The organism is Mycobacterium sp. E2733, assembly GCF_001667585.1.
In the GTDB taxonomy this organism is placed as follows: domain Bacteria; phylum Actinomycetota; class Actinomycetes; order Mycobacteriales; family Mycobacteriaceae; genus Mycobacterium.
Genome location: NZ_LZJZ01000111.1, coordinates 1 through 57,671, shown reverse-complemented (window position 1 = coordinate 57,671; position 57,671 = coordinate 1). Strand labels below are relative to the sequence as shown.

The following is a 57,671-nucleotide window of genomic DNA, read 5'->3' as shown; positions in this document are numbered from 1 at the left end:
GCGATGCCGAAATCGACCAGATAGGCGAAATCATCGCGCGTGATGAGAATGTTTTCCGGCTTGACGTCTCGGTGTGTCACGCCGGTGGAGTGGGCGGCGTCCAGCGCCGCGGCGATCTGGCGCACGATGGCCACCGCCCGCGGGGCGCTCAACGGCCCCGAATGCTTCAGCAGCGCGGACAAGTCGATTCCGTCGATCAGGCGCATGTCCAGATACAGCAGGCCGTCGATCTCGCCGTAGTCATGGATCGGCACGACATGGGGCTCGGTCAGCCGCCCCGCCGCGTCTGCCTCGCGCTGCATCCTCGCGCGAAATATCGGGTCGCCGGAGAATTCCGCCGAGATGAGCTTCAACGCCACCACCCGATGTTTTCGGGTGTCCTCGGCCTCGTAGACCTCGCCCATCCCGCCGCGGCCCAGCAGCCGCAGCAGCCGGTAGGGCCCAAACCGCGACCCCACCCGCGTATCCGGCTCGCTGTGCCTCACCGTCGGGCTCCCTTCAGCTGATCAAGCGATGGCGTCCACCGCCGCCGCCAGTTTGGATTGGAACGACTTCGGCAGCGGAATGGATCCGTACTGGTCCAGCCCGTCTTGGCCCGGACCGACGGCCGCCTGCATGAACGCCTTTACGGCCAGGCCGGTCGCAGAATCCGGGTATTTCGAGCAGACGATCTCGTACGTCGGCTCCACGATCGGGTAGGCCCCCGATTGCGTCGGCTTGTAGAACGACGACGTGTCCAGCACCAAGTCGTTGCCCTGGCCCTTGAACGTGGCCCCGGCAATCGTCTTGCCCACCGAATCGGTGGTGATCGACACCGGATCCGGACCTGCCGAGGTGATGATCTGGGCCATGCTCAACTGCTTGCCCACCGCGAACGACCACTCGTTGTAGGTGATCCCCCCATCGGTGCTCTGCAGTGCTCCCGACGAGCCTTCATCCCCGGCGGCCCCGTCACCGACGCCGCCGTTGAACTTCTCGCCGCCACCCTTGCCCCAGGCGCCGTTGGACGCGGCATCCAGGTACTGCTGGAAGTTGGCCGAGTTCGCGGACTTGTCGCTGCGGTAGATGACGTGAATGGGCACGGACGGCAGGTTGATGCTCGCGTTGAGCGCCTTGATCGCCGGGTCATCCCATTTGGTGATACCGCCGTTGAAAATCTTTGCCAGCGTCGTCGCGTCAAGTTTCAGCGGATTGACGCCGTTGAGGTTGTAGGTGACCGCGATCGGTTCAAACACCGCCGGCAGGTCCCAGGCAGGCGAGCCGCACCGCGCCGTAGCCCGCTCGGGCTCACCTTTCGATGGGTCCAACGGCACCCCGGAGCCCGCCAGGTCCGTCACATTGCTGACGAACTCCTCAACCCCTTTCCCGGAGCCGTTCGCGTTGTAATCCAGCGTGTTACCCGGGCACGCGCGGACATAGGCGTAGACGAACTGCGCTATCGCATTCTCTTGCGCGGTCGCACCGCTGGCGTGCAGTACTTTTTTCCCGCCACACTGCACCGTTGATTGCGCGGTGTCGGAATGGCCGCCGCACCCCGACAGAACCAGCGCGCCGGCGCTCAGCAGGCTCAACAGGGCTTCCGATCGGCTGAATCTCACGAAACTCCTCAGAAGATTCAAGGTGGCCAATATCCACTGTGCCACCGAAGCAGCCCGCCTAGCGCACTCCCCCGCCCAACGCGTAGGCGGTCACTGGAGAGTGAACAAAATGTGAATGTACAAACGTCGATGTACAAAATTCTCAGAGCTGAGCGGTTGGTGAGCAACGCCTTGGAAGATTGACAGAGTATGAACCGCGACCAGCCCTGCGAGGGCAGACGCACGTAGCATCGGCAGTAGATGGACCGTGCACAGATCGACGCCGAAACCGGTGCCGTGGATGTCGATGTAGCTGCTCCGGTAATCGAGGCGGTGAACCTCACCCTCGGCTTCGGCGCCAACACTGTGCTCGAAGACGTGAGCCTGGCCTTTCCCCCGCGCGCGGTCATCTCGTTGCTGGGCCCCACGGGCTCCGGCAAGACGACCTTCTTGCGCACCCTGAACCGGATGAACGACAAGGTCGCCGGCTACCGCCATAGTGGTGATGTCCGGCTGGGCGGACGCAGCATCTTCAAAGACCGCGACCTGATGGAGTTTCGCCGCAGGGTCGGGATGCTGTTCCAGCGCCCCAATCCGTTTCCGATGTCGATCATCGACAACGTGCTTGCCGGCGTGCGAGCACACAAGCTCGTGCCGCGCAAGGAATTTCGTGCGGTCGCCGAGGCACGGCTCAATGAGGTCGGCCTGTGGAACGCGGTCAAGGATCGGCTCGGCGATTCGCCGTTCCGCCTCTCCGGCGGTCAGCAGCAGTTGTTGTGCCTGGCCCGCGCGCTCGCGGTGAACCCCGAGGTGCTGCTGCTCGACGAGCCCACCTCCTCACTGGACCCGTCCACGACCGAGAAGATCGAAGAGCTCATCGGATCGCTCGCCGACCGCCTGACCGTGGTCATGGTGACCCACGACCTTGCCCAGGCCGCCCGGATCGGTGACCGGACGGCCCTGTTTTTCGGCGGCAGGCTGGTCGAGGAGGGCCCCACCGAACAGCTCTTCCTGTCACCGAAGCACGCGGAAACCGTCAGATACGTATCCGGACTGTTCGGCGACCGCAGGCTCCTCGGTGTCGTCGTCGGCGCAGACAGCGCCACCTAGGGCGCCATCTGGGAGGCGCGAAAAGATAGAGAAGGGCAAGGACCGTGAAAAATCGTCTGCAAATGATGTTGGCTCTCTCCGCCACCGTGCCGCTGGTCCTGATCGCGGCCGCCTGCGGTTCGAACAAACCGGGCGGTCAGCCGAGCCCAGGCGCTACCACCGGCAGCCCCGCGACTACGCCCGCGACGACCAACTTGGCGTTGACGGAGACCGGCGCCACCGAGCTGTATCCCCTGATGAATCAGTGGGTTTCGGCCTTTCACTCGAAATACCCCAACGTAACGATCACCACAGGTGCCACCGGCTCGGGCGCGGGTATCGCACAGGCCGCTGCGCGCGCGGTCGACATCGGCGCCTCGGGCGCTTACCTGTCCAAAGGTGACATGGCCGCGCACAAGGGGCTGATGAACATCGCGTTGGCCATTTCCGCCGAGCAGGTCAACTACAACCTGCCGGGCGTCACCGAGCACCTCAAGCTGAACGGCAAGGTGCTGGGGGCCATGTATCAGGGCAAGATCAAAACCTGGAACGACCCGCAGATCGCCGCCCTCAACCCCGGGGTGAACCTGCCGGCCACCCCGGTGGTTCCGCTGCATCGTTCCGACGGGGCCGGCGATACCTTCGTGTTCACCCAGTACCTGTCGAAGCAAGACCCCGACGGCTGGGGGAAGTCGCCGGGCTTCGGCACCACCGTCGACTTCCCGGCGGTGCCGGGCGCCCTCGGCGAGAACGGCGCCGGCGGGATGGTCACCGGCTGCGCTGACACCCTGGGCTGCGTGGCCTACATCGGCAGCAGCTACCTCGACCAGGCCAGCCAGAAGGGTCTGGGCGAAGCCGAATTGGGAAACGCCTCCGGCAAGTACCTGCTGCCCGACGCGCAAGCCGTTGTGGCCGAGGCCAACGGCTTCGCCTCGCAGACCCCGGCAGACCAGGCGATCTCACTGATCAACGGCCCCGCCGCTGACGGCTACCCGATCGTCTACTACGAGTACGCCGTCGTCTACAACAGCCAGAAGGACGCCGCCACGGCACAGACGTTGCAGGCCTTCCTGCACTGGGCGGTCACCGACGGGAGCAGCCCCTCGTTCCTGGATGCGGTTCACTTCCAGCCGTTGCCGGCGTCGCTGGTGAAGTTGTCCGACGCCCAGATCGCCCAGATCGCCGGCTAGGTAGACGCGTGACCGCCTCAGTCCACCCGCGGACGCCCGGCCGCCCGGCCGTCCTCGCGCGCATGCGGGGCCGCGTCCGTACCGTCAGCCGCGCCGGCCTTGCGGTGCGGTGGGCCGGTGGGATAAGTGCGGTGATCCCGCTTCTCGCGCTGTTGTTCGTGTTGGCCACGCTCGTATTCGAGGCGGCGGGCGCGATCAGGGTCAACGGGCTGCACTTCTTGACCGGCACGGAATGGAACCCGGGAAACCTGTACGGCACAAACGCTGTCACCCATGGTGTCTGGCATCCACTCAGCGTCGAATACGGCGCATTGCCGCTCATCGTCGGCACGCTGGCGAGCTCGGGGATCGCGTTGATCATCGCGGTGCCGGTGTCCGTCGGCGCGGCGTTTGCGATCGTGGAGAAACTGCCGAAACGTCTGGCCGCGGCCGTCGGCATGGTGCTCGAATTGCTCGCCGGCATTCCGAGCGTCGTGGTCGGCCTGTGGGGCGCCATGACCTTCGGCCCGTTCATCGCCCACCACATCGCCCCAATGATCGCCCGCAACGCACCAGATGTGCCGGTGCTGAACTACTTCCGCGGCAACACCGGGAACGGCGAGGGCATGTTGGTTTCCGGTCTGGTGCTGGCGGTGATGATCATCCCCATCATCGCCAGCACCTGTCGCGACCTGTTCCGAGGAGTTCCGTCGCTGCCCCGCGAGGGCGCCACCGCGCTTGGCATGTCCGACTGGGAGTGCGCGCGCCGGGTCACCCTGCCGTGGGTGTCCAGCGGCGTCGTCGGCTCCGTGGTCCTGGGACTCGGGCGGGCGCTCGGGGAGACGATGGCCGTGGCGATGGTGTCCGGCGCGGAGTTGGGCGCGATGCCCAGGAACATCTACTCGACCATGACCACCATCGCAGCAACCGTTGTCTCGCAACTGGATTCGGCCATGACGGACTCCACCAACTTCGCGGTCAAGACACTTGCCGAGGTCTCCCTGGTGCTGATGGTGATCACCTTGCTGACCAACGTGGCCGCCCGCGCGCTGGTGCGCCGGGCGTCCGGTCGAGCGCTGCCGGTCGGACGAGGGGTTTGACGTGAGCCAACTGCGGTCGGTACGCGCTCGGCGCAAAGGCATGAACGCGCTGTTCTGGGCGGCTTGCTTCTGCTGCCTGGCGGCGGTGATCGCCCCGACGTTGTGGATGCTGGTCGGAGTCGTCGCCCGCGCGTTGCCGGTGTTTCACTTCAGCGTGCTGGTGCACGATACGCAAGGCAACGGCGGTGGCCTGCGCAACGCGATCGTCGGGACGGTTGTCCTTTGTCTCGGGGTCATGCTCGTAGGCGGGATGGTCAGCGTGTTGACCGGGATTTACCTATCCGAATTCGCAACCGGCAGAAAGCGATCGATCTTGCGCGGCGCCTACGAGGTGCTGTCCGGTATCCCCTCCATCGTGCTCGGCTACGTCGGCTATCTCGCGCTTGTGGTGAACTTCGACTGGGGGTTCTCGTTAGCGGCCGGGGTGTTGACCCTGTCGGTTCTCAGCATCCCGTACATCGCGAAGGCCACCGAGTCCGCCCTGGGCCAGGTGCCGACCGCGTACCGGGAGGGCGCGGAGGCGCTGGGGCTTCCCGTCACCTGGACGCTGCGCAAGATTGTGCTGAAAACGGCGGTGCCAGGGATCGTCACCGGCATGCTGCTGGCGATCGCGCTGGTGGTCGGCGAGACGGCGCCGATGCTGTACACGGCGGGATGGTCGAATTCCCTTCCGACGGGACAACTCACCCACTCGCAGGTCGGTTACCTGACCTATCCGATTTGGACGTTCTACAACCTGCCGTCGAAGACGGCGCAGGACCTGTCTTATGACGCGGCCCTGCTGCTGATCGTTTTCCTGCTGCTGCTCATCGTCACGGGGCGGTTGATCGCCTGGCGCGCAGAACGGAACACGAAAGCGTGAGCGAGGAGTGAGCCTTACAGGCTGGGCAGCCGCACCACCTGGACGAAGAACTCGTCGATCTGCCGGACCGCCTTCATGAACTGGTCCAGGTCGACAGGCTTGGTGACATAGGCGTTAGCGTGCAGCTTGTAGCTGCGCAGGATGTCCTCCTCGGCCGAGGAGGTGGTGAGCACGACGACCGGGATGCGGGCCAGGTCGGGGTCGGACTTGATCTTCTCCAGCAGCTGGCGGCCGTCGTACTTCGGCAGGTTCAGGTCCAGCAGGATGAGGTCGGGCCGCGGTGCATCCTCGAACCTGCCGCGCCGGTAGAGATAGTCGAGGCCTTCCTCTCCGTCGTGCGCGACATGGAGCCGGTTCTTGAATTTGTTGTGCTCGAACGCTTCTCGCGTGATGAGCTCGTCGCCCGGGTCGTCCTCGACGAGCAGGATGTCGATCGCTCTGCCTTCGGATGTCATTGCGGCGCTCCTTCCAAAGCGTCTGCGTCTGCGTCTGCTTCGCCAACGGGCTCGGGCTCGGGCATGGGCAGTGTGAACTCGAACCGCGTGCCCTCGGTGCGGGGCGTGTCGATCCGGATGGTGCCGCCATGGTGCTCCACGATCTTCTTGACCAGCGCGAGGCCGACGCCGGTCCCGGCGTACACGTCGCGGCCATGCAGGCGCTGGAAGATGACGAAGACCTTGTCGGCGAACTCGGCCGGGATGCCGATGCCGTTGTCCGACACGGTGATCAACCATTCGCCGTCGTGGTTGCCGGTGCCCGGCGCGCAGTCGATGACGACGCGGGGCCGGCGATCTTTGTGCCGGAACTTCACCGCGTTGCCGATGAGGTTCTGCCACAGCATCGTCAGCAGCATGGGGTCGCCCTTGATCCGCGGGAGCGCATCGGGGCGCACGATTTCGGCCTCCGACTCTTCGATCGCGGTGGCCAGGTTGGCCAGGCCGGAGTTGAGCGTCGTGTCGAGGTCCACGTCGGTTTCCGTGGCGCCCAGCCGGCCGACGCGCGAGAAGGTGAGCAGGTCGTTGATCAGCGCCTGCATCCGTTTGGCCCCGTCGACCGCGAATCCGATGTATTCGAGCCCGCGTTCGTCGAGCTTGTCGGCGTATCGCCGCTCCAGCAGCTGGCAGAACGAGGCGACCTTGCGCAGCGGCTCCTGCAGGTCGTGCGACGCGACGTAGGCGAACTGCTCGAGTTCGGCGTTGGACCGGCGTAATTCGGCCGCCTGCTCGTCCAGCTGGGCCTGGGCCGAACGCGACGTCACGAGCTCGTCGACCATCCGCCTGCGCATGTTTTCGACGTCGATCGCCATGTCGCGAATGTCTTTGGGCCGCTTCGGCGGTGAGATGCTTTCATCGAAGCTGCCCTGGGTGATCCGTCGGCACGCCGCGGCCAGCGCCGCGAGCGGGCGGGCGACCGTGTCCCGGATCAGGAACCCGAGCAGCCCGGCCGTCACGAAGAACAGCAACACCATGGCGCCGAATGCCCTGTCGCGCCAAGCGTCGACGCGTTTGAGTTCGCCCGCGGCGGCCGCCCGCGCGGCGGCCAGGTTCGCGTTCTGGCTGTCGAAAAGCATACGCAGATGGTCGAATTCGATTTTGCCGCGCTCCGCCGAAGGCTTGCTCGCGACGTTCTTGCCGTTCGGCATCACGGTGCCGATGACCGGTTCGGCGTAGCTTGCCCGCCACTTGGCCGCGGCGTTCTCGATGGCGTCGAGGTCGTCGATGAGGTCCGGGCGCTGGCTCAGGCGGCGCCGGATCTCCTCGACCGCAGCGTGTTCGGCGTGCTGCCCGTCGTAGTACGGCGTGAGGAACTGCCGGTCCCCGGCGATCAGGTAGCCCCGGATGCCCGTCTCCTGGTCGCGCAGCGCGGCCTGCAGTTGGAAGGCCGCCACGCGCGCCGGCTGGATGTTGTCGAGCAGCTCGTGCGTCATCTCGTCGGTGCGGTTCAGCAACAGCGCGCCGACGGCTGCGCCGGCGAGCACCATCACGCCCATGCTGAGCAGGACGAGGGCCTGCCAGCCGCGCACGGTGAGCTGCGACAGACGCAGTCGACGCAACCTCGGGGTCACCTGGTGGTCCTTTCGACCCGCAGCACGGCGATGTCGTCGGTGAGCCCGCCCTGCGACTGAGCGAGTTGCTGGGCGCCGTCGATGAGCGCGTCGACGAACCCCGGACCCGGCCGGTTCGCGTGCGACCGGGCCAGCTCGAGCAGACCGTCCTCGCCGAGGCGCCGGGTGCCCTGTCCCGAATATCCCTCGAACAGGCCGTCGGTCAGCAGCAGCAGGCCGTGACCCGCGGCGAACTCCATCTCATGGCATGGCCAGTTGTCGGCGCGCAGGCCAAGCGCGGGACCGCCCGGCGGCTCCACCCAGTCCACCGTGCCGTCGCGCTGCAACAGCATGCCCGGGTGACCGGCGCGGATGACGGTGATCCGCGAGCTGTCGGCCTGGATCTCCAGGCTGAGCACGGTCGCGAAAACGCCTGTGTCGGTCCGCTCGGAGTGCAATACCCGCTCGAGTTGCCGCATCAGTTCCACCCCGCGCACACCGGCGAGGGTGAGCGCGCGGAAGGCGATCCGCAGCGCCGCACCCAGGGCGGCCTCGTGCGGCCCGTGCCCGGCGACGTCGCCGATCAGGACGTGAATGACCCGGTCGGGCGTCTGGACCACGTCGTAGAAGTCCCCGCACAGCAGCGCGTCCTCGCGGCTCGGCCGGTATCGGGCGACGATGTCGACGCCCGGGTTGTCCAGCAGCACCGGGGAGGGCAGCAGGCCGCGCTCCAGCAGGGCGTTCTCGCGGGCGCGCAGCTGGGTCGCGTGCAGGTCGGCGGCGATCAGCTCGGCGCGCTTGCGCTCGATCGCGTACAGCAGCGCCCGCCGCAGCATCTCGGGCTCGACCCGCCCCTTCACCAGGTAGTCCTGGGCGCCGGCCGCGACCGCGGAAGCGCCGAAGTACTCGTCGTTCAGCCCGGTCAGCACGACGATCGGAACGGTGGCATCGCGCTTGGCGATGCGGTCCAGCGCATCCATGCCGTTGGCGTCGGGCAGGTTCAGGTCCAGCAGCACGCAGTCGGGCCTGGCGGAGGCGAGCTCACGCTCGGCGTGGGCCATCGACTGCGCCCACACCACCCGGATATCGGCGACCGCATCGGCGATCAGGTCCTCCACCAACACCGCATCGGCGCGGTCGTCCTCGACCAACAGCAAAGACAGCGACTGCCAACTGGCCGCCGGGGTCACGGGAGCGCGCACAGGCATCAATTCCCGGTCATCCGGGGATGCGCGCAGATGCCACGCTGTTCACTGAGAGACAGACCCCCTGCCGCGGACAAGACCGATTCGCACGACTCTACGTGCGGTCTCACCACCCCGAATGGTTAACCGTCGGTGATCCTATAGGTCAGCGCAGCAACGCCCGCGACATGACCACACGCTGAATCTGGTTCGTGCCCTCGTAGATCTGGGTGATCTTGGCGTCTCGCATCATCCGCTCGACCGGGAAGTCGACGGTGTAGCCGGCGCCGCCGAAGAGCTGCACCGCGTCGGTGGTCACCTCCATCGCGACGTCGGAGGCCCAGCACTTGGACGCCGCGGAGATGAAGCCCAGGTTGGATTCGCCGCGCTCCGCGCGGGCGGCCGCGTGGTACACCATCAGCCGGGCGGACTCCACCTTCATCGCCATGTCGGCGAGCATGAACTGCACGCCCTGGTTGTCGCTGACCGGGCGGCCGAACTGCTTGCGGTCCTTGGTGTACGCGATGGCGGCGTCCAGCGCACCCTGCGCGATGCCGACCGCCTGTGCGCCGATGGTGGGCCGGGTGTGGTCGAGCGTCGCCAGCGCGGTCTTGAAGCCGGTGCCCGGCTCACCGATGACACGGTCGCCCGGGATGCGGCAGTTCTCGAAATACAGCTCGGTGGTCGGGGAGCCCTTGATGCCGAGCTTCTTCTCTTTGGGACCGACGGTGAACCCCTCGTCGTCGGCGTGCACCATGAACGAGGAGATGCCGTTGGCGCCCTTGTCCGGGTCGGTGACGGCCATGACGGTGTACCAACTCGACTTGCCGCCGTTGGTGATCCAGCATTTGGCGCCGTTGAGAATCCAGTCGTCGCCGTCGGCCTTGGCGCGCGTGCGCATCGAGGCCGCGTCGCTGCCGGCTTCCCGCTCGCTCAGCGCGTAGGACGCCATCGCGGTGCCGTCGGCGATGGACGGCAGCACCTGCTTCTTCAGCTCGTCGGAGCCGCGCAGGATCAGGCCCATGGTGCCCAGCTTGTTCACCGCGGGGATCAGCGACGCCGAAGCGTCGACGCGGGCGACCTCCTCGATCACGATGCACGCCGCGACGGAATCGGCGCCCTGGCCGCCGTACTCCTCGGGGACGTGGACCGCGTTGAAGCCGGACGCGTTCAGCGCCTCGAGGGCCTCGTCGGGGAACCGCGAATTCTCGTCCACGTCGGCGGCGTGCGGGGCGATCTCCTTCTCCGCCAGCGCGCGAATCGCCGCCCGCAGCTCCCGGTGCTCCTCGGGCAACTGGAACAAATCGAACGACGGGTCTCCGGCCCAACCAGCCATCTCAAGCCTCCTTGCTACTCACCGGTAACTTTACCGTGCAGCCGCTGCAGCGCCTCATCCTTGGCGCGCACGCTCTCGGCCAGCTGGCCTTGGAACTGGACGATGCGGGCCCGCAGCGCCGGGTCGGACGAGCCGAGGATGCGCACGGCGAGCAGGCCCGCGTTGCGGGCGCCGCCGATGGAGACGGTGGCCACCGGGACGCCCGCCGGCATCTGCACGATCGACAGCAACGAGTCGAGGCCGTCCAGCCGCGCCAGCGGCACCGGCACCCCGATCACCGGCAGCGGCGTCGCCGACGCGACCATCCCGGGCAGGTGGGCGGCGCCGCCGGCGCCGTCGATGATCACCTCGATGCCGCGGTCGGCCGCGCCGCGCGCGTAGTCGAACATCACCTGTGGCGTGCGATGCGCCGAGACCACCCGAACCTCGGCCGGTATGTCGAATTCGGCCAGCGCCGCCGCGGCGTCGGCCATCACCGACCAGTCGCTGTCGCTGCCCATGATCACCCCGACGCGAGCGTCACAACTAGTCATGCGGGTCCCATCCGTCCGTCCAGTGCCCGTGCGACAACCAGTGTGCCGCCAGCTCAGCGCGCGTCCGCAGCGCGGCCACCTCCGCCATATCGGTGCCCAGGAAATTGACGTGGCCGACCTTGCGACCGGGCCGTTCCTCTTTCCCGTAGAGGTGCACCCGGGCGTCGGGCATCCGCGCGAACAGGTGGTGCAACCGCTCATCCGTCGTCATGGCGGGCCGCTCCGCGGCGCCGAGCACGTTGGCCATCACCGTCACCGGCGCGATGGCGTCGGTATCGCCCAGCGGATAGTCCAGCACCGCGCGCAGGTGCTGTTCGAACTGGCTGGTGCGGGCCCCGTCCATGGTCCAGTGCCCGGAGTTGTGCGGTCGCATCGCCAGCTCGTTGACCAGCAGTTCGCCATCGGTGGTCTCGAACAGCTCGACCGCGAACACCCCGACCACGCCCAGCTCGGCGGCCAGGCGCAACGCCAGCTGCTGGGCGGCCTCGGCCGGCTCGCCGGCCAGCCCGGGCGCGGGCGCGATCACCTGCACGCAGATCCCGTCTTTTTGCACCGTCTCGACGACGGGCCACGCCGCGCCCTGGCCGAACGGTGAGCGCGCCACCAGCGCCGACAGCTCGCGGCGCAGGTCCACCTGCTCCTCCGCCATCACCGGCACGCCGTCGGCCAGGAAGCTGGCCGCGATCTCCCGGGCGTGCAACGGGTCGCGCGCCATCCGCACCCCGCGCCCGTCGTAACCGCCGCGGACCGCTTTCACGACCACGGGCCCGGCGATGCGCTGCGCGAAGGCATCGAGTTCGTCGACGCTCCGGATTTCCGCGTAGCGGGGCACGGGAACGTCCAGCGCCTCCAACCGCCGGCGCATGATCAGCTTGTCCTGGGCGTGCACCAGCGCCTGCGGCGGTGGGGCGACGTTGACGCCTTCGGCGACCAGCTTGTCCAGCAGCTCGCCCGGCACATGCTCGTGGTCGAACGTCAGCACATGGGCCCCGGCGGCGACCCGGCGCAGGTCTTCCAGCTCGGTGTGCGAGCCGATCGTGACGTCGGGGGTGACCTGCGCGGCCGGCTCGTCGGAAGCGGTGGCCAGCACCCGCAGGGTCTGCCCCAGCGCGATCGCGGCCTGATGGGTCATCCGGGCCAGCTGGCCGCCGCCGACCATGGCGACCAACGGCGCGACTGCGGGGGCGGCCCCGGGCGGGCGTGTACTCGGCACGGGCATCATGGTGTCACGGCGCGGACGGCGTGTTGACCGGCGGTGACACCGAATCGTTATGTACGATTTTGCGTCGATTTTGCGTCGATTTTGTGTCCGTCCGTACACTGACCACTTGTGCCCTTCGCCGAAGCCGCAATCGAGCGCATGCCCGGCTTTATTAAGCCCTATTTGCTGCGCCACCACGAACTGATCAAATTCGCCATCGTCGGCGGAACCACGTTCGTGATCGACTCGGCGATTTTCTACACACTGAAACTGACAATTCTGGACTCCAAACCGGTCACCGCGAAGGTCATCGCCGGCATCGTCGCGGTCATCGCGTCCTACGTGTTGAACCGCGAATGGAGCTTCCGGGATCGCGGCGGCCGCGAGCGGCACCACGAGGCGTTGCTGTTCTTCGCCTTCAGTGGTGTGGGGGTGCTGCTGTCCATGGCGCCGCTGTGGTTCTCCAGCTACGTCCTGCAGCTGCGGGAGCCGACGGTGTCGCTCACCGTGGAGAACATCGCCGACTTCATCTCGGCCTACATCATCGGAAACCTGCTGCAAATGGCGTTCCGCTTCTGGGCATTCCGGCGCTGGGTGTTCCCGGACGAGTTCGCGCGCAACCCCGACAAGGCGCTGGAGTCCGCCCTCACCGCCGGCGGCATCGCCGAGATGCTCGAGGACGAGATCGAGGGCGGGAACGTCACGCCGCTGCGCGCCTGGCGCAACCGGGCCGGCCGGTTGGGTCAGCTGGGCGACTCCTCCGAACCCAGGGTGTCGAAAACCTCGTGATACAGCAGCGCGTGCACCTCTCGCAGGCGCGGAATGTCGTAGAACTCCAACGGATCCTGTGACGCCGATTCGATAATCAGCGTCCCGGTGCGAAACATTCGCTCGGTGATCCGGTCGCGGAATTCCACGCTGTTGATGCGCGCCAGCGGGATATCGATTCCGGTACGGGTGAGCACCCCGTGCCGAAACATCACCCGCCGGTTCGTCACGACGAAATGCGTGGTCAGCCAGCTCAAGAACGGCCATAGCGTCAACCAGCCGACGATGACCAGCCAGATGCCCCAGATGACGCCATAGATGATGTTCTTGGCCAGCTGGCCCCAGTGCGTCGAGTTCAGGTATCCGGACCCGAACGCCGCCAGCGCGGTCGCCAGCAGCAGGGCTGCGACGGGCCAGATCAACCGCTTCCAGTGCGGATGGCGGTGGACGATGACCTGCTCGCCGGCGGCCAGGACGTTATCCGGATAGCTCATGCTCGCCGACATTAGCCGCGCGGGGCGGGATAGCTAGCGCAAATGCACCACGTCGCCGGCCGATACGACGACGGTCTCTGCCCCGGTGTCGATGCACAGCCTGCCCTGGTCGTCGACCGCGGTGGCGTCCCCGACGACTTCCCGGCCGCCGGGCAGGTGGGCCTCTACCCGGTGGCCGATGGTCAGGCTGCGCGCCCGGTAGTCGGCCGCCAGCGCCCAGTCGGCGCCGCGCGCGGCGCGCCAGGCCACGATCCGCCGGCCGAGCTCGTTCAACAGCCCGCACACCAGCCGGGTGCGGTCGGGCGATGCCACACCGAGGTCGACCAGCGAGGTCGCCCCCTCGATGCCGTCAGGTGCCTGAAACACGTTGAGCCCCAGGCCGATCACCACCACCGGCCGCGCCACCTCGGCCAGGATGCCGGCCAGCTTGCCCGGGGAACCGGGGGCACCCGCCAGCACGTCGTTGGGCCACTTGAGTCCCACCTGAACCCCCTCGAGCAGCGGGGCGACCGCGTCGACCACCGCCACTCCGGTGGCCAGGGGCAGCCAACCCCAGCCGGCGGTCGGCACGTCGACGATGCTGACGCCGACCGACATCGTGATCTGGCTCCGCGGGGTGGCCGACCAGCTGCGGCCGTGCCGCCCGCGCCCCGCCGTCTGGTGCTCGGCGATCAGCACGGCCCCGGCCACGTCGGCCCCCATTGAACCCTGGGCCGCTTGCGCGAGCAGGTCGGCGTTGGTGGAACCGGTCTGTTCGACGACGTCGAGACGGCGCCAGCCGAGTCCGGTGCCGATCAGTTCGGCGCGCAGCGCGGCCTGGTCCAGTGGAGCCCTGAGCTGGTCTCGGTCCGTCACTGGACCCAGCCTAGAACTCAGCGGCGCCGGTGGCCCGTGCCCGCATGTCTCGCATGTCTCGCATGTCTAAGGCGGCCAGGTGGCTGAACAGCATGCTGGTTCCGATCGGGTTACCGCCGCCGGGATACGCCGTGCCGCTGGGCGCGGCCATCGTGTTGCCGGCGGCGTACAGACCGGGGATGGGGTTGCCGGACGTGTCGAGCACCCTGGCGGCGGTGTCGGTGCGCAGGCCGCCCTTGGTGCCCAGATCCGAAATGCCGAAAGCCGCGGCGTGATACGGCGGACGATCGATGGGCACCAGCGGCGAGGCGCCCCCGGAGAACGCGCGGTCGAACGCCTCGTCGCCCCGCCCGAAGTCCTCGTCGACGCCCGACGCGGCAAAACCGTTGAACCGGGCCACCGTCGCCGCCAGCTGCCTACCCGGGACACCGATCTTGTCGGCCAACTCCTCCAGAGTGTCCGCGGAGTGCCACAGGCCGGCGGCGACGTACTTCTCCGTCTCGACGATGGAGACGTTGGCCGCCTTCACCGGCGGCACCTCGCCCTCGGAGTCGTCGTAGATCATCCAGTACGGCAGCGTGATTGACCCGTCCTGCAGTTGCGCGATGATCTCGCGACCGGCCCGGTCGTAGGCCCGGGACTCGTTGACGAACCGGTTGCCGTCCTGGTTGACGAAGATGCCGCCGGTGAACCACAGCGCGAACGCCGAGCGGCCGTCGGGATGCGTCATGCCGGGCGACCACCACGCCTGGTCCAACAGGTCGGTGTCGGCGCCCGCGGCGATGCCGGCCTGCAGCGCCAGGCCGCGACTTCCCGGGCCGCCCATGGTGTCTCGTGCGTCGCCCGGCACCCCGTATTTGCGCCGCAACTCCTCGTTGTTCTCGAAGCCGCCGGCGGCGAGCAGCACCCCCAGCCGGGTGCGGATGGCGCGGCGCTCACCGCCGCTGTCGACGATCGCGCCCGTCACGGCCCCGTCGGACATCACCAACTCGACCAGGGCGGTGTCCCGCTGCAGCGACGCCGTCGGGTACTGCTCAACCGCCTTGAGGAACCGCGCGATCAGCGCGCGTCCCCCGAGGTAGTAGTCGGAGGGCGGTTCCGCGCCGAGCCGGTCGGTGTCCAGCGGCCCGCGGATCACCTCGCGCAGCTCGGGGGCGGCGGCCACCTTCCAGGGCTTCGCGGCGATGTGGCGCTGGCCGTCCAGCCGCGCCTTCGGCGCCTTGCCGTAGTAGTCCGGCCAGGGCAACGGCACGAACTTCAGCAGGGGGTCGGCCTCCAGGTACTCGATCAGCCCCGCACCACCGCGGACGTAGGTTTCCTGCAGTTCACGGGGCGTGCGGTCGCCGACGACGGCGTGGTAATAGGTGAGCGCGTCCTCGATGGTGTCGTTGAAGGCGCCCGGGGGGCCGGCCCGGACCAGCACGGGATTGCACGGGAACCAGACGCCGCCCCCACCGGAGTAGGCGGTGGTGCCACCGAATTTCGACGTCGCCTCCACCAGGAGGACGTCCAGGCCCTCGCGCGCCGCGGTGTAGGCGCCGGTGACGCCGCCGCCGCCCGACCCTGCAACGAGCACATCGCATTCGGTCGCCCAGTCCATCAGCGGAGACTAGCTCGCCGCTAAGCTCGATTCCCATGACAAGCGTTACCGACCACACCGCGGAGCCGGCCGCCGAACACACCATCGACATCCACACCACCGCAGGCAAGCTGGCCGAGCTGCACAAGCGCCGGGAAGAGTCGCTGCACCCCGTGGGTGAAGAGGCCGTCGACAAGGTGCACGCCAAGGGCAAGCTGACCGCCCGGGAGCGCATCCTGGCCCTGCTCGACGAGGACTCGTTCGTCGAACTCGACGCGCTGGCGCGGCACCGCAGCAAGAACTTCGGCCTGGAGAACAACCGTCCGCTCGGCGACGGCGTGATCACCGGCTACGGCACCATCGACGGGCGCGACGTCTGCATCTTCAGCCAGGACGCCACGGTGTTCGGCGGCAGCCTCGGCGAGGTGTACGGCGAGAAGATCGTCAAGGTCCAGGAACTGGCGATCAAGACCGGCCGCCCGCTGATCGGCATCAACGACGGCGCCGGCGCCCGCATCCAGGAGGGCGTCGTCTCGCTCGGCCTGTACAGCAAGATCTTCCGGAACAACATCCTGGCCTCCGGCGTGATCCCGCAGATCTCGCTCATCATGGGCGCCGCGGCCGGTGGGCACGTCTACTCCCCCGCCCTGACCGACTTCGTGGTGATGGTCGACCAGACCAGCCAGATGTTCATCACCGGCCCGGACGTCATCAAGACCGTCACGGGCGAGGACGTCACGATGGAGGAACTCGGCGGCGCCCACACCCACATGGCCAAGTCGGGCACCCTGCACTACGTCGCCTCGGGCGAGCAGGACGCCTTCGACTGGGTGCGCGACCTGCTCAGCTACCTGCCGCCCAACAACGCCACCGACGCGCCGCGCTACGCCGAGCCCGTCCCCGAGGGAGCCATCGAGGACAACCTCACCGAGGAGGACCTCGAACTGGACACGCTGATCCCGGACTCGGCCAACCAGCCGTACGACATGCACGAGGTGATCACCCGGATCCTCGACGACGACGAGTTCCTGGAGATCCAGAACGGCTATGCCACCAACATCGTCGTCGGGTTCGGCCGCATCGAGGGCCGGCCGGTCGGGATCGTGGCCAACCAGCCGACGCAGTTCGCCGGCTGCCTGGACATCAACGCCTCGGAGAAGGCCGCGCGGTTCGTGCGAACCTGCGACTGCTTCAACATCCCGATCATCATGCTGGTGGACGTCCCCGGCTTCCTGCCGGGTACCGGCCAGGAATACAACGGCATCATCCGGCGCGGCGCCAAGCTGTTGTACGCCTACGGCGAGGCCACCGTTCCGAAGATCACCGTGATCACCCGCAAGGCCTACGGCGGCGCGTACTGCGTCATGGGCTCCAAGGACATGGGCTGCGACGTGAACATCGCCTGGCCGACCGCGCAGATCGCGGTGATGGGCGCCTCCGGGGCCGTCGGCTTCGTCTACCGCAAGCAGCTGGCCGAGGCGGCCAAGGAGGGCAAGGACGTCGACGAGCTGCGCCTGCAGCTGCAGCAGGAGTACGAGGACACGTTGGTCAACCCGTACGTCGCGGCCGAGCGGGGCTACGTCGACGCGGTGATCCCGCCGTCGCACACCCGCGGCTACATCGGCACCGCGCTGCGGCTGCTGGAACGCAAGATCGCGCACCTGCCCCCGAAGAAGCACGGGAACATCCCGCTGTGAGTGACGAGATGACTCAGCACGAGCACGAACCGCACATCCACATCCTCCAGGGGCACCCGACCGACCAGGAGCTGGCCGCACTGGTCGCGGCGCTGGGGGTCGTCGGGGGCGGCGTCCCCGAGCCCACCGAGCCCGAGCCGACCCGCTGGGGCCTGCCGGTGGACCGGCTGCGGTTCGCGATGTCCAACTACCAGCGGCTCACCATGCAGCAAATGACGCACATGAGGCATTGACCCGCCTGGTCCTCGGGTCGGCCTCGGCCGGCCGCCTGCAGGTGCTGCGCCAGGCCGGCGTCGATCCGCTGGTCGTGGTCTCCGGCGTGGACGAAGACGCCGTCGTCGCCGAGCTGGGGCCCGACGCCGCGCCCGCCGAGGTGGTGGGTGCGCTGGCGGCGGCCAAGGCGGAACGGGTGGCGGGCGAGCTGGACGGCGCCGTCGCCGCCGATTGCATTGTCCTCGGCTGTGATTCGATGCTCTACCTGAACGGCGGGCTGTGCGGCAAGCCCGGTTCCGCCGACGAGGCGATGGCCCAGTGGCACCGCATGGGTGGCCGGTCGGGCCGGCTGCACACCGGGCACTGCCTGCTGCGGCTGCGGAACGGCGCGATCGCCCATCGCGAAGTCGAATCCGCTTGCACCACAGTGCGTTTCGCCGTACCCGCGGAGGCGGATCTGCGGGGTTACGTCGCCAGCGGCGAGCCGCTGCACGTCGCCGGCGGGTTCACCCTCGACGGGCTGGGCGGCTGGTTCGTCGACGGGATCGACGGCGACCCGTCGAACGTGATCGGTGTGAGCCTGCCGCTGCTGCGGTCCATGTTGCAGCGGGCGGGGCTTTCGGTGACCGCGCTGTGGGCGACAAACCGGGCCGTCCGCGAGACATAATCCTCTGCGACCCGCCCCGCGTGTCGTCACGGACGTTTATGTGGCGCGGCAGGCCGACGGCGGCGGTGCGGCCCCAGGTGAGGCGGTGAGCCCTGGCGGTAGGCTCGGTGGCGTGGCATTACCCCCCGATCCAAGCCCGACTCTGACGGCCTACGCCCACCCCGAACGACTGGTCACCGCCGACTGGCTCTCCGCCCATCAGGGCACCCCCGGCCTGGTGATCGTCGAATCCGACGAGGACGTCTTGCTCTACGACGTCGGCCACATCCCCGGCGCGGTCAAGATCGACTGGCACACCGACCTCAACGACCCGACGGTCCGCGACTACATCAACGGAGCGCAGTTCGCCGAATTGATGGACCGCAAAGGCATCTCGCGTGACGACACCGTGGTGATCTACGGCGACAAGAGCAACTGGTGGGCCGCCTACGCGCTGTGGGTCTTCACACTGTTCGGCCACCCCGACGTGCGCCTGCTCAACGGCGGGCGCGACCTGTGGCTGGCCGAGCGCCGGGAGACCACCCTGGAGGTCCCCACCGAGACCTCCACCGGCTACCCCGTCGTCACCCGCAACGACGAACCCATCCGGGCGTACAAGGACGACGTCCTGGCCATCCTGGGCAGCCAGCCGCTGATCGACGTGCGCTCGCCGGACGAGTACACCGGCAAGCGCACCCACATGCCGGACTACCCCGAGGAAGGCGTGCTGCGCGGCGGCCACATCCCCACCGCCCGGTCCATCCCGTGGGGCAAGGCGGTCGACGAGAGCGGGCGATTCCGCAGCCGCGAGGAACTCGAGGAGCTCTACGACTTCATCGACCCCGAGGACAAGACCGTCGTCTACTGCCGTATCGGCGAGCGGTCCAGCCACACCTGGTTCGTGCTCACGTATCTGCTGGGCAAGCCGGGGGTGCGCAACTACGACGGATCGTGGACCGAGTGGGGCAACACCGTGCGCACGCCGATCGTCGCCGGTGAAGAGCCGGGGGCCGTTCCGGTCCGATGACCCTGCCCGCACCGTTGGCCGAGGTGGTCTCCGACTTCGCCGAAGTCCAGGGCCAGGACAAGCTGACGCTGCTGCTGGAATTCGCCAACGACCTCCCAGACCTGCCTCCCGAGCTGGAGGAGCAGGGCATGGAGCCGGTGCCGGAATGCCAGACCCCGCTCTTCCTCCACGTCGATGCCAGCGACCCGAACCGGGTGCGCTTGCACTTCAGCGCCCCCGCCGAGGCGCCGACCACCCGCGGGTTCGCGTCGATCCTGGCCGCCGGTCTCGACGAGCAACCCGCGGCCGACATCCTGGCGGTGCCCGAGGACTTTTACACCGACCTGGGGTTGGCCGCGCTGATCAGCCCGCTGCGGTTGCGCGGCATGTCGGCGATGCTTGCCCGCATCAAGCGGCGGCTGCGCGAGTCAGCCCAAAATTCCGGCACCGCCTGATCGGCGTGACGGCGCGGCGCTTAGACTTCCCTGGAGTTGTAAGAAACTCTCTTAAAGAAGCCCACCGCGGAAACACGTCCGCTTCAGATCTGCCAAACAGGAGGCGCAGTGGCTAGTCACGCCAGCTCGAGGATCTCCAAAGTGCTTGTCGCCAACCGCGGCGAGATCGCTGTCCGGGTGATCCGCGCGGCCCGCGATGCGGGCCTGCCCAGCGTGGCGGTGTACGCCGAGCCTGACGCCGACGCCCCGCACGTGCGCCTCGCCGACGAGGCGTTCGCTCTGGGTGGCCAGACTTCCGCGGAGTCCTACCTGGACTTCGGCAAGCTCCTCGACGCGGCGGCCAAGTCGGGCGCCAATGCCGTCCACCCCGGCTACGGCTTCCTTTCGGAGAACGCCGATTTCGCGCAGGCGGTCCTCGACGCCGGGCTGATCTGGATCGGCCCCAGCCCGCAGTCGATCCGCGACCTCGGCGACAAGGTCACCGCCCGCCACATCGCCGCGCGCGCCCAGGCTCCCCTGGTGCCCGGCACCCCCGACCCGGTCAAGGACGCCGACGAAGTGGTGGCCTTCGCCAAGGAGTACGGCGTCCCTATCGCCATCAAAGCGGCCTTCGGTGGCGGCGGCCGCGGCATGAAAGTCGCGCGCACCATCGAAGAGATCCCGCACCTGTACGAGTCGGCGGTACGCGAAGCCGTGGCCGCCTTCGGCCGTGGCGAATGCTTCGTCGAGCGCTACCTGGACAAGCCCCGCCACGTCGAGGCGCAGGTGATCGCCGACCAGCACGGCAACGTCATCGTGGCCGGCACCCGCGACTGCTCCCTGCAACGCCGCTTCCAGAAGCTGGTGGAGGAGGCGCCCGCACCGTTCCTGACCGACGCGCAGCGCAAGGAGATCCACGAGTCGGCCAAGCGCATCTGCAAGGAGGCGCATTACTACGGCGCCGGCACCGTCGAATACCTGGTCGGCCAGGACGGCCTGATCTCGTTCCTGGAGGTCAACACCCGGCTGCAGGTCGAGCACCCGGTCACCGAGGAGACCTCGGGCATCGACCTGGTGTTGCAGCAGTTCAAGATCGCGAACGGCGAAAAGCTGGACCTCACAGAGGACCCCACGCCCCGCGGCCACGCCATCGAGTTCCGCATCAACGGCGAGGACGCCGGACGTGGCTTCCTGCCGGCCCCCGGCCCGGTCACCCGTTACGACACTCCCAGCGGCCCCGGCGTCCGCCTGGACTCCGGCGTCGAGGCGGGGTCGGTGATCGGCGGCCAGTTCGACTCGATGCTGGCCAAGCTGATCGTGTACGGCGCCACCCGCGGAGAGGCCCTGGCCCGCTCCCGCCGCGCGCTCGACGAATTCCACGTCGAAGGGCTGGCCACCGTCATCCCGTTCCACCGCGCCGTGGTGTCCGATCCCGCCTTCATCGGCGACGGCGACAGCTTCTCGGTGCACACCCGCTGGATCGAGACCGAGTGGAACAACACCATCGAGCCCTTCACCGCCGGCGAACCCCTCGACGAGGAAGACACCCGGCCCCGCCAGACGGTGGTCGTGGAGGTCGGCGGCCGCCGGCTCGAGGTATCGCTGCCCGGCGATCTGGCGCTTTCCAACGGCGCCGCGGATCCGGCCGGTGTGATCCGCAAGAAGCCCAAGCCGCGCAAGCGCGGGGCGCACGCCGGTGCCGCCGCCTCCGGCGACGCCGTGACCGCCCCCATGCAGGGCACGGTGGTCAAGGTCGCGGTCGAGGAGGGGCAGCAGGTCGTGGTCGGCGAACTGGTCGTGGTTCTCGAGGCGATGAAGATGGAGAACCCGGTCACCGCGCACAAGGACGGCGTCATCACCGGACTCGCGGTCGAGGCGGGCGCCGCCATCACCCAGGGCACGGTGCTCGCCGAGATCAAATAGCCCGCCCGACGATATTCCTGGGAAACAGTTGTCGCCCCGGTCCGGCGGGGGTAGCGTTCCGGTCAGGTTGAGTTCACAGCCGTCCGGATAACGTCGATGGGCGTGGGGAAGGCGAACTCCCTGCCTTTCCGCTTCAATGAACGCCTGACGTCTTCCGCAGCACATCCTGCTCTACGGATGGAGTCAGTAATGTCTGTGGCCCAATCTTGGCAGCACAGCCGGGCGGCGCAGTTCACCGCGCGCTGGGACCCATCGGGAACCCTGATCACGGTGGACGGTGAGCTCGACGCCGCCAACGCCGATCAGCTCGCGGCCTACGTCCGACACGTCGTCGGTCGTTCGCGGCGCGTGATCCTGGACCTGCGCGGCCTGAAATTCATTGGCACGGCCGGCTTTTCGGCGCTTCACCGCATCAATGTGGTTTGCTCGGGCGCCCAGGCCTACTGGGCGATGGCACCGAGCCCGGCGGTGGCGCGGTTGCTGCGCCTCTGCGACCCCGACGGCACCCTCCCGGTGACGACGCCGGCCGCCGAGTCGCTCCTGCGATCGCTGCGGGCGGAGGGCGAAGAGCCGCCCCTACTGCAATTGGTCGCGCAGCCGCGTTAGCGACTTCGCCAGCAGCCGGGACACGTGCATCTGCGAGATGCCGACGCGCTCGGCGATCTGGGTCTGGGTCATCGACTCGAAAAACCTGAGCACCAACACCGTTCGCTCCCGCTCAGGCAGAGCCTCCAGCAGTGGGCGCAGCGACTCCTGATCCTCGATCCGGTCCAGACCGGTGTCCACGTCGCCCAGGGTGTCGGCGATCGCGCGCGCTTCGTCCTCCTCGCCGCCGCCGCCGCTGTCGATGGACAGGGTGTTGTACGAGCTGCCCGCCACCAGGCCCTCGACGACCTCCTCGCGGTCCATATCGAGTTCGGCGGCCAGTTCGGTCGCGGTGGGCGCCCGGCCGAGCCGTTGCGACAGATCGGCGGTGGCGGTGCCGAGGCGCAGGTGCAGCTCCTTCAGGCGTCGCGGCACCTTGACCGACCAGCTGTTGTCGCGGAAGTGCCTGCGGACCTCGCCCATGATCGTGGGCACCGCGAAGGACACGAAGTCGGAGCCGGCCTCGACGTTGAACCGCACGACCGCATTGACCAAGCCGACCCGCGCCACCTGGACGAGGTCGTCGCGCGGTTCGCCGCGGCCCTCGAACCGGCGGGCGATGTGATCGGCCAGTGGCAGACAACGCTCGACGATCTTGTCCCGTTGGCGCTGGAATTCCATCGAGTCGGCCTCGACGGTGGCCAACTCTCGGAACATCTCCGGGACATCGGCGTATTCGTTCGGGCGCGAGACCGAACCGCCGGCAGCTGGTGGTGTCACCTGCTGGAGGCCGCCCGTCGCGCCGTCAGCGTGATACCGAAAACGCTGCCGGTTTGGTTCGGCTCGCGACCATCGTGGAAAGTCTGGACGTCATCGGCCAAGGACGTCAGCACGTGCCAGCTGAAGCTGCCGGGCGCGACCACGTCGTGGGTCTCACAGGCCGCGGACGCCTCCACCACCAACTGGTCGTCCTGCGGGTCCACCACCACGACCAGGGTCGCGTCGGGGGTCGCGCAGCGGATCAACCGGGTGCACACTTCGTCGACCGCAAGCCGCAGATCCGCCACGGCATCGAAGTCCAGGTCCTCGAAGGTGCCGATCGCACCGACCAGCGTCCGCAGCATCGCCAGGTTCTCCAGGCGCGCCGCGACATGCAATTCCACGGCGCGGTGGCCGCGCTGACGCTTGTTAGTGCGCAATCCCGCATCGTTCATCTGGTCTCCCGGCAATGTTTGACCGACACTACTACCGCCCCGGGGCCCGCCGTGGACCGTACGTTCGAGCCGATTAGTCATGGTGTCCGCCGAATGTGGGGCCCGAGATGGACGGGCCGGAAACCACCGAAACGGTTCTGACACGGCGGCTCGAGCGCGTGGCGAAAATCGCCGGGATCGCGCTGGTCGTATTGGTAGTTCTCGCTGTAGGCATCTATGTCGGTGTCTTCGTGTTCCTGTCCCCCATGATCGGGTGACCACGCTGACACAACCCTTCCGGCACTCATCATGGTGCACACCTGATACCCACAAGATGAGGCGGGTAACCCCCCGCGTTTACTTCCCGGCAAAAAAGGGTCGGCGCTCACATGCGCCGCGGCGCGAGCGCCCCTAGCTGGCAGGCCACTGCCTGTCCACCTCGGGGTGCTCGGCGTACCAGCGATCCGCGATCCGGCGGATCCGCCGGTGCTCGATCGCCACCCACACCAAGCCGAGGACCGCGGCGATGATCGCCAGGACGCCCGCGGTCATGCCCTCGTGATAATGCCCGGTGCCGAAGGCCGACAGGCTTCCGGATCCTCCGATCACACCGACCACCACCAGCAGGTAGCCGGGCCAGTGCAGTACGTCGATCAGCGACTCGCCGGCGAGCGGCCGCGTTGTCCTCAGATGGTCGACGGGGTCGTGAAATGTGTCTCCCATGGCTGCTCCTAGTGGAGATGACTCAATGCGCAGCTCAATACGGGTTGCACCATCAACGGTAGATCCCCGGAAAGGCTTTTGGCGAGACCCAGTCAGAGGGTCAGCGCGGGGCCGGCGATCGGGGCCACGCCCAGGGCGACCATCAGCACCATCAGGGTGAACAGAAACCAGCCGGCGCCGTGCCATCCCCACCAGGTGCCCTGCGCCTTCCATACGCGATAGGTCCGCAGGAACGCCCAGAGCCCGCCCGCCAGCAGGATCAGCGGTCCCCCCAGGGCCAGCAATGTCCGCTGCGGCGTGCCGCACGCCGCCGTGTCCACGCCGTTGCCGGGGCAGGTGCTGACCCACAGCGCGGCCATGACCAGGAAGCCGACCGCCACGGTCGCTGCCACCACTGCGAACCGGATGGCGGCACGCACCTCGCCGTCTTCCTGCCCCAAGCGATCACCACCCGACCGCTCATCCGCTTTGTGCATCCGTACCCCTCATGCTCCGGGTAATCAGTGTTTTGTTCATCGTTTGCCGCGTCGCAATAGTTACCGCGCGATGTCGGATTGTCCGGCGGCCAGGCGCCGCAATCCCGCTGGCCCTTGCGGAATTCGCATGGGGACACATACCCATCGGCAAACCCGGCAAAACGGCTCAGTCCTGGGTCCTGCCCGCAAAAGCCCGCCCGCCGCGAAAATCGTCCACACCGTCAATTATTCGGATGGATCGGCGCCGACCGTGGGCGCAGAGCCGGGATAGACAGATTATGGTTGGTGTCTCGGCGCCGGTGAGTACTATCTCTCACATGCCGACAGGCCGAAGGCGGTTATCCCCCGAGGATCGACGCGCTGAGCTGCTCGCTTTGGGGGCCGAAGTCTTCGGAAAGCGACCTTACGACGAAGTGCGGATCGACGAGATCGCCGAGCGCGCCGGAGTGTCCCGGGCGCTGATGTATCACTACTTCCCCGACAAGCGCGCCTTCTTCGCCGCGGTGGTCAAGGACGAGGCCGACCGGCTGTACGAGACCACCAACATGGACGACGCCACCGGCCTCACCATGTACGAAGAGGTGCGGACCGGGGTCATGGCCTACATGGCCTACCACGAGCAGAATCCGGAGGCCGCCTGGGCCGCCTACGTGGGGCTGGGCCGGTCCGACCCGGTTCTGCTGGGCGTCGACGACGAAGCCAAGAACCGCCAGCTCGAACACATCATGAGCCGCATCCACGACCTGGTGGCGAACATCTCCGGGGCGAAGCTGGAAACGGAGGTCGACCGCGACCTGCGGGTGATCTGTCACGGCTGGCTGGCGTTCACCTTCGAGCTGTGCCGCCAGCGCATCATCGATCCCACGATCAACGCCGAACGCCTGGCCGACGCCTGCGCGCACTCACTGTTCGACGCCATCGCCCGGGTGCCGGAGATACCCGAGGAGCTGTCCCACGCGATGGCGACGGCCCGAATCCAGCCGCGCTAGCCAGCGCCCTTGTCGGTACGCCTTGGCACCATGGTGAGGTGACCACCCGTGACCCGTTAGGCCGGTTCAGCGCGACCACGCGCGAATGGTTCACCAGCACATTCGCCGGCCCAACAGCCGCGCAGGCCGAAGCCTGGGACGCCATCGCCGACGGCGACAACACGCTGGTGATCGCGCCGACCGGATCCGGCAAGACGCTCGCGGCGTTCCTGTGGGCGCTGGACAGCCTCGCCTCGCTCGCCGGCTCGGCCGAGCGGCCGGCCGGCACCCGCGTGCTCTACGTGTCCCCGCTCAAGGCGCTGGCCGTCGACGTCGAGCGCAACCTGCGCACCCCGCTGGCGGGCCTCACCCGCATCGCCGAGCGCCGCGGCCTGCCCCCGCCCGACATCAGCGTCGGCGTCCGCTCCGGCGACACCCCGCCCGCCGAACGCCGGCAGCTCATCGCGCGTCCGCCCGACGTGCTGATCACCACGCCGGAGTCGCTGTTCCTGATGCTCACCTCGGCCGCGCGCGAAACGCTGGCCGGCGTGCGGACGGTGATCGTGGACGAGATCCACGCCATCGCCGCCGGCAAGCGCGGCGCGCATCTAGCGCTGTCGCTGGAGCGGCTGGACGCGCTGCGCGAGGGTCCGGCCGCACAGCGCATCGGGTTGTCGGCGACGGTGCGCCCACCCGAAGAGCTCGCCCGGTTCCTGTCCGGACGGCAACCGACCACCATCGTCGCACCCCGGGCGGCCAAGACGGTCGAGCTGGCGGTGCAGGTGCCGGTGCCCGACATGGCCAACCTGGCCGACAACAGCATCTGGCCCGACGTCGAGGCGCGGCTGGTCGACCTGATCGAGGCGCACAACTCGACCATCGTGTTCGCCAATTCGCGGCGGCTCGCCGAGCGGCTCACCGCACGGCTCAACGAGATCCACGCCGAACGCTGCGGGGTGGGCCTGTCGAGCGAGACCAACCCCAAGGTGGCGGGCGGGGCGCCCGCGCACCTCATGGGCAGCGGCCAGACCTACGGCGCCGAGCCGATACTGGCGCGCGCCCACCACGGCTCGGTCAGCAAGGAGCAGCGCGCCCTGGTCGAAGAGGACCTCAAGCGCGGGCTGCTCAAGGCGGTGGTGGCGACGTCGAGCCTGGAGCTGGGCATCGACATGGGCGCGGTCGACCTGGTGATCCAGGTGGAGGCGCCGCCGTCGGTGGCCAGCGGCCTGCAACGCATCGGGCGGGCGGGCCACCAGGTCGGCGAGGTGTCCCAGGGCGTGCTGTTCCCCAAGCACCGCACCGACCTGATCGGCTGCGCGGTGACCGTGCAGCGGATGCTCGCGGGCGAGATCGAAACGATGCGGGTGCCCGCCAACCCGTTGGACATCCTGGCGCAACAGACGGTGGCGGCCGCCGCGCTGGAGCCGCTGGACGCCGACCGGTGGTTCGACACGGTGCGCCGCAGCGCCCCCTTCGCGACACTGCCGCGCAGCGTGTACGAGGCCACCCTCGACCTGCTGTCGGGCAAGTACCCCTCGACCGAGTTCGCCGAGTTGCGTCCCCGCCTGGTCTACGACCGCGACACCGGCACGCTGACCGCGCGCCCGGGCGCGCAGCGGCTGGCCGTCACCTCCGGCGGCGCCATCCCCGACCGCGGCATGTTCACCGTCTACCTCGCCAGCGAGGCGGAAAAGCCGTCGCGCGTCGGCGAACTGGACGAGGAGATGGTGTACGAGTCCCGGCCCGGTGACGTGATCTCGCTGGGCGCCACCAGCTGGCGTATCACCGAGATCACTCACGACCGGGTCCTGGTGATCCCCGCGCCCGGCCAGCCGGCCCGGCTGCCGTTCTGGCGCGGCGACGACGCCGGCCGCCCCGCCGAGCTGGGCGCCGCGCTGGGCGCGTTCACCGGCGAGCTGGCCGGACTGGACCGCGACGCATTCAACGCGCGGTGCGCGGGCCTGGGCTTCGACGCCTACGCCACCGACAACATGTGGGCGCTGCTGGACGAGCAGCGGGCCGCCGCCGGCGTGGTCCCCACCGACACCACCCTGCTGGTCGAGCGGTTCCGCGACGAACTGGGCGACTGGCGGGTGATCCTGCACTCGCCGTACGGGTTGCGGGTGAACGGGCCGCTGGCGCTGGCGGTGGGCCGGCGGCTGCGGGAACGCTACGGCCTGGACGAGAAGCCGACCGCCTCCGACGACGGCATCGTGGTGCGGTTGCCGGACATGCTGTCCGACACCGGTGAGACCCCGCCCGGCGCCGAGCTGTTCGTCTTCGACGCCGACGAGATCGACCCCATCGTCACCGCCGAGGTCGGCGGTTCGGCGCTGTTCGCGTCGCGGTTCCGGGAGTGCGCGGCCCGCGCGCTGCTGCTGCCCCGCCGGCACCCGGGTAAGCGGTCGCCGCTGTGGCACCAGCGCCAGCGGGCCGCCCAGCTGCTGGACGTGGCCCGCAAATACCCCGACTTCCCGGTTGTGCTGGAGACCATCCGCGAATGCCTGCAGGACGTGTACGACGTGCCCGCCCTGGTCGCGCTGATGGCCGGCATCGCCCAGCGCAAGGTGCGGGTTGCCGAAGCGGAAACGGCGCGCCCCTCACCGTTCGCGGCGTCCCTACTGTTCGGCTACGTCGGCGCCTTCATGTACGAGGGCGACACCCCGCTGGCCGAGCGCCGGGCCGCGGCGCTATCACTGGACAGCACGCTGCTGGCCGAGCTGCTCGGCCGGGTCGAGCTGCGCGAGCTGCTCGACCCGGACGTCATCGCCGCGACCGGCCGCCAGTTGCAGCACCTGTCCGCGGACCGGGCCGCGCGCGACGCCGAAGGCGTCGCGGACCTGCTGCGGCTGCTGGGTCCGATGACCGAGGAGGAGGTCGCCGCCCGGGCCGGCGGCGCCGAGGTGGGCGGCTGGCTCGAAGGGCTGCTCGCGGCCCGGCGGGCGCTGCCCGTGTCGTTCGCCGGCCGCAGCTGGTGGGCGGCCATCGAGGACATCGGCCGGCTGCGCGACGGGGTGGGGGCGCCCGTTCCGCTGGGCGTTCCGGCCGCCTTCACCGAGGCGGTGGCCGACCCGCTGGGCGAGCTGCTGGGCCGGTACGCGCGCACCCACACCCCGTTCACCACCGCGGCGGCGGCCGCCCGGTTCGGGCTGGGGCTGCGGGTGACGGCCGACGTGCTCGGCCGGCTGTCCGACCCCTCCAGTTCTCAAGGCCGGCTGGTACGCGGTGACTTCGTCGCCGCCCCGGAAACCGCCGGGGCGTCCGCGGCCGAACAGTGGTGTGACGCCGACGTGTTGCGCGTGTTGCGGCGGCGTTCGCTGGCGGCCCTGCGCGCGCAGGTCGAACCGGTGAGCACCGCCGCGTACGGCCGGTTCCTGCCGGCCTGGCACCGGGTGGCCTCGCCCGGTTCGACGGGCTGCTCGGGGCTGGACGGGCTGATGTCGGTGGTCGACCAGCTGGCCGGTGTCCGGATGCCGGCCTCGGCGATCGAACCGCTGGTGCTGGGCCCCCGGGTCCGGGACTACTCCCCCGCCATGCTCGACGAGCTGCTCGCCACCGGGGAGGTGACCTGGTCGGGCGCGGGGTCGATTTCGGCGAGCGACGGCTGGGTCGCGCTACACGTGAGCGATTCCGCGTCCTTGACGCTGGCCGGGCCCGTCGAGATCGACTTCACCGATGCCCACCGCGCGATCCTGGACACGCTGGCCGGCGGCGGCGCGTACTTCTTCCGTCAGCTGGCCCAGAGCGGGATCCCCGATGCGGAACTCAAAGCCGCGCTGTGGGAGCTGATTTGGGCCGGGTGGGTCACCGGTGACACGTTCGCTCCGGTGCGCGCCGTGCTCGGCGGCGTGGGCAGCCGCAAGCGCTCCGCCCCGGCGCACCGGTCACACCGCCCGCCGCGCCTGAGCCGATACAGAGTGGCGCACGCGCAATCCCGGCCCGCCGACCCGACGGTGGCGGGCCGGTGGTCGGCGCTGCCGCCACCCGAACCCGATTCCACGGTGCGCGCCCACTACCAGGCGGAGTTGCTGCTGGGCCGCCATGGGGTGCTGACCAGGGGCGCGGTCGCGGCCGAGGGCGTCACTGGCGGGTTCGCCACGCTCTACAAGGTGCTGAGCACCTTCGAGGAGGCCGGCCGATGCCAGCGCGGCTACTTCGTCGAGTCGCTGGGCGGCGCGCAGTTCGCCGTCGCCTCGACCGTCGACCGGCTGCGCAGCTACAGCGACGGGATCGACCCCGAGCGACCGGAATACCGGGCGGTCGTGCTGGCCGCCGCCGACCCGGCCAATCCCTACGGCGCCGCACTGCCGTGGCCGGCGTCCGGCGGGGAGAACGCGCGGCCGGGCCGCAAGGCCGGGGCGCTCGTCGTGCTGGTGGACGGCCACCTGGCCTGGTTCCTCGAGCGCGGCGGACGGTCAATGCTCACCTTCACCGACGACCCGGCGGCCCATCACGCGGCGGCCGCGGCGCTGGCCGAGCTGGTCGCCTCCCGGCGTGTCGCATCGATCCTCGTCGAGCGGATCGACGGGGTGCCGGCGCTGCAACCCGAACACGGCCGCGGCGGGGTGGCGGACGGCTTGCAGGAGGCGGGCTTCGCCCGCACACCACGCGGACTGCGGCTGCGGTAGCCATGCCGGAAGGAGACACCGTCTGGCACACCGCCGCCGTGCTGCGCGAACGGTTGGCCGGGCGCACCCTCACCCGCTGCGACGTTCGCGTCCCCCGGTATGCGACCGTCGACCTCACCGGGCAGACGGTCGACGAGGTAGTGAGCCGGGGCAAGCACCTGTTCATCCGGGTGGGCCGGGCCAGCATCCATTCACACCTGAAGATGGACGGCAGCTGGCGGGTCGGCGACCGGCCTGTGCGAGTCGATCACCGGGCACGGATCGTCCTGGAAGCCGGCACTGTCCGCGCCGTCGGCGTGGACCTGGGCGTCCTGGAGATCCTGGAGCGCGACCGCGACGGGGAGGCCGTCGCGCATCTGGGGCCCGACCTGCTGGGCGAAGACTGGGACGCCACGGTCGCCGCCACCAACCTGGCGGCCCAACCGGACCGACCGCTCGCCCAGGCGCTGCTCGACCAGCGAGTGCTGGCGGGCATCGGCAATGTCTATTGCAACGAGCTGTGTTTCGTCAGCGGACACCTGCCCACCGCACCGGTGAGCGCGGTCGCCGACCCGCGTCGGCTTGCCGCCCGCGCCCGGGACATGTTGTGGCTGAACCGGTTTCGCTGGAATCGCTGCACCACCGGTGACACCCGGGCCGGGCGGCAGCTGTGGGTCTACGGGCGCGCAGGGCAGGCGTGCCGTCGCTGTGGCACCCGGATCAACTACGACGAGTCCGGGGAACGGGTCACGTACTGGTGCCCGTCCTGCCAGCGCTGACGCGCCGCGCCACTAGTCCCGGGCGTGCGCCAAAAAGAACTCCGCGATGGCCTCCGACCCGTCGAGCGCGCGGGTGGTGGGCCCGATGATGGCCTTGGGCAGGTATTGCCGGCCGCCCGGCCAGGTGTGCCCGCCGCTGTCGATCTGGTAGAAGATCACCTCGGTGGACGCGGTACACGCCGTGGAGTCGAAGCGGTGCACGACGGTGCCGTCCCCGACGTTGGGCAGTGCCTGCACCGAGGGGTCGCCTTGGCAACCATCCGCCGAACGCCACTTGTTCACCATGGTGGGGGCGGAGATGGAGTGGCTCACCCCGCCCCGGCCACGCACGGCCCCGCCTTTGAACGGGACCAGCGGATCGGCCGTGCCGTGGGCCTCCCAGACCGACACCGGCCGCGACGGATTGCACGCCACTCCGACGCCCAAGGTGCCCGCAACGGGCGCGACCGCGGCGAACACGTCGGCGCGGTCGCACGCCAGCCGGTTGGACATGAAGCCCCCGTTCGACATCCCGGTGACGAAAACGTGCCCGGGGGCGATGCCGTAGTCGTTCTGCACCTTGCCCACCAGGCCCACCAGGAAGCCGACGTCGTCGATGTGCCGGCGATCCGCCGGCGAGGCCCCCCGCCCGTCGGCCCAGCTCTTGTCGTAACCGTCGGGATAGACCACGAGCAGGTTGTGGGCGTCGGCGACGGCGTCGAATCCGGTCAGCCCACGCTGCCCGTTGCCGGTACCGCCGCCGCCGTGCAGGCTCAGCACCAGACCGACCGGGCTACCCGGCGGCATGTGCAGCAGGTAAGTTCGATCCATGCCACCGGAGCGGAACGTCCCGGAAGCATCCCGAGCCGTGGCCGCCGACACATGGCGCACACCACATCCCGCCAGGCACACCGCCACCAGGGCCACTGACAACCAACGCACGTACGGCATATCGTCAATACACCGACGGAGCCGACGCCGGAGCAAACCTGGGTGTGGCGATGATCGCAATATCGTTGATCCTGCACCGTGCGGCGCGGCAACGTGCAAATATTCGGGCAGCCCCCGCGGTCAACGAGCAACGGCACTTCGATGTCACGGGAGTATCAGAAATGACGAGGACCCAGGTACGCAACCCCAGCCTTCTGCTGTTGCTGTTGGCTGCCGGTGTTGTCCCGGCGGCGGGGTTGCTGGGTGCGCTGGGAGCGGCCCCGGTCGCCCACGCCACCGCCGATGACGCCTTCCTCGCGGCGCTGACGGCCAAGGGCATCAACTACGAATCGCCCGAAACCGCCATCCGGTCCGGTCATTTGGTGTGTCAAGAACTCGAGTCCGGCGAATCGCCACAACAGGTGGCAAACGACGTGATGACCAACAGCCACCTCGATGGCTACCACGCCGGCTACTTCGTGGGCGTGAGCATCCGGGCGTACTGCCCGAAGTATCAGGCCTGAAATTTACCGGCAGTTGACAGGCTCGTGACAAGCGCGCCGGTAAAATTGGCGCTGCACCTATCTCGAGAACTCGAAGGCCAAATGATTCCTAAACTTTTGGTCGGCGTTGCACTCATTCTCGGCGCTGCTGGTTGGATGGCAGCATCGGCCAACGCCGACCCAAGCCCGTTCAGCACCCTCAGCTGCAGTTGCCAGGAGACGGCTCCGGCGGGCAGCACTACACTTACGGACAACGTCGAACGCGGAATCCAGCAAGGCCTTTCGGATCTGCCGGCCGTCCGGGTCGAGCACTGACAATCACTTTCGCGTCCGCCGCTCGACGTAATGGTGGTAGCGCGCGGCCCGTCGCCGGATGCGATACGCGCTCCCGCGGGTGCGGTGCGGCTGCCCGGCGAGGTGTATCGGCTCGCTGTAGAAGAGCAGCTTGCCCAGCTCCACCAAGACCAGGTAGCAGACGACGAAGGTGCCCAGTGCGGCGAAGAACTGCCACGGCAGCGGCGTGAACCCCAGCGTGCGCGCCAGCGGTGAGATCGTCAGCCCGGCGCCGACGGCGACCACGGTGAGGCTGGTGACGGCCAGCAAGGCGCTGGGCCGGCTGCGAAAGAACGGCACCATGCGGGTGCGGATGACGAAGATGATCAGCGTCTGCGTCGCGAGCGATTCCACGAACCAGCCGGTCCGGAACTCGATGGCCCCGGCGTGCAGCACGCCCAGCATCAAGCCGAACGTCAGGAAGTCGAACAGCGAACTGATCGGCCCGAAGATCAGCATGAAGCGGCGGATGAACGCGACGTTCCAATGCGACGGCGCGTGCAGCTGCGCCGCGTCGACCCGGTCGGTCGGGATCGCCAGCTGCGAGGTGTCGTAAAGCAGGTTGTTGAGCAGGATCTGGCTGGGCAGCATCGGCAGGAACGGCAACAGTGCCGACGCTGCCGCGGCGCTGAACATGTTCCCGAAATTGCTCGAGGTGCCCATCAGCACGTACTTGATGGTGTTGGCGAAGATGCGGCGGCCCTCGGCCACGCCGGTGGCCAGCACACTGAGGTCTTTTTCCAGCAGCACCACGTCGGCCGCGTCCTTGGCCACGTCGGTGGCGCTGTCGACCGAGATCCCCACATCGGCGGCGTGCAGGGCCAGCGCGTCGTTGACACCGTCGCCCAGGAAGCCGACCGATCGCCCCTCGCGTCGCAGCGCAACGATCAGCCGAGCCTTCTGCTCGGGCGAGATGCGCGCGAAGATGGTGCGCCTTTGCGCGATGTCGGCGAACGCGTCGTCGTCCAACGCGTCCAGTTGTGTGCCTGTGATGGTGCCTTTGGATGCCAGACCCAGTTCGCCACATACCTTTTCGGCGACCTGCGGATTGTCGCCGGTGGCGATCTTCAGCTCGATGCCCAGATCGGCCAGCTCCGACAGCGATTGCCGCGCAGCCGATTTGGGTTCGTCGGCGAAGACCAGGAAGCCCGCGAGCGATAAGTCGCATTCGTCCGCCCTGGTGAGCGCCGTGAGCGCCGGTGCCGCTTTGGCGGCCACGGCGACCACCCGGCGACCGGCGGCGAACAAGGCCGCAAGGGTTTCCTCCGTCTCGGGCGCGACGGTCCGGCATTGGGCCAGCACCTGCTCGGGCGCCCCCTTGACCACCAGCACCCGATCGCCGTCGTCGTCGACCAGTGCCGACGTTGCGCGGCGTTGATGATCGAACGGCAGCATCGCAACCCGGTGCGCGGCACCGGCCACCAATTGGTGCGCCCGCGGAGACTCCCAGAGGGCGGCGTCGAGCGAATTCGCGCTGGCACCACCGGTTTCCGGGTCCACATCGGTGGCCAGCAGCCCCAGCCGGCGGACCGGATCGCTGTGCGCGCCGGTGGGATCGACCGAGTCGACCAGCCGGATCCGGCCTTCCGTCAGGGTCCCGGTCTTGTCGGTGATCAGGATGTCGACGTCGCCGAGGTCTTCGATGCACACCAGCCGCTTCACGAGCACCTTCGCCTTGGCCAGCTGCCGCGATCCGGTCGCCAGCCCGGTGCTGACGACGGCGGGCAGCAGCTGCGGCGTGATCCCGACCGCGATCGCGAGCGAGAACAGCACGGAGTCGATGATCGGCTTCGCCAGCAGCAGGTTGCTGATCAAGATGATCACCATCAGCGCGACGGCCACTTGCAGCAGCAGGTACGAGAACCGGCGCAGCCCGACCTGGAAGCCGGTTTCGGGCTGGCGTTCGTCCAATCCGGCTGCTATTCGCCCGAATTCGGCGTCTTTCCCGGTGGCGTACACCACTCCGGTGCCCTCGCCGGCGCTGACGATGGTGCCCATGAAGGCCAGGTCGGTCGCGTCGGCCACGTCGGTTCCGGGAGGCACCGGTTCCGGTGATTTCTCCGATCCGGTCGATTCCCCGGTCAGGATGCTCTCGTTGCATTCCAGACCGCTGACATCGATCAGCCGCACATCGGCCGGCACCGCCTCCCCCAGCGACAGCCGGATCACGTCGCCCGGGACGAGCGCGGTGACGGCGAGCGCGACGAACTTCCCGTCGCGGCGCACGACGGCGTTATGGTGCACGCTGGCATGCAGGTCGGCGGCGGCCCGCTCGGCGCGGTATTCGTTGATGAAGCCCAGGCCGACGCTGGCCGCGAGGATGATGCCGATGATGACCGCCTGCATGCTGTCGCCCAGGAAGTACGAGACGATCGCGGTGCCGGCCAGCAAGATGAGCACCGCGTTGCGCAGCTGACGACCCAGCACCGCAAGGACATTGACGTGGTGGGTGCGCACCGCGTTCGGTCCGTGGCGCGTCAGCCGGGCGGCGGCCTCCGCGCTGGACAGCCCGGCGGTCGAGCTGTCCAGCCGGCGCAGCACGTCGTCGACGGGGGCGGCCGCGACCAGCGTGGTGGTCGGGGCGGCGGTCTCCTGTCGCGGGTCGGTGATCATAGCCAGTCGCGACGTTTGAACATCACGTAGATGAGCGCCATCAGGACCAAGATCAAGGTGGTGCTGGCGAGGAAGCCGGCGAGGTGGCCGAAGCCCGGGTAGGGCACGTTCTGGCCGTAGAAGCCCGTGATCGCGGTGGGGACGGCGATGATGGCCGCCCATCCGGTCAGCTTCTTCATGATGGTGTTCAGCCGGGCGTCTTGCAGCGACAGGTTGGTCTCGAAAATGGTTGTGACCATGTCGCGCAACGACTCCGTCCATTCCGACACGCGGAGCACGTGGTCGTACAGGTCGGCGTACAGCGGGTCCAGTTCGGGTGCGGTGCCCACCTCGTGGCGGTGGTGCTGAATCGAGTTGACGACCTCCCGCATCGGGAGCGCCACCCGCCGAAGGGCGACCAGGTCGCGTCTCATCTGAAAGGTCCTGCGCTGAAAGCTCGGTTGGCGCGGGCTGCCATCGAACAGCTCGTCTTCGATGGCTTCGATGCAGTCGTCCAGGGCCTCCACCGCCGCGAAGTGACTGTCCACCACGACATCGAGCAACCCGTGCACCAGGGCGCCTACGCCGTACTGCAGGGCGCCGATCTCGTCCCAGCGCCGCGTGACGGCGGCGACGTCGAAGTCGGGCGTCAGTCGCACGGTGATCAAACCGCGGGGAAGGACGAAGGCCGAGATCCGCTGCATGGACAGCATCCGCTGCGGCTCGTCGCCGGCGTCGTCCGCGACGTGGACGGCATACAGGGTGCAGAAAGTGTGGGTCTCGTACGCGGTGGCCTTGACACGTTCGGATGCCGCCACGGCGTCTTCGACGGCCCACCTGTTGAGGCCGAGTTCGTCCGCCAGCGCGCAAAACGCATCGTGGTCCGGCTCGCACAGATCCACCCAGACCAGGGCGTCGGGCTCGCGGAGGTAATCGGAGATCTGATCGAACTTGAAGTCGTCCTGCGGCTTTCCGTGGCGCCACAGGCGTCCTTGGATGTGGGGCGCGACCTGCACGAGGCCATCCTCTCAGCCCAGCCCGCCCGGCGCCTCTCAGTAGGTGGATATCTCGTCTTCCGCGGGCAGGTCGCCGCTGACCATGAAGACGACCCGGCGCCCGACTTCCACGGCATGATCGGCAAAGCGCTCGTAGAAGCGGCCCAGCAGCGCCGCGTCGACGGCGAGGGGAATGTTCTCCTCCCATTCATGATCCAGCAACAGGCTGAACAACTGCCGGTAGAGCTCGTCCATCGCGTCGTCTTGTTCGCGAAGCTGGGCGGCCTGCTGCGGGTCGTGGGAAATCAGCACCTGTTTTGCGCTGTCGCCCAGGCCGATTGCCACCTCGGCCATGTCGGCGAAACACGCGCGGACCTCGCCGGGCAGCGCCCGATCCGGGTGCTCCCGCCGGGCGATCTTGGCGACGTGCACGGCCAACGCGCCCATTCGGTCGATGTCGGCGATGAGCTGGATGGCGCTGAAAATCGCCCGCAAGTCACCGGCAACCGGTTGTTGCAGCGCCAGCAAGGCGAATGCCTCCCGTTCCGCTCGCGCCCGCATCACCAGCATGCGCTCGTGGTCGCCGATGGCCCGTTCGGCGGCCCCAAGGTCGGCGTCCAGCAGGGCCTCGGTAGCCCGCCGCATGGCTTCGTTGGCCAGGCCGCACATTTCGCCGAGCTGGGCGGTCAACTCGGCCAGCTGGTGGTGGTAGGCGGTTCGCATAGCGCAACGGTGGCCCAATGGGAGCCAGTTTCACAAGGGACGAAAGCCACCCGAAAAGGGCCTGAACGACTCCTGCCCCACGCGCCACCGCGCGTTAATCTGCCGCTATTACCATGCCGAGGACACTCGGACGACCAGCTGAGCCGGGAGAGCACGGTGAGCACACGACGCGGCCTGCCCGGCCTGGGCATGCTGTTGGCGCCGGTGCGTGTCGCCGCGATGGGCACCGAGATCGCCGCCGGCACCGCCCTGTTGGGCGGCACTGTCGCGATGAGCGTGGGCAGGTCCCTGGTGCGAGCCTCGCCGGACGTTCCGGCGCTGACCCGCGCGGCCGCGGGCGCGGTGCTGGAGGCGGTGGGCGGCCCACCGGCTCGGCGCACCAGCAGTAACGGTGCGCGGCACTGGATCGAGGTGCGGGGGCTCGACGGTGCACACGCCGCCGCGATTGCGAGCGACGTCCTGGCGGCCGTCCGCGCGACGCCCGGCGTGCGGCAGGCCTACCTCAACCGCACTCTCGCGCGGGTGGTGGTCACCGTGGCTGACGGCGGACCGTCGGCCGCGGAGCTGTGCCGAACCGTCGCCGGCGCCGAACGACCGCGCGCGGGCAGGCACCCGCCGGCCAGCCTGCCGGGCGACGACGCGCTGTTGATGGGCCGGATGGTCTCGGCCACGGCCGCCTCTGTGGGTCTTGGTCTTTCATTGACCGGCAGCCTGCTGCGGCTGCCCCGACTGCCGGACTTGGTGGCCGTGCCGCCGACGGTGGCCGACCACCTGCCGCGGCTGCGCCGAGAGTTGGAGCGACGCCTCGGGCCGGAGGGCACCGATGTGTTGTTCGGCATCGTCAACGCCACCACCGCCGCCCTGACGCTGTCGCCGACGGCGGCGGCCGCCGAGGCCGCCACCCGCACCATGCTGGCGGCCGAGGCGTGGAACGGCAGGCTGGCGTGGTCTCGGCACGAGCCCGGGTTGGCCGGCCGGCCGGTGCCCGACGATGCGGGCGCGGCGCCGATCGCCGACCCCGCTCCACCGGACGGGCCGGCGGAACGCTACGCCAACCGCATCGGCATGGCGGGCATCGGCGCCGCCGCGGCGGTCGGCCTGCTCACGCGCAACCCCGACGCGGCCGGCGCCGCCGCGCTGGCCGCCATCCCCAAACCGTTGCGCACCGTGCGGGAAGCGTTCGGCTGCACGATGAACCGCGGCCTCACTGCCCGCCACGACGCGCTGGTAGTGCGCCCCCGTGTGCTGCGGGCACTCGACCGGATCGACGCGATCATGGTCGACCCCCGCGCGCTGTACACCGACGAATTGACGGTCAGTCGTGTACTCGGAGTGGAGAATTCGGCACGTGCCCACGCCTGGGAAGCGGTTCGGGCCGCGCTCGACAGCCACGGTCTGCAGCCGGGATGGCACCCGCTGGCCGACATCCCCGGGGCGGGCGACGTCGGCGAGGCGCTCATCAGCTTCGTCCGCGATCCGTTCGCCGCCGCGGTGCTGACCGAGGCGCGGCGGGCGCAGCCGCGCGTCTACTCCCTCGACGACGACGGATTACGTTCCCTGGCACAGGGTTTCGACCAGCTCTATCCGGCGCAGGGGTCGATCGACCACGCGGTGGCGGCGGCCGTCGCGGAACTCAAGGCCGCCGGGAACACCGTGGCGCTGTTGACCACGTCGGACATGCGGGCCGCGCACCGGTCCGATGTGACGATCGGCCTGCTGCGGCCCGGACATTCCCCGCCCTGGGCCGCCGACGTGATCGCGAACGACCTGACCGGCGCCTGGCGGGTGTTGCACGCGCTGCCCGCCGCGCGCGCCGCCACCGACAACGCCGTCCGGTTGTCGGCGTCGGCTTCGGCGCTCGGCGCGTTGATGCTGATTCCCGGTGTGCCCGGGCGCAGTTCGGCATCGGTCAACGTCGGCATGGCCGCCAGCCTGTGGTTCGGGTACCGGGCGGCCGTGAAGACGCTGCGCGATCCGCTGCCGGAGCCCGAAAACCGCCACGACTGGCACGCGTTGCCCGTTGCCGACGTGCAGCGGCTGCTGCCCCGGCCGACCGGGGAGGACCGCGAGGAGGCGACCGCCGCCTGGTGGCAGCAGGTGCCGCCGGTTCGCGCGCTGCACGACGCGAGCGTGGCGGCGTGGGCGGTCGTCCGCGATTTCGCCGACGAGATGCGCGGCGACCTGGCGGACCCGATCACCCCGCTGCTTGCCACCGGCGCGGCGGCGAGCGCGCTGCTCGGCTCGCCGCTGGACGCGGTGCTGGTGGGCAGCGTGCTGCTCGTCAACGCCGCCCTGTCGGCCGAACAACAGCTGCACGCCGAGAACACACTGAATCGCCTACTCGCCGTGCAGGATCCGCCGGCGAGACGGCGCGTGGGCCGACTGGACGCGCACCGCCGCGAGAAGGTACCCACCAAGCGGCTGCGGCTGGGCGACATCATCGAAGTCCACGCCGACGAGGTGGTGCCCGCGGACGCCCGCCTGCTGCACGCCTCGAACGTGGAGGTCGACGAGTCGACGCTGACGGGCGAATCGCTGCCGGTGGCCAAGCAGACCGATCCCACGCCGGGCGCCCCGCTGGCCGAGCGGACCTGCATGCTCTACGCCGGCACGACGGTGGTCGCGGGCACCGCGGTGGCCGTGGTCACCGCCGTGGGGTCGCAGTCGGAGATGCGCCGGGCGTTGGCGATGGCCCCGCGGAAGATGCAGGAGATCGGGCTGCAGCGGCAGTTGCGGCACATCACCCGCCGGGCCCTGCCGTTCAGCGTGGCCGGCGGGGGCCTGGTCGGACTGCTCAGCGTGGCGCGGGGCACCGGGTTGCGCGAGGCGGTGTCCAGCGCGGTCACGCTGATCGTCGCCGCCATCCCGGAGGGCCTGCCGCTGGTGGCGACGCTGGCCCAGCTGGCCGCCGCGCGCCGGCTCACCGGCGAATCGGTGCTGATCCGCAACCCGCACTCGGTGGAAGCCTTGGCCCGGCTGAACGTGGTGTGCTTCGACAAGACCGGGACGCTGAGCGAGAACCGGCTGAAGGTCAAAGCGGTGCGCCCGATAACGGGCTACACCCCGGGCGCGGTGCTCGACGCCGCGCTGAGCACCAGCTACGCCAGGCACACCCACCGCGTCGACCACGCCACCGACGATGCGATACACCGGGCCGCCGCCGATCCCGCCCTGCGGGGCGACGGCTCCGGGCCGCAGCGGCTGACCCGGGACGCCTTCCTGCCGTTCCAGTCCGGCCGGCCCTTCGCCGCCGCGCTGGTCGGCACCCGCCTGACCATCAAGGGCTCACCCGAGGTGCTGGCGTCGGCGCTGCTGCAGGACGACCACCCTTTGACGGAGCTGGTCGACGAGATGGCGGCCAACGGGTTGCGGGTCCTGGCGGTGGGCGAGCGCCAACTCAGTGCGAGCGAAGCCGCTTCCGCCGCAACGGATCCCGACCACCTCGAGGCCCTGTGCGGCTCCGGCCTCACCCCGATCGGTTTGCTTGGACTGGCCGATACCCCTAGGGCCGCGGCCCCCGCGGTGCTGAAGGAACTCGGCGAGCGTGGCATCGGCGTCCGGTTGATCACCGGCGATCACCCGGCGACAGCGGCGGTGATCGCACAGGAGTTGGGGATCGACGTCACCGCCGACCAGGTGATCACCGGCAACGATTGGGAGGCGCTGTCCGCCGACCAACGGGCCGCCGCGGCGGCGTCGCGGGTGGTGTTCGCGCGGATGACGCCGGAACACAAGATCGACGTGGTGCAGACCCTCGAGCGGGCCGGGCTGGTGACGGCCATGGTCGGCGACGGCGTCAACGACGCCGCCGCGATCAGGGCGGCCAGCGTCGGCATCGGCGTGGCGGCGCGGGGCAGCGACGCGGCCCGCACCGCGGCCGACGTGGTGCTGCTCGATGAACGGATCGAGGCGCTGCTCGACGCGCTCGACGAGGGCGAGCAGCTGTGGCGGCGCGTGCAGTCGGCGGTGTCGATGCTGTTGGGCGGCAACCTCGGTGAGGTGTGCTTCGCCCTGATCACCACCGTGCTGACCGGGCGTTCGGTGCTCAACACCCGCCAGATGCTCTTGGTCAACATGCTGACCGACGCGCTGCCCGCCGCCGCGTTGGCCGTGAGCCCCCAGACGGGCACCGCCGACGTCGACCGCGACGAGGCGGCGATGTGGCGGGCGATCGGGATCCGCGGCGCGGCCACCACTGTTGCCGCGACGGCCGGCTGGGCGATGGCCAGCGTGACCGGCCCGCCGCGCCGCGCGGCGACGGTCGCCCTGGTCGCGCTGGTCGGCGCGCAACTCACGCAAACGCTGGTCGACTCGCACGCGCCGCTGGTGGTGCTGACGTCGGTCGGCTCGCTGGGCGCGCTCGCGGTGGTGGTGAGCACCCCGGGGCTCAGTCAGGTGTTCGGTTGCACGCCGCTGGACCCGCTCGCCTGGGGCCAGGGCCTGCTGGCCGCGGCGACGGCCAGCTCCCTGTCCGCGGTCGCACCCGATTTGATGTTGCGCGCGTCACACAGCGTGCAGCGGCGCTGGCTCGGCGGCGAGCCGGCGACCGATCCCGAAAGGGCACAAGGTCATACCCGTTCGGTGCGGCGGACCCTGCCGGGTTCCGCTCGCGCCGAACAAGATTGAGGCGTGCACATGGAAAATCGCTTACAGCTCAAGCCATATCGGTCCGTGTCGGAGCACGTCGACGGCGCCTGGTGGCCGCGAACGACGAACCTGGCCGACGAGTTGCCGGACTTGCTGACCTCGGTGTCCGAGCGGCTGGGCCCGGTCGTGATGGTGGGCTACCGCCGCAATGGCTGGCACGAGACTCCCGCGCTGGTGCAGATCGACGGCCACACGGTCGAACTGCTGGCTTTCACCAGCGACGAGCCGTCGAGCGTCATCCTGATCGGCGCGGACGGCCACCACCTCACACTCCACGTCATCCGCCCGGACGCCGGCGAGGAGGTCGCCCGTCAAGCGCTGGAGCAGGCGCGGGTGCCCGCCGACGAAGTGCCGTCGCGCAGCCGGTCGACCGTGGCGCGGTCCGTGGCCGACGTCGCGGACAAGCTGGCCCGCCACGAAGGGCTCGGTGACGAGCAGCGGACCGCTCAGATCAGGCGCTGGTCCGAGGAGGCCGCCGAGCAGTTCGTCGACGCACCCGTCCAGACCTTCGTCCCCATCCTCGTCGAGCACATCGTCCGCAACCGCATGATGGAGTCCCGCAGAGAAGCCCCGTCGGCGCTGCCGGCGAGCCACCCCTGAGCGGGTGAGCGCGTTCGGTGGACGCCGCACTGATCGACCCAGACCCCGCGTTACTCGACGCCACCGCCGTCGTCGAAAAGCTGCGCACCGACGCCGAATTCGGACTGACGGCGGCGGAAGCCGCGCGCCGGCTCGCGGTCGTTGGCGCGAACGCCATCGAGAGCGTTCCGCCGACGCCGGCCTACATGAGGCTGCTGGCGCAGTTTCGCAGCCCCCTGATCTACCTGCTGCTCGCGGCGTTGATCGCCTCGCTCGCGGTCTGGGTTGTGGAGGGGGCCGGCGGCTGGCCCGTCGACGCGGTCGTGATCGCGGTCATCCTCGTCCTGAACGCGCTCCTCGGTTACGCGCAGGAATCACACGCGGAGCGCGCCGTCGGCGCGTTGGCGCGGATGGCCGCGACCTCGGCGGCGGTCATTCGCGACGGCGCGCGGCGCACCGTTCCGGCGAGCGAGGTGGTGCCCGGCGATGTGCTGCTGCTCGCCGAGGGCGATGCCGTGGCGGCCGATGCCAGGCTCCTCTCGGCCGCGGGGCTGGAGGTGTCGGAGGCCGCGTTGACGGGCCTGAGCGAACCGGTGCTCAAGGACGCCCGCACGCTCGCCGAGCCCTCGGCGCTCGGGGAGAGGGCGGACATGGTGTTCAAGGGCACCGCGGTCAGCACGGGCGTCGGGCGGGCGGTGGTGACCGCCACGGGGATGGCGACCCAGACCGGGCAGATCGCCGGCCTGGTGCGCGTCGTCGACCATGAGGCGACCCCGTTGCAGCGGGAGGTGGCGCGGGCCAGCCGGCTGCTGGGGGTCGCGGTGCTGGTGATCGCCGTCGTCGTGATCGCGACCATTCTCCTGGTCTTCGGCATTCACAGCGCCCACGACGTGGTGACGGCCGCGCTCCTGGGCGTATCGCTCGCCGTGGCCGCCGTCCCGGAAGGCCTGCCCGCCATCATGTCGGTCGTTCTCGCGCTGGGAATGCGGCGGATGGCCGGCCAGAACGCCGTCGTCAAGGAGCTGTCGTCCGCCGAGACCCTGGGGTCGGCGTCGGTGGTGTGCTCGGGCAAGACGGGCACGCTCACCACCGGGGAGATGACGATCGTGCGGGTCGTCACCCCGCTCGGCGAGGTGGCGGTCACCGGCGCCGGATATCGGCCCGAGGGTCGCCTCGAGCGTGGCGGGGCCGCCCTGGACGAGGGCGACGCCCTGTGGCGCCAGGCCGCGCTGGTGCTCGACGGCGGCGCCGCGGTCGCCAACGCCACCCTCGACGCGCACGACGGAGGCTGGACGATCCGGGGCGACCCCGTCGACGCCGCCTTCCTGGTGGCCCGTAGGAAGCTCGGAAGCGGGCGGCGGCCCACCCCGGCCGGAGTGACGATCGGCGACCCCGACGAGCTGCTCGCCCGCTGCACACACCTACAGGCCGGCGATCGGGTTGTCCCGCTCGACGACTCGGCGCGGGCCGCCATTCGAAGCGACGCCGAGCGGCTGAGGCTCGATGCCCTGCACGCCGTGGCAGTCGCGTGCCGGTCGAACGCCGACCTGGTGTACCTGGGCATGGTGGGCATCACCGACCCGCCCCGGCCGGAAGCGGCCGCCGCGATCGCCGAGGCCCGGCGAGCCGGGGTCCGGGTCGTGATGATCACCGGCGACCATCCCCGCGCCGCGGCGCGCATCGCCCACCAGCTGGGCATCGAAGACCGCGAGTCGGCCGTGTCCGGCGTCCAGCTCGCCGCCCTCGACGACCACCAGCTGCGCGAAACGGTGCGCCAGCATTCGCAGTTCACCCAGGTCGATCCGGAGGACAAGCAGCGCATCATCGACGCGCTGCAGGCCGAGCATGAGATCGTCGCCGTCACCGGGGAGGGGATCAACGACGCGCCCGCGCTCAAGGCGGCCGACATCGGCATTGCGATGGGCCGCACCGGCACCGAGGTCGCCAGGGAAGCGGCGAACATGATCCTCGCCGACGACAACTTCGCGACCATCGTCCAGGCCATCCGCGAGGGCCGGGGCATCTTCTCGAACATCAAGAAGACGCTGCGCTACCTGCTGTCCTCCAACATGGGCGAGATCTTCACCGTCTTCTTCGGCGTCGTGCTGGCCGGGGCGGTGGGCCTGTCGCAGGGTCATACCGTCGCGCTGCCGCTGCTGGCCACGCAGATTCTGTGGATCAACCTGCTGACCGACGGCGCCCCGGCGCTGGCGCTGGGCGTGGACCCACACACCGAGGACGTCATGGATCGGCCGCCGCGCTCGGCGTCGGACCGGGTGATCGACGGGCGGATGTGGAACAACATCATCGTGATCGGCGCGGCCGTGGCGGTCGCCACGCTCGTCACGATCCACCTGTACTCGCCCACCGGGCCCCTGCCGTCATCCCTAGACACCGCCCGCACCGCGGGCTTCACGGTGTTGGTGATCGCCCAGCTGATCAACACCATCAACGCCCGTTCGGAGACCCGGACCGCCTTCCGCCGGTTTTTCGCCAACGGCTGGTTGTGGGCGGCGATCGCGCTGTCGGCGCTGCTGCAGGTGGCCGTCGTCCAGCTGCCGGTCCTCAACACCGCCTTCACCACCACGCCGCTGTCGGTGAGCCAGTGGCTGGTGTGCGTGGCCTTGGCCAGCACGGTCCTGTGGGTGAGCGAGATCCGCAAGTTCATCTTGCGTCATCTGGACAGCCGACGACGCCAACCGACCGATCCGACCCCCATGAGGCCCAGTTCAGTAACGCACGCTGAGCAGTCAGATGCGCCCTGCATCTAGCATCTGACCAGCAATGCGGTTGTTCCGAGTGCATAAAGGCGATGCTCGTCGAGCACACGCGACATGCGCGGGTTCGCGGGCATTGAAAATCGGTACCCGGTCTGGCGGCATATCAATCTGCGGGTGATCGGCCCGCCAGCAATCTTGGGTCGGACCTGGCGGCAGTGGTAACGCCGAAGGGCTATATCAGCTTCGCCGATACGCAATGCCAGCGTGAATTATGACACAGCTATCAACACCCGCATTGTGGGCATAGTGCGGTATTTATTGCACTAGCACAGCCGTGATGAATTTGACCCGGTCGCAATGTTGGCAAGTTATGGCCGGGCGAAGGCGTAAACGACACCGTCGGAAGCTCAACAACAATTCGGTATTATCAACTTATTTCTATAACACTTGACTAGTAGTTCGGACAGAGATCGGCTATGGCGTAGTTAACGAACTCGTCGGCCTGTTCGGGGCTCAGCCCACGATCGCCCAGATTGGCGTCGGATCTTTGCAGCGCCATAGCCTTAAGCTCTTGGGGACAAACGCCATACGATACTTGGACGCATAATTTCTGGCCCACCTGCAACAGCGCGGCGTCGCCACCGTCGGCATCATAGATCCGGGCCTTGTGCAGGTCATTGAGATAGGAGTCGACGTCAGCCTGGGCCGGGTTAGTCCAAACTAGCCCGCCGACCACAAGTAAGCCACCTATTACCGCTAATCCCTCAAAATCGGCCATAGCGCATCTGTGCCGCCATAGCTCCTTCTCCTTTGCCTCATACCGGGACTGGAAACTGGAAAGACGTCAATTTCCGGAGAGACCTCTATGAAGTGTACTGCCAGGATCGGCTGTAGCGATCATCGCAGGATCCTGGGCCGATAATCCGGTTGATACTACCGTGTCGAGCTGGGAACCAGCTGCGAAACGCATTAAAGCTGACTGTCGTCATCGCACATGAACGCGCACATGTCCAGCGCAAAGGCCTTCTTCCACAAAGGGCTTAAGCGCGATCACCGCAACGAGTTGACGCCGGAACAGGTCGCGCGCTTCGACCGGGTGGCTCTCTCGAGAAGCTGGGCAAAGAATGCGCCCGCCCTGCCCTCGACTCTCACAACGGTGGACCAACAACACGGCTGCAGATTGCGTGGACCTGGTTCACCGGCCCGGCCACCCACAGCAGACCTCCACCCGGGAACGGCGGTGGGTAAGCGACTGGTCTTTAAACTACTGCGTTCCGCCACCAAGGACTGTTTGTCTCTGATGGTTGCCTCGATTTCGTCGAGACTCTTTGACGGTTCTGGTGAACCGTACGGTCGCTGGCCCGCAGCGTCACCCGACCACCGCAACGGACGACGGGCTACCTACATCTGTCGAGCAACCTGCAGTCGTGTTGGCCAAAGTTCACCAGTGTGCCGCCTACCCGATGGCTCGCGTTAGCTGTTCTACAGGAGCATCAGAAGATGAGGAGCACCCGCATGGGTGGCCGTCGTGTGGTTGTGGTGGTCGCGTTGCTCGGCCCTCTTGGAGTAGCTTCGACCGCGCATGCCGACGCTACGGATGACGCATTCCTGAAAGCGTTGAGGGACAAGGGCATTAGCTACGTTTCGCCCGATTCCGCGATCAGTGCGGGTCATAAGGTTTGCCAGCTACTCGATACTGGCCAAACCTACACCGATGTCGCGGAAGAGGTGCTGAAAAGCAGTACCCTCGACGCCTACCATGCCGGGTATTTTGTCGGCGTGAGCATGGCTGCGTACTGCCCGCATGAGTTGCGGTAGACGGCGTATGTCAAGCGTGCAGCCATCAGACAGCCGACATAGAATGAAGCTGACAACATTAGGAGAAACCACCAAGTGATCACGAAAGTCTTTGTCAGCGTTGCTATTACGCTCGGCGCGGCTGTTTCGGCAGCGGTACCGGCGGGCGCTGACCCTAACCCGTTCGGTGTCCTCGGCTGTAGCTGCCGCGCGCCAGGCACGCAGCAGGGCACCGGCACGGTTGTCACGGACCAGATAACTCGGGGATTCCAGCAGGGTCAATCTGACCTGCGAGCCATCCGAGGCCAGCAGTAGCCTTTCAGCCCCAGACTCGGCCTCCGAGTCCACCGTGTCGTCCCGATTCAGGAAAGATCCGCAAGTTCATCTTGCGGCGCCGGACATCACGGTGGTGATCGCCTCGATGTCGGCCCGGCCCGGCAATCCCCAGTCGGGCTGGTAGCCCAACAATTCGTCGACCCGCACGGTCTTCATGTCGAGGTCGAGCAGTTCGATGGCTTCCAGCGGCACCAGCGCCGGGTGGACGTAGCCGCAGGTGCGGGCGAGCTGCAGCAGTTCGAAACGCAGGGTGGCGAGATAGTTGGCGCAGCGCACCGACTTCAGGTCCGGGTCGAGGCCGTGTTGCAGCCACGGTGACTGGGTGGCGACGCCCGACGGGCAGCGGCCCGTGTGACAGCGCTGGGCCTGAATGCAGCCGATGGAGAACATGGCGGTTCGGCCGACGTTGATCATGTCGCAGCCGGTGGCCAACGCCAGCAGCGCGTTCTCCGGGATGCCCAGCTTGCCCGACCCGATGAACATCACGTCGTGGTGCAGCCCGTGCTCGGCGAAGGCCCGGTAGACCCGCGGGAGAGCCCACTTGAACGGCAGGGCGACGTGGTCGCTGAAGACCAGCGGGGCGGCGCCGGTGCCGCCCTCGCCGCCGTCGACGGTCACGAAGTCGACGCCCGTCCCGGTGCGGGCCATGCGCGCGGCCAGGTCACACCAGAACCGGTCTTCCCCGACCGCCGACTTGATGCCGACCGGCAGGCCCGTCTCGGCGGCGATGGTCTCCACCAGGTTCAGCAGCCCGTCGACGTCACGGAACGCGGAATGCCCGGCGGGGCTCCTGCAGTCCACCCCGACCGGAACGCCGCGGATGGCGGCGATTTCGGGCGTGACCTTGGCGCCGGGCAGCACGCCGCCCAGGCCGGGCTTGGCGCCCTGGCTGAGCTTGATCTCGATGGCGCGGATCGCCGGCGTGGCCGCCACCCGGTCGATCAGCCTCGGCAGGCTGAAGCGGCCGGCGTCGTCGCGGCAACCGAAGTAGCCGGTGCCGATCTGCCAGACCAGGTCGCCGCCGTTCAGGTGATACGGCGACACCCCGCCCTCGCCGGTGGTGTGCAGGGCCCCCGCGATGGCCGCGCCCTTGTTGAGGGCGGTGATGGCCGCGCCGCCGAGCGCGCCGAAGCTCATCCCGGAGATGTTGACCACCGACGGCGGGCGGAACGCCTTGGCGCGGCCCCGCGCGCCGCCGAGCACCTTGGCCGACGGCAACGGCACCGCGGGGTCGGGATGCTCGGGTTCGCCCTCCGGCGCCGCGACGGGAAACGCCGCGTGCTTGATGATCGGATAGTTGTGCACCCGCTCCAGGTCGTTGTCGGTGCCGAAGCCGAAATACCGGTTGGCCAGCTTCGAGGACGTGTACACCCAGCGCCGCTGGTCGCGACTGAACGGCCGCTCCGCGTCGTTGTCCGTGACGATGTACTGGCGCAGTTCCGGGCCGACCGCTTCCAGCAGGAACCGCAGGTGCCCGATGATCGGGTAGTTGCGCAAGATGGTGTGCCGGCGCTGCAGCAGATCCCACCCCGTGACTCCGGCCAGGCCCCCGCCGACCAACGCGGCCACCGCCCGGGATTTCAAGAATCGAAATCCGTGTAGACGCCCAGCAGGTCGCGGGCCGACACGATGCCGACCAGCGCGCCGTCGCGCTCCACCAGCACGTGGCGGATGTAGCGGTCCATCATCCGGGCCGCGACCTGGTCGACCGAGGCTTCGGCGTCACACCACACCAGCCTGGTGCTGGCCAGCTCGGAGGCCGCGACGGTGGCGAGGTTCCGGCCGGCGGCGACCGCCCGCACGATGTCGCGCTCGCTCACCAGCGCGAGCGGCCGCGCGTCGTCGCCGATCACGACGGCGCCCACGTCGCAAGTCACCATCGCACGGGCGGCGTCGGCAATCGTGGCGTCGGCGGGGACGCGGGCAACAGGGTCACCGGTGAGGGTGGCGATCGGGATGGACCCCGGCGTAGATATGTCAGGCACGTCTCCCATGCTCGTCGAGCGGCGGTGGGCCTTTCTAGTGACCTGAGTCCTCAATCCGCGTCCATCCGGCCCTAGCCCACTCCGGGACGCGCGACCAAGCTGGCACGCATGGGCGCTATGGGTTGGTTGCGGCCCGGTCAGTGGGTCGAACCGATTCTTGTCGCGGTGACCGTCGTCGCGTTGGCGGCCGGGGGGATCGCACGGCTTGCCGGGGCGCCCGGGGTCGCCGACGGCTGCTGGATCGCGGGCACAGTGGCGGCGGTGGTCCCCGCGGTGGTGTGGGTGCTCGCCGCATTGCGCCGGGGCCGATTCGGGGTCGATCTGATCGCGGTGTTGTCGCTGGCCGGCACGCTGCTGGTGGGCGAGTATCTCGCCGGCGCGTTGATCGCGGTCATGCTGGCCGGCGGGCGGGCGCTGGAGGCGGCGGCCGAGCGCCGCGCGTCCCGCGATTTGCGGGCGCTCCTGGAACACGCGCCGCGGTTCGCCCGCCGCCGCGTCGGGTCGACGGTGGACGTCATCGCACTGGACGAGGTCGCGGTCGGGGATCTGCTCGTGGTGGGCCCGGGCGAAGTGGTGCCCGTCGACGGGCGCGTTTCCGGTGCGGTCGCGGTGCTGGACGAATCGGTCCTGACCGGCGAACCGCTGCAGGTGGAGCGCGGCGCCGGCGAGCCCGTGCGCAGCGGGGTGGTCAACGCGGGCAGCGCCTTCGAGATTCACGCCACGGCCACCGCCACCGACAGCACCTACGCGCAGATCGTCCGCCTGGCCGCGGAAGCCGGAGCGGAGAACGCGCCGGTGGTACGGCTGGCCGACCGGTATGCGGCGTGGTTCTTGCCGTTGACGCTGATGGTGGCGGGTGCGGCATGGCTCGCCAGCGGGTCGGCGGTGCGGGCGGTGGCGGTGCTGGTGGTGGCCACGCCGTGCCCGCTGTTGCTGGCGGCACCGGTTGCGATCGTGTCCGGGCTGTCGCGGGCGTCGCGGCGCGGCGTGGTGATCCGCAGCGGCGGCACCCTGGAAAACCTCGGGCATGCAACGACTTTGGTGATGGACAAGACCGGCACCCTGACCATGGGACGTCCCGTCGTCATCGATGTCGCGGCCGCGCCAGGCCGCGATGCACTCGAGATCTTGGGGCTGGCCGCCTCGGTGGATCAGATGTCTCCGCACGTCTTGGCCGAGGCGATTGTCACCGCGGCGCGGGCTCGCGGCCTGCGGCTGTCGCTACCCTCCGAGGTGGTCGAGGAGCCGGGCCGCGGCGTCACCGCCACCCTGGACGGCCGGCGTATCCACGTCGGCAAACTCTGGCAGGGCACCGCGAACGCGGAATGGGCCCGCGCGGTGGTGAATCGCGCCCTGCTGGACGGCGCCGCGATCGCTTGGGTCTGCGTCGACGGGCGACCCGCGGGCGCGGTTTTGCTGCGCGACCCGCTGCGTCGCCATGCACCACGAACGCTGCGCCGGTTACGCGAAGCCGGGCTGAACCGATTGGTGATGCTGACCGGAGACCGCGCCGAACCCGCCCGCGAGGTGGCCGCCGTGCTGGGTTTGGACGAGGTGTACGCGGAACAGAGCCCGGCCGACAAGGTGGCGGCCGTGCGCACCGAGAAGGACCGCGCGGTGACCGTGATGGTCGGCGACGGGGTCAACGACGCGCCCGCGCTGGCCGCGGCCACGGTCGGCGTGGCGATGGGCGCCCGCGGTGCCACCGCCTCCTCTGAGGCCGCCGGCATCGTGTTGACCACCGATCGGCTGGACCGGCTCGCCGACGCGATGGACATCGCCCGCTGGTCGCGGCGCATCGCCGTGCAGAGCGCGGTCGTCGGCATGGTCCTGTCGCTGGCCGCGATGGCCGTCGCCGCCGTCGGTTGGCTGCCACCGGCGCTTGGCGCACTGGTGCAGGAGGGCATCGACGTCGCCGTGATTCTCAACGCGCTGCGCGCCCTGCGCGGCAACCCGGACATCGAGGTCGACCTGCCCGCAGCGACCGAACAGATGTTGCGGCGCTTCGACGCCGAACACGACGAGCTGCGCGACGCCGTCGATCTGTTGCGCGCCGCCGCCGACCGGTTGGCCGCCGCGCCCGATCGGTCGGCGCTGGAGGCGATCGGCCGCGCCCACGCCGTGCTCACCGAGCGGATCATCCCGCACGAGCAAGCCGAAGAGACGCAGCTTTACCCCGCGCTGGCCCACCCATTGGGCACCAGCGAAGCGACGGCGCCGATGAGCCGCACCCACGCGGAGATCCAGCGACTCTCCGACCGGATCGGCGCCCACTTGGCCTTGGCGCAGAGCAATGGCGCGATCGGTCCCGACCAGCTCGACGACCTGCTCGCCTGCCTATACGGGTTGCACGCCCTGCTGCGCCTGCACTTCCTGCAGGAGGAGGAAAGCTATTTCACCCTGGCCGAGGACGAACCGGGCCCACGAAAGCCGGACGGCCGGGACGCCTTGGCGCACAAGCTATCCCGCTGACGGTGGTCGTTTCATGACTGTGCCGGGCAGCTCCGCGCCGATTTCGATGTCCTCGTAGTCCCGCCCGTCGCCACGGCCACCCTTGCCGCCCGACGGCCGCCGCATGGGCGCCACCGGCATAGGGGGTGGCGATGCTTCCCCGGGCGGAAGCGCGGACACCGCCGAGGCGAGCTGCACCGGCGGCTGCGCGCCCGGCAGCATCCCGACCGTCGCGGGCGGCATGCTCAGCTTGCCCACCAGCACGGAAACGCCCAGCGCGCCCCGCGGCGCCAGCGCCCCGGAACCGAGGGCGTTCACCAGGCTCGCATCCGCCGATGCCAGCGCGGCCGAACCCTCCGCCAGGCCCTGTCCGATGTCGGCGCCAACACCTGAAAGCGCCTGGGCCGCATTGAGTTGCGCCAGGTAGCTGAGCAGGTTGACGGGGAATCCACTGGCGATGAACTGCCAACCCCAGATGCTGGTGTAGCCGAACCAGCCCTTGTTGGGATCGAAAGGAGTGACGCCGAGCGCGTCAATGATCGACTGCGTGTTGGCCGAAGAGCCGATCAGAGCGTTGGCGGCGGGCACCATCGTGGCCTGGGTGGAGACCACCGAAGGATTGGCGACGGGCGGCGGCGACGAGAGTGGGGAGAGCTTGACCGCGTTCAGTGAGGTCGCGCCGTAGCGATACATCGCCGCCGAGTTGTTCATCCACATGGCGTTGTACTCGGCTTCCGTCTCGGCGATGGCCGGAGCGTTGATACCGAAGAAGTTAGTGGCCAGCAACATTGCCAACCGCGCCCGGTTTGCTGCAACAACGGAAGGATGCACCACCGTCCAGTGGGTCAATTCGAAAGCGGCCGTGACGGTTTCGACCGATGCGGCGATTTCCTGGCACTGCGCCGCGGTGGTCCGCAACCAGGCCAGGTAGGGCTCGAACGCCTGGACCATCGCGACTGAGGACGGACCCTGCCATGTCCCCGCCAGCGTCGCCAACTCCGCGGTGTAACTGCTTGCCGCCGCCTCCAATTCGGCGCTGAGCTCTTGCCACGCGCCGGCGGCTTCGATCATTGACCAGGCGCCGGGTCCGGAGTGGATCAGCGCCGAAGTGATCTCGGGCGGCAGCAGGCCAAAGTCAATCACGTCTCGCCCAACGGGACAGGACGCGCGTAACCACCACTGCGCTTGCGCGACAGGGCATTTGCGCCACGATTAACCTATCCGGCGGCGAGATTCCGCTTCCGGAGTGGTGAGAAACCGTCATCGGCTCTCATCCCCCGCTTGGCGGTCGGTGAATCACCTTCTTCGGGAGTTCCGCCCCGTATTCAAGGTCCTCGAACTTCTGTTGCTTGCGCTTGCGCCAACCGCTGCCCGCCGAGTTGGAGGCGGCCGGCGCCATCATGGGCATGAGCGGCATGCCGGTGAGTCCGGCATCGGCCGGCAGCGGCGACACCGACGATGCGAGTTGCACCGGCGTTTGCGTCGCCGGCAGCAGGCCCACCACCGCGGGCGGGGCGGTTAGCTTGCCCAGCGAAACACCGACCCCCATCGCCCCTGCGGCCGCACCCCCGGGCGCGGCCTGCAACGCGCTGGCCAGCCTGGTCACCGACGACGCCAGCGCACCCTCGCCCTCCGAAAGCCCCAGGCCGATGTCGCTGCCGACGCCCTGCAGCGCCTGGGCCGAGGTGTTCTGCGCCAGGTAGCTGAGCAGGTTGATCGGGAAACCGGAGGAGATGAACTGGTTTCCCCAGGTGCTGAAGTAGCTGAACCAACCGGCGTTGGGGTCGAAGGGGCTGACGCCGAGCGAGTCGATGGCGTTCCCCGTGCTGGAGGCCGAAGTGCCGAGCAGGGCGTTGGACACCACTCCCTGTTGGTTGAGCGTGCCCGTCGGGTTCGTGATGGCGAGCGGCGAATTGAATTGCGACAGCGACGTGGTCGCTTGTGACGACGCCGCCTGATAGCGCGCCATCGCCGCGGAATTGTTCGCCCACATGGTCTGGTATTCGTCCTGGGTCGCGGCGATCGCCGCCGTATTCTGGCCGAACCGGTTGGTGGCCAGCAACTGCGCCAGCCGCGTCCGGTTGGCGGCTACCACTGCTGGATGGACCACGGCCGACCGGACGGCGGTGAATGCCACCGCTGCGGACTCTGCCGAGGTGGCCATTTGCTGGGCCTGCTGCGCGGTGGTGCGGAGCCAGATGAGGTAGGGCTGTACGGCCTGCAGCATCGCCATCGAGGACGGGCCGTCCCACGAATCGATCAACGACGACAACGCGGATGCGTACACGGCGACCGAGTTCTCCAGCTCGACGCCCAGATTCTGCCACGCGCCGGCGGCCTCGATCAGCGACCCAGCGCCTGGACCGGAGTGGATGAGCGTCGAGGTGACCTCAGGTGGCGCGAATAAGTCCATCACATCTCACCTTGTCTACGCCGACTACGCAGCCGGAAAGTTTCGTTTACGAAGTTGCAAAGAGACAGGAAACTTTACGCATTTCGCCCCCCAGGGTGCTGCCCGCATCCTTCCCCGTCGAGTCCCCGGACGTGAGAACGATATACCGGCGACGTTAGGGTAGCCAAAGTAGTCGCCGAGCACGTGGGCCCGGGTGCTGGTCAACAGCGCCGCGGTGGACCCGCTAGACGGTCACCGATGCGCCGCGGGGCACCTCGATGATTCGATCCGCGATCTCGCGGCGCCGCATCTCCCGCGTGAAATCGGCCAGCGGCGAAGCGAAGACGCCATAGTCGTCGAAGTGCACCGGAATGGCCTTGGGCAGGGCCAACATTGCCACCAGTTCCGCGCCCTGGCGGCCGTCCATGGTTACGGTCAGCCCGAACGGAAGCCGCGGGCCGGCCGGCAGCCGGGTCCCGCCGAGGTGCAGCACGCCGGCGTCGATGGAGTCGAATCGCGCCGGGATCTCTTTCAGTTCCTCGATGAGCAGGGTGTCACCGGAGATGTAGAGCCGGCGCCGGGGCGATCCGTCGTCGGCGGCGAATTCCAGCATGGTGCCCATCACCGGCGGCAACAGCCGCTGGGTCCAGCCCGGGCCGTGTCGGCCCGGCAGCGACGTCATCGTGACGGTGGTGCCGCCCTTGGTGATCTTGTGTTGTTCCCACGTCGAAAGCCCGCTCGCGTTGGCGAAGCCACGGTGATGCAGCCGTCTGGCGGCGTGTGGGGTGGTCACCACGGGCAGGTCGTGGTCGAGGCCTTTCTGGGACACCCGGTCCCAGTGGTCGCCGTGCATGTGGGAGAGGACGACGGCATCGACCGGCGGTAGTTCGTCGATGCGCAACGCCGGTTCCTTGAGGCGCTTGGACACCAGCCCGTGACCAAGGTAGGCGTGTTGCCCGCGGTGCAGGAAGTTGGGATCGGTCAGCAGCGTCAGCCCGCCCGCCGCGATCAAGGTGGTGGCGTTGCCCACGAACGTCACGGTGATGTCCATACCCGCGGGCTACCCGATCGCGGGCTGCTCACGCGGCCCGGAAGATGTCTGCTACAGGCCGGGCAGGCAGATGGGCGCTCCGTAGCAAGGGGGCGGACCCAGCGGCCGGCGGGGAGCGTCGCCCTCCCAGACGAACTGGCCGACGTTGCCCATCCCGCCGACGGGGACCCAGTACCAGTGGTGGCAGACGCCCATGTCCCAGCGCACGTCCGGCATCGGCAACGGTTGCCCCGGGCACCAGTCGTGCGGGACGGTGAAGTTATCCAGCGGCAGTGGGCCGATGATTTGCGGCGCAATGCCGCGCTCCGCCTGCGCGGTGCCCGCGGCCAGCCCCAGACCCGCCACCGCCACGCCGCCGGACAGCAGCGCCCCGGTGATGGCCTTCCTGAACTTGTGATTGTTCGACATTGCCTCGCGCCTTTCCTCGACGCTGTGATGCTGCGATCAGTATCCGCTCGCGCCGACCCCGTCACCGGGGAAGTGGACTACGCGAATCAGCAGACATCGGACGGTCCGCTACCGATCCAGAAACGATGGCCTCGGAGCAAAGCCGCCCACGTGGCCCACGGGTGTTCTACAGTGACGCCCTACCGGGGGATTCGTCGAGGCATCGAGGAGGCCCCGTAATGACAGCGGTAGACGACATCACCAGCCTTCGCCAGCGCCGCGAGGCAATCGTCAATCAGCACGTCGAGGTGGAAAACCGCCATGACGTCGAGGCGACAATCGCCACCTTCACGCAGCCACGCTACGAGGTAAACGGCGTTCCGAGCGATGGCGAGGATGCCGTCCGGGAGCTGCTGCAAGGCCTCATGGTTGGCTTCCCCGACCTGCACGCCGAGCTCGGCAGGATGCGCCATGCCGACGACGCGATATTCGGCGAAGGGCTCATCACGGGAACCCACGACGGCGAATGGGCGGGCATCCCACCAACCGGCCGCCGCATCGAGATCCCGATAGTCGGCATCTTCGAATTCGACGGCGATCGACTGCTGTGCGAGAAGGTCTATTTCGATATGGCCAACGTGCTGATGCAGATGGGTGTGCTCCCTCCCATCGGCTAGAAGGGTGGCGGGTGCGTCGCCGGGCGGGCATCTTCGCCGTGCGTTCAGCGCAAAAGTTCTGGGGCGCATCGGCTTCGGGGGCCGCGATCGCCCCGGTGGCCCGACACAGACTGGGAAACAACAGCGCACTGCCCGGGGTGGTGACGTGTCGATGCGCGCCGCTCGACCTGCTGCGCGCCTTACACTTCCGCAATGTTCTCGGAGACGCGCTATGCGATGAACGGGGACTTGCGCGTCGCTTATCGCACATCCCGCGAAGGTCCGCGCGACATCGTGTTCGTCCCGATGTGGCTCAGCAACTGTGAGCTCATGCCGGAACTACCGTCGATGCAAGGGTGGATCAATGCGATGACATCGGTCGGTCGGCTCATCTTCTTCGACCAGCCGGGCACCGGGGCGTCTGATCCCGTCGCGTCGGGCGCGCTGCCGACGTTGGAGCAATGGGCCGACAGCATCACTGCTGTGCTCGACGATCTCGGAAGCCGTGAAGCGGTCCTCCTCGCGGGCCTCGGCGCGGTCGCGACGGGGGCGCTGTTCTCGGCAACACACCCGTCGCGCACCGCCGGGTTGGTCGTGCTGGAGGGCTACGCGGATCCGATGGTCGAACGCACCGAAGGACCCACACCCGAGCAGATGACTGCTGCCGTGATCGCCGCGTGGGGCACGGGCGACATGCACCACCTCCAGAATCCGGACATGCCGTGGAACGAGGAGATCCGGGCCACGTGGGCCCGTCTGGAACGCTTGTCGGCGAGCCCAGGGACCTTTGCTCGCATGCTGCCTCTGGTGGCTGAGATGGACGTGCGGGCGGTCCTGCCGACAATCCGCGTCCCGACACTCGTCCTCCATCGCACTGGCGACCCCTTTATCCCGCCTGAGTGGGGCAGGGACGTCGCTGATCGCATACCGGGTGCGAAGTTCGTTGGGCTGCCGGGGCGCAACATGCTTCACTACGTGGAACCGTGGCGCGATTCCTTTCAAGAGATCGCCCAGTTCCTCACCGGCCACCAGGCCGACGTTGCCGATGATCGCGTGCTCGCCACCGTGCTGTTCACCGACATCGTGGACTCGACCCGCCGGGCCGCGGAGATCGGCGATCGTGATTGGCATGCGCTGCTTGATGCGCACGACGCGATCGTCCGATCGCAGCTGTCCCGCTTTCGGGGCCGCGAGGTGAGCACTTCGGGCGACGGTTTCCTGTCGATGTTCGACGGCCCCCAGCGAGCGATCCGCTGCGCCATGGCGATTCGCGACGCGGTGCAGACGTTGGGTATCGAGGTACGCGCCGGGTTGCACACCGGTGAATGCGAGGTCCGTGGTGAGGACATCGGCGGGATCGGGGTGCACATCGGCGCGCGCGTGAGCGCCCTGGCGAGACCGAACGAGGTACTCGTCTCGAGCACGCTGCGCGACTTGGTGATCGGGTCAGGACTGGAGTTCGAGGAGCGGGGCTCTCACGAGCTCAAGGGCGTGCCTGGCGAGTGGCGTCTATTCGCCGTCGCCTCCAGGTAAGACCGATGATGGCTCGTCAGAATGGTGGCGGATCGTCATCG

At 68.7% G+C, this 57,671-nt stretch carries 50 protein-coding genes (1 of these 50 running past the window's edge); 24 read left to right on the top strand and 26 right to left on the bottom strand.

Features of this window, described 5'->3' with window-relative positions; all coding sequences use genetic code 11:
* Positions 1–485, bottom strand: the start of a protein-coding gene (locus tag A5678_RS21210; protein ID WP_068046317.1) for a serine/threonine-protein kinase PknD. Its footprint begins 1,483 nt before the window's first position; only the first 485 of its 1,968 coding nucleotides appear in the window; the start codon lies at positions 483–485; its stop codon lies beyond the left edge, outside the window.
* 21 nt (positions 486–506) lie between these two features.
* Entirely contained in the window at positions 507–1,598 is a 1,092-nt protein-coding gene (gene pstS, locus A5678_RS21205) for a phosphate ABC transporter substrate-binding protein PstS (RefSeq protein WP_068046313.1), read from the bottom strand.
* Positions 1,599–1,838: 240 nt separating this feature from the next.
* Here pstS (A5678_RS21205) and A5678_RS21200 point away from each other — a divergent pair, with 240 nt between their 5' ends.
* The 4 genes from A5678_RS21200 to pstA all read left to right on the top strand — a co-directional run bounded on the left by A5678_RS21200 (position 1,839) and on the right by pstA (position 5,797).
* Entirely contained in the window at positions 1,839–2,687 is an 849-nt protein-coding gene (locus A5678_RS21200) for an ATP-binding cassette domain-containing protein (protein WP_156747017.1), read from the top strand.
* A gap of 44 nt (positions 2,688–2,731) precedes the next feature.
* The gene (gene pstS / locus A5678_RS21195) at positions 2,732–3,856 is read left to right on the top strand and encodes a phosphate ABC transporter substrate-binding protein PstS (protein WP_068046309.1); all 1,125 of its coding nucleotides are present in this window, start codon (positions 2,732–2,734) and stop codon (positions 3,854–3,856) included.
* Between the two features lie 62 nt (positions 3,857–3,918).
* Complete coding sequence (gene pstC, locus A5678_RS21190; protein ID WP_068046388.1) at positions 3,919–4,935, top strand: phosphate ABC transporter permease subunit PstC; 1,017 nt, start codon at positions 3,919–3,921, stop codon at positions 4,933–4,935.
* A gap of 40 nt (positions 4,936–4,975) precedes the next feature.
* Positions 4,976–5,797, top strand: coding sequence for a phosphate ABC transporter permease PstA (gene pstA, locus A5678_RS21185; RefSeq protein WP_068046386.1), 822 nt, complete (start codon positions 4,976–4,978; stop codon positions 5,795–5,797).
* A gap of 14 nt (positions 5,798–5,811) precedes the next feature.
* Here pstA and A5678_RS21180 read toward each other — a convergent pair whose 3' ends face one another.
* The 6 genes from A5678_RS21180 to A5678_RS21155 all read right to left on the bottom strand — a co-directional run bounded on the left by A5678_RS21180 (position 5,812) and on the right by A5678_RS21155 (position 12,116).
* The gene (locus A5678_RS21180; RefSeq protein WP_068046307.1) at positions 5,812–6,252 is read right to left on the bottom strand and encodes a response regulator; all 441 of its coding nucleotides are present in this window, start codon (positions 6,250–6,252) and stop codon (positions 5,812–5,814) included.
* Positions 6,249–7,787 (bottom strand): CHASE3 domain-containing protein, encoded by a 1,539-nt coding sequence (locus tag A5678_RS21175; RefSeq protein WP_082945660.1) that lies wholly within the window; start codon positions 7,785–7,787, stop codon positions 6,249–6,251. The genes A5678_RS21180 and A5678_RS21175 overlap by 4 nt, the downstream gene beginning before the upstream one ends.
* A gap of 71 nt (positions 7,788–7,858) precedes the next feature.
* Positions 7,859–9,049 carry a PP2C family protein-serine/threonine phosphatase gene (locus A5678_RS21170; RefSeq protein ID WP_068046301.1) on the bottom strand — a complete coding sequence of 397 codons (1,191 nt, stop codon included), beginning with the start codon at positions 9,047–9,049 and terminating at the stop codon, positions 7,859–7,861.
* Positions 9,050–9,191: 142 nt separating this feature from the next.
* Complete coding sequence (locus A5678_RS21165) at positions 9,192–10,361, bottom strand: acyl-CoA dehydrogenase (RefSeq protein WP_068046298.1); 1,170 nt, start codon at positions 10,359–10,361, stop codon at positions 9,192–9,194.
* 14 nt (positions 10,362–10,375) lie between these two features.
* A complete protein-coding gene (gene purE / locus A5678_RS21160) occupies positions 10,376–10,894 on the bottom strand; it encodes a 5-(carboxyamino)imidazole ribonucleotide mutase (RefSeq protein ID WP_068046295.1) in 519 nt (172 codons plus the stop codon).
* Positions 10,887–12,116 (bottom strand): 5-(carboxyamino)imidazole ribonucleotide synthase, encoded by a 1,230-nt coding sequence (locus A5678_RS21155; RefSeq protein ID WP_082945657.1) that lies wholly within the window; start codon positions 12,114–12,116, stop codon positions 10,887–10,889. Before A5678_RS21155 ends, purE begins: the two co-directional genes overlap by 8 nt.
* A gap of 108 nt (positions 12,117–12,224) precedes the next feature.
* Here A5678_RS21155 and A5678_RS21150 point away from each other — a divergent pair, with 108 nt between their 5' ends.
* Positions 12,225–12,884 carry a GtrA family protein gene (locus A5678_RS21150; protein WP_068046286.1) on the top strand — a complete coding sequence of 220 codons (660 nt, stop codon included), beginning with the start codon at positions 12,225–12,227 and terminating at the stop codon, positions 12,882–12,884.
* On the opposite strand, the gene A5678_RS21145 is transcribed toward A5678_RS21150, so the two are convergent.
* Genes A5678_RS21145 through A5678_RS21135 form a run of 3 tightly spaced genes read right to left on the bottom strand, consistent with a single transcriptional unit; the run spans position 12,839 to position 15,812 of the window.
* A complete protein-coding gene (locus A5678_RS21145; protein ID WP_068046384.1) occupies positions 12,839–13,357 on the bottom strand; it encodes a PH domain-containing protein in 519 nt (172 codons plus the stop codon). The genes A5678_RS21150 and A5678_RS21145 overlap by 46 nt on opposite strands.
* Positions 13,358–13,390: 33 nt before the next feature.
* On the bottom strand, positions 13,391–14,212 hold the full coding sequence (locus A5678_RS21140) for a biotin--[acetyl-CoA-carboxylase] ligase (RefSeq protein WP_068046283.1): 822 nt from the start codon (positions 14,210–14,212) through the stop codon (positions 13,391–13,393).
* A 10-nt stretch (positions 14,213–14,222) separates the two neighbouring features.
* Entirely contained in the window at positions 14,223–15,812 is a 1,590-nt protein-coding gene (locus A5678_RS21135) for an FAD-binding protein (RefSeq protein WP_068046279.1), read from the bottom strand.
* A gap of 35 nt (positions 15,813–15,847) precedes the next feature.
* Here A5678_RS21135 and A5678_RS21130 point away from each other — a divergent pair, with 35 nt between their 5' ends.
* From A5678_RS21130 to A5678_RS21100, 7 genes are all read left to right on the top strand, one after another.
* Positions 15,848–17,488 (top strand): acyl-CoA carboxylase subunit beta, encoded by a 1,641-nt coding sequence (locus tag A5678_RS21130; protein WP_068046276.1) that lies wholly within the window; start codon positions 15,848–15,850, stop codon positions 17,486–17,488.
* A gap of 8 nt (positions 17,489–17,496) precedes the next feature.
* On the top strand, positions 17,497–17,721 hold the full coding sequence (locus A5678_RS21125; RefSeq protein WP_068046272.1) for an acyl-CoA carboxylase subunit epsilon: 225 nt from the start codon (positions 17,497–17,499) through the stop codon (positions 17,719–17,721).
* A complete protein-coding gene (locus A5678_RS21120; protein WP_068046269.1) occupies positions 17,718–18,368 on the top strand; it encodes a nucleoside triphosphate pyrophosphatase in 651 nt (216 codons plus the stop codon). The genes A5678_RS21125 and A5678_RS21120 overlap by 4 nt, the downstream gene beginning before the upstream one ends.
* Positions 18,369–18,480: 112 nt before the next feature.
* Positions 18,481–19,374 carry a sulfurtransferase gene (locus A5678_RS21115; protein WP_068046267.1) on the top strand — a complete coding sequence of 298 codons (894 nt, stop codon included), beginning with the start codon at positions 18,481–18,483 and terminating at the stop codon, positions 19,372–19,374.
* A complete protein-coding gene (locus A5678_RS21110; RefSeq protein WP_068046263.1) occupies positions 19,371–19,808 on the top strand; it encodes a SufE family protein in 438 nt (145 codons plus the stop codon). Before A5678_RS21115 ends, A5678_RS21110 begins: the two co-directional genes overlap by 4 nt.
* Before the next feature lie 108 nt (positions 19,809–19,916).
* On the top strand, positions 19,917–21,710 hold the full coding sequence (locus A5678_RS21105) for an acetyl/propionyl/methylcrotonyl-CoA carboxylase subunit alpha (protein ID WP_068046260.1): 1,794 nt from the start codon (positions 19,917–19,919) through the stop codon (positions 21,708–21,710).
* Between the two features lie 177 nt (positions 21,711–21,887).
* Positions 21,888–22,316, top strand: a complete 429-nt coding sequence (locus A5678_RS21100) for an STAS domain-containing protein (protein ID WP_068046257.1) — start codon at positions 21,888–21,890, stop codon at positions 22,314–22,316.
* Here the strand turns inward: A5678_RS21100 and A5678_RS21095 are convergent.
* Complete coding sequence (locus A5678_RS21095; protein ID WP_068046254.1) at positions 22,287–23,075, bottom strand: RNA polymerase sigma factor SigF; 789 nt, start codon at positions 23,073–23,075, stop codon at positions 22,287–22,289. The genes A5678_RS21100 and A5678_RS21095 overlap by 30 nt on opposite strands.
* The gene (locus A5678_RS21090) at positions 23,072–23,509 is read right to left on the bottom strand and encodes an ATP-binding protein (protein ID WP_068046250.1); all 438 of its coding nucleotides are present in this window, start codon (positions 23,507–23,509) and stop codon (positions 23,072–23,074) included. Before A5678_RS21090 ends, A5678_RS21095 begins: the two co-directional genes overlap by 4 nt.
* Positions 23,510–23,616: 107 nt before the next feature.
* On the opposite strand from A5678_RS21090, the gene A5678_RS27630 reads away from it, so the two are divergent.
* Entirely contained in the window at positions 23,617–23,766 is a 150-nt protein-coding gene (locus A5678_RS27630) for a hypothetical protein (RefSeq protein ID WP_197502212.1), read from the top strand.
* Positions 23,767–23,899: 133 nt separating this feature from the next.
* On the opposite strand, the gene usfY is transcribed toward A5678_RS27630, so the two are convergent.
* The gene (usfY, locus tag A5678_RS21085; RefSeq protein WP_068046247.1) at positions 23,900–24,211 is read right to left on the bottom strand and encodes a protein UsfY; all 312 of its coding nucleotides are present in this window, start codon (positions 24,209–24,211) and stop codon (positions 23,900–23,902) included.
* Between the two features lie 92 nt (positions 24,212–24,303).
* On the bottom strand, positions 24,304–24,687 hold the full coding sequence (locus A5678_RS21080; RefSeq protein WP_068046244.1) for a hypothetical protein: 384 nt from the start codon (positions 24,685–24,687) through the stop codon (positions 24,304–24,306).
* A 317-nt stretch (positions 24,688–25,004) separates the two neighbouring features.
* Between A5678_RS21080 and A5678_RS21075 the strand changes: the two genes are divergently transcribed.
* The 3 genes from A5678_RS21075 to nei2 are packed head-to-tail and all read left to right on the top strand — an operon-like array spanning position 25,005 to position 31,041.
* Positions 25,005–25,676: a TetR/AcrR family transcriptional regulator gene (locus tag A5678_RS21075; RefSeq protein ID WP_068046241.1), complete on the top strand. Its 672-nt coding sequence runs from the start codon at positions 25,005–25,007 to the stop codon at positions 25,674–25,676.
* A gap of 38 nt (positions 25,677–25,714) precedes the next feature.
* Positions 25,715–30,283: an ATP-dependent helicase gene (locus tag A5678_RS21070; RefSeq protein ID WP_068046238.1), complete on the top strand. Its 4,569-nt coding sequence runs from the start codon at positions 25,715–25,717 to the stop codon at positions 30,281–30,283.
* 2 nt (positions 30,284–30,285) lie between these two features.
* Complete coding sequence (gene nei2 / locus A5678_RS21065; RefSeq protein WP_068046236.1) at positions 30,286–31,041, top strand: endonuclease VIII Nei2; 756 nt, start codon at positions 30,286–30,288, stop codon at positions 31,039–31,041.
* Between the two features lie 12 nt (positions 31,042–31,053).
* Here the strand turns inward: nei2 and A5678_RS21060 are convergent, their stop codons facing one another.
* Entirely contained in the window at positions 31,054–31,971 is a 918-nt protein-coding gene (locus A5678_RS21060) for a PHB depolymerase family esterase (protein WP_068046233.1), read from the bottom strand.
* Positions 31,972–32,132: 161 nt separating this feature from the next.
* On the opposite strand from A5678_RS21060, the gene A5678_RS21055 reads away from it, so the two are divergent.
* A complete protein-coding gene (locus tag A5678_RS21055; RefSeq protein ID WP_068046229.1) occupies positions 32,133–32,474 on the top strand; it encodes a DUF732 domain-containing protein in 342 nt (113 codons plus the stop codon).
* Between the two features lie 297 nt (positions 32,475–32,771).
* On the opposite strand, the gene mgtA is transcribed toward A5678_RS21055, so the two are convergent.
* The 3 genes from mgtA to phoU are packed head-to-tail and all read right to left on the bottom strand — an operon-like array spanning position 32,772 to position 37,096.
* On the bottom strand, positions 32,772–35,399 hold the full coding sequence (gene mgtA / locus A5678_RS21050) for a magnesium-translocating P-type ATPase (RefSeq protein ID WP_068046225.1): 2,628 nt from the start codon (positions 35,397–35,399) through the stop codon (positions 32,772–32,774).
* Complete coding sequence (locus A5678_RS21045) at positions 35,396–36,394, bottom strand: magnesium transporter CorA family protein (RefSeq protein ID WP_068046222.1); 999 nt, start codon at positions 36,392–36,394, stop codon at positions 35,396–35,398. The genes mgtA and A5678_RS21045 overlap by 4 nt, the downstream gene beginning before the upstream one ends.
* Positions 36,395–36,430: 36 nt before the next feature.
* Positions 36,431–37,096, bottom strand: coding sequence for a phosphate signaling complex protein PhoU (gene phoU / locus A5678_RS21040; protein ID WP_068046219.1), 666 nt, complete (start codon positions 37,094–37,096; stop codon positions 36,431–36,433).
* Positions 37,097–37,285: 189 nt separating this feature from the next.
* On the opposite strand from phoU, the gene A5678_RS21035 reads away from it, so the two are divergent.
* Genes A5678_RS21035 through A5678_RS21025 form a run of 3 tightly spaced genes read left to right on the top strand, consistent with a single transcriptional unit; the run spans position 37,286 to position 45,093 of the window.
* Positions 37,286–41,722, top strand: coding sequence for a cation-translocating P-type ATPase (locus tag A5678_RS21035; RefSeq protein WP_156747018.1), 4,437 nt, complete (start codon positions 37,286–37,288; stop codon positions 41,720–41,722).
* Between the two features lie 9 nt (positions 41,723–41,731).
* Entirely contained in the window at positions 41,732–42,343 is a 612-nt protein-coding gene (locus A5678_RS21030; RefSeq protein ID WP_068046216.1) for a DUF5994 family protein, read from the top strand.
* A gap of 17 nt (positions 42,344–42,360) precedes the next feature.
* Positions 42,361–45,093, top strand: a complete 2,733-nt coding sequence (locus tag A5678_RS21025) for a cation-translocating P-type ATPase (protein WP_082945655.1) — start codon at positions 42,361–42,363, stop codon at positions 45,091–45,093.
* 400 nt (positions 45,094–45,493) lie between these two features.
* Here the strand turns inward: A5678_RS21025 and A5678_RS21020 are convergent, their stop codons facing one another.
* A complete protein-coding gene (locus A5678_RS21020) occupies positions 45,494–45,820 on the bottom strand; it encodes a DUF732 domain-containing protein (RefSeq protein WP_068046213.1) in 327 nt (108 codons plus the stop codon).
* Between the two features lie 722 nt (positions 45,821–46,542).
* Between A5678_RS21020 and A5678_RS21015 the strand changes: the two genes are divergently transcribed.
* Positions 46,543–46,860 carry a DUF732 domain-containing protein gene (locus A5678_RS21015; protein WP_068046210.1) on the top strand — a complete coding sequence of 106 codons (318 nt, stop codon included), beginning with the start codon at positions 46,543–46,545 and terminating at the stop codon, positions 46,858–46,860.
* Between the two features lie 360 nt (positions 46,861–47,220).
* Here the strand turns inward: A5678_RS21015 and A5678_RS21010 are convergent, their stop codons facing one another.
* Together A5678_RS21010 and A5678_RS21005 are read right to left on the bottom strand one after the other, a co-directional pair.
* Entirely contained in the window at positions 47,221–48,759 is a 1,539-nt protein-coding gene (locus A5678_RS21010; protein ID WP_068046207.1) for an FMN-binding glutamate synthase family protein, read from the bottom strand.
* On the bottom strand, positions 48,756–49,160 hold the full coding sequence (locus A5678_RS21005) for a CBS domain-containing protein (RefSeq protein ID WP_068046381.1): 405 nt from the start codon (positions 49,158–49,160) through the stop codon (positions 48,756–48,758). Before A5678_RS21005 ends, A5678_RS21010 begins: the two co-directional genes overlap by 4 nt.
* A gap of 108 nt (positions 49,161–49,268) precedes the next feature.
* Between A5678_RS21005 and A5678_RS21000 the strand changes: the two genes are divergently transcribed.
* Entirely contained in the window at positions 49,269–51,632 is a 2,364-nt protein-coding gene (locus A5678_RS21000; protein WP_068046205.1) for a heavy metal translocating P-type ATPase, read from the top strand.
* Here A5678_RS21000 and A5678_RS20995 read toward each other — a convergent pair.
* The 4 genes from A5678_RS20995 to A5678_RS20980 form a co-directional block, all read right to left on the bottom strand.
* Positions 51,621–52,751: a PPE family protein gene (locus A5678_RS20995; RefSeq protein WP_068046378.1), complete on the bottom strand. Its 1,131-nt coding sequence runs from the start codon at positions 52,749–52,751 to the stop codon at positions 51,621–51,623. The genes A5678_RS21000 and A5678_RS20995 overlap by 12 nt on opposite strands.
* Positions 52,752–52,881: 130 nt before the next feature.
* Positions 52,882–54,024, bottom strand: a complete 1,143-nt coding sequence (locus A5678_RS20990; protein ID WP_068046202.1) for a PPE family protein — start codon at positions 54,022–54,024, stop codon at positions 52,882–52,884.
* Between the two features lie 223 nt (positions 54,025–54,247).
* On the bottom strand, positions 54,248–55,054 hold the full coding sequence (locus A5678_RS20985) for an MBL fold metallo-hydrolase (protein WP_068046199.1): 807 nt from the start codon (positions 55,052–55,054) through the stop codon (positions 54,248–54,250).
* A gap of 51 nt (positions 55,055–55,105) precedes the next feature.
* Positions 55,106–55,462 (bottom strand): hypothetical protein, encoded by a 357-nt coding sequence (locus A5678_RS20980; protein ID WP_068046197.1) that lies wholly within the window; start codon positions 55,460–55,462, stop codon positions 55,106–55,108.
* Between the two features lie 218 nt (positions 55,463–55,680).
* Here A5678_RS20980 and A5678_RS20975 point away from each other — a divergent pair, with 218 nt between their 5' ends.
* Positions 55,681–56,118: an ester cyclase gene (locus A5678_RS20975; RefSeq protein ID WP_068046193.1), complete on the top strand. Its 438-nt coding sequence runs from the start codon at positions 55,681–55,683 to the stop codon at positions 56,116–56,118.
* A 192-nt stretch (positions 56,119–56,310) separates the two neighbouring features.
* Positions 56,311–57,630: an adenylate/guanylate cyclase domain-containing protein gene (locus A5678_RS20970; protein WP_068046190.1), complete on the top strand. Its 1,320-nt coding sequence runs from the start codon at positions 56,311–56,313 to the stop codon at positions 57,628–57,630.
* The last annotated feature ends 41 nt before the right edge of the window (positions 57,631–57,671 follow it).

Excerpts from the sequence above, each read along its gene's own strand:
- A5678_RS21200 (WP_156747017.1), top strand. The coding sequence starts at position 1,839 with ATGGACCGTGCACAGATCGACGCCGAAACCGGTGCCGTGGATGTCGAT.
- pstC (WP_068046388.1), top strand. The coding sequence starts at position 3,919 with ATGCGGGGCCGCGTCCGTACCGTCAGCCGCGCCGGCCTTGCGGTGCGG.
- pstA (WP_068046386.1), top strand. The coding sequence starts at position 4,976 with ATGAACGCGCTGTTCTGGGCGGCTTGCTTCTGCTGCCTGGCGGCGGTG.
- A5678_RS21180 (WP_068046307.1), bottom strand. The coding sequence starts at position 6,252 with ATGACATCCGAAGGCAGAGCGATCGACATCCTGCTCGTCGAGGACGAC.
- A5678_RS21175 (WP_082945660.1), bottom strand. The coding sequence starts at position 7,787 with ATGGGCGTGATGGTGCTCGCCGGCGCAGCCGTCGGCGCGCTGTTGCTG.
- A5678_RS21170 (WP_068046301.1), bottom strand. The coding sequence starts at position 9,049 with ATGCCTGTGCGCGCTCCCGTGACCCCGGCGGCCAGTTGGCAGTCGCTG.
- A5678_RS21165 (WP_068046298.1), bottom strand. The coding sequence starts at position 10,361 with ATGGCTGGTTGGGCCGGAGACCCGTCGTTCGATTTGTTCCAGTTGCCC.
- purE (WP_068046295.1), bottom strand. The coding sequence starts at position 10,894 with ATGACTAGTTGTGACGCTCGCGTCGGGGTGATCATGGGCAGCGACAGC.
- A5678_RS21155 (WP_082945657.1), bottom strand. The coding sequence starts at position 12,116 with ATGATGCCCGTGCCGAGTACACGCCCGCCCGGGGCCGCCCCCGCAGTC.
- A5678_RS21145 (WP_068046384.1), bottom strand. The coding sequence starts at position 13,357 with ATGAGCTATCCGGATAACGTCCTGGCCGCCGGCGAGCAGGTCATCGTC.
- A5678_RS21135 (WP_068046279.1), bottom strand. The coding sequence starts at position 15,812 with ATGGACTGGGCGACCGAATGCGATGTGCTCGTTGCAGGGTCGGGCGGC.
- A5678_RS21130 (WP_068046276.1), top strand. The coding sequence starts at position 15,848 with ATGACAAGCGTTACCGACCACACCGCGGAGCCGGCCGCCGAACACACC.
- A5678_RS21125 (WP_068046272.1), top strand. The coding sequence starts at position 17,497 with ATGACTCAGCACGAGCACGAACCGCACATCCACATCCTCCAGGGGCAC.
- A5678_RS21110 (WP_068046263.1), top strand. The coding sequence starts at position 19,371 with ATGACCCTGCCCGCACCGTTGGCCGAGGTGGTCTCCGACTTCGCCGAA.
- A5678_RS21100 (WP_068046257.1), top strand. The coding sequence starts at position 21,888 with ATGGAGTCAGTAATGTCTGTGGCCCAATCTTGGCAGCACAGCCGGGCG.
- A5678_RS21090 (WP_068046250.1), bottom strand. The coding sequence starts at position 23,509 with ATGAACGATGCGGGATTGCGCACTAACAAGCGTCAGCGCGGCCACCGC.
- A5678_RS27630 (WP_197502212.1), top strand. The coding sequence starts at position 23,617 with ATGGACGGGCCGGAAACCACCGAAACGGTTCTGACACGGCGGCTCGAG.
- usfY (WP_068046247.1), bottom strand. The coding sequence starts at position 24,211 with ATGGGAGACACATTTCACGACCCCGTCGACCATCTGAGGACAACGCGG.
- A5678_RS21080 (WP_068046244.1), bottom strand. The coding sequence starts at position 24,687 with ATGCACAAAGCGGATGAGCGGTCGGGTGGTGATCGCTTGGGGCAGGAA.
- A5678_RS21075 (WP_068046241.1), top strand. The coding sequence starts at position 25,005 with ATGCCGACAGGCCGAAGGCGGTTATCCCCCGAGGATCGACGCGCTGAG.
- nei2 (WP_068046236.1), top strand. The coding sequence starts at position 30,286 with ATGCCGGAAGGAGACACCGTCTGGCACACCGCCGCCGTGCTGCGCGAA.
- A5678_RS21060 (WP_068046233.1), bottom strand. The coding sequence starts at position 31,971 with ATGCCGTACGTGCGTTGGTTGTCAGTGGCCCTGGTGGCGGTGTGCCTG.
- A5678_RS21055 (WP_068046229.1), top strand. The coding sequence starts at position 32,133 with ATGACGAGGACCCAGGTACGCAACCCCAGCCTTCTGCTGTTGCTGTTG.
- mgtA (WP_068046225.1), bottom strand. The coding sequence starts at position 35,399 with ATGATCACCGACCCGCGACAGGAGACCGCCGCCCCGACCACCACGCTG.
- phoU (WP_068046219.1), bottom strand. The coding sequence starts at position 37,096 with ATGCGAACCGCCTACCACCACCAGCTGGCCGAGTTGACCGCCCAGCTC.
- A5678_RS21035 (WP_156747018.1), top strand. The coding sequence starts at position 37,286 with ATGCTGTTGGCGCCGGTGCGTGTCGCCGCGATGGGCACCGAGATCGCC.
- A5678_RS21030 (WP_068046216.1), top strand. The coding sequence starts at position 41,732 with ATGGAAAATCGCTTACAGCTCAAGCCATATCGGTCCGTGTCGGAGCAC.
- A5678_RS21020 (WP_068046213.1), bottom strand. The coding sequence starts at position 45,820 with ATGGCCGATTTTGAGGGATTAGCGGTAATAGGTGGCTTACTTGTGGTC.
- A5678_RS21015 (WP_068046210.1), top strand. The coding sequence starts at position 46,543 with ATGAGGAGCACCCGCATGGGTGGCCGTCGTGTGGTTGTGGTGGTCGCG.
- A5678_RS21000 (WP_068046205.1), top strand. The coding sequence starts at position 49,269 with ATGGGCGCTATGGGTTGGTTGCGGCCCGGTCAGTGGGTCGAACCGATT.
- A5678_RS20990 (WP_068046202.1), bottom strand. The coding sequence starts at position 54,024 with ATGGACTTATTCGCGCCACCTGAGGTCACCTCGACGCTCATCCACTCC.
- A5678_RS20985 (WP_068046199.1), bottom strand. The coding sequence starts at position 55,054 with ATGGACATCACCGTGACGTTCGTGGGCAACGCCACCACCTTGATCGCG.
- A5678_RS20980 (WP_068046197.1), bottom strand. The coding sequence starts at position 55,462 with ATGTCGAACAATCACAAGTTCAGGAAGGCCATCACCGGGGCGCTGCTG.
- A5678_RS20975 (WP_068046193.1), top strand. The coding sequence starts at position 55,681 with ATGACAGCGGTAGACGACATCACCAGCCTTCGCCAGCGCCGCGAGGCA.
- A5678_RS20970 (WP_068046190.1), top strand. The coding sequence starts at position 56,311 with ATGTTCTCGGAGACGCGCTATGCGATGAACGGGGACTTGCGCGTCGCT.